This is a genomic window from Streptomyces sp. NPDC056734 (assembly GCF_042790455.1).
Classification (GTDB): Bacteria; Actinomycetota; Actinomycetes; order Streptomycetales; family Streptomycetaceae; genus Streptomyces.
In genome coordinates this window covers 8,105-65,775 of record NZ_JBHTZD010000029.1, presented here as the reverse complement: position 1 = coordinate 65,775, position 57,671 = coordinate 8,105, and the positions used below count along the sequence as shown (strand labels likewise).

At 72.6% G+C, this 57,671-nt stretch carries 41 protein-coding genes and 4 pseudogenes (1 of these 45 cut by a window edge); 30 read left to right on the top strand and 15 right to left on the bottom strand.

Translation table 11 applies throughout. The annotated features are described in order from the left end of the window. The 6 genes from ccrA to ACFRFC_RS33055 all read right to left on the bottom strand — a co-directional run. Positions 1-161, bottom strand: the 5' end (the start) of a protein-coding gene (gene ccrA / locus ACFRFC_RS33080; RefSeq protein WP_382692172.1) for a crotonyl-CoA carboxylase/reductase. It extends 1,183 nt beyond the left edge of the window; only the first 161 of its 1,344 coding nucleotides appear in the window; it begins with the start codon at positions 159-161; its stop codon lies beyond the left edge, outside the window. A 503-nt stretch (positions 162-664) separates the two neighbouring features. Continuing rightward, the gene (locus ACFRFC_RS33075; protein WP_382692171.1) at positions 665-1,474 is read right to left on the bottom strand and encodes a TetR family transcriptional regulator; all 810 of its coding nucleotides are present in this window, start codon (positions 1,472-1,474) and stop codon (positions 665-667) included. A 286-nt stretch (positions 1,475-1,760) separates the two neighbouring features. Next, on the bottom strand, positions 1,761-3,614 hold the full coding sequence (locus ACFRFC_RS33070) for a 3-hydroxyacyl-CoA dehydrogenase family protein (RefSeq protein WP_382692170.1): 1,854 nt from the start codon (positions 3,612-3,614) through the stop codon (positions 1,761-1,763). A gap of 376 nt (positions 3,615-3,990) precedes the next feature. Continuing rightward, on the bottom strand, positions 3,991-4,659 hold the full coding sequence (locus ACFRFC_RS33065) for a response regulator (protein ID WP_382692169.1): 669 nt from the start codon (positions 4,657-4,659) through the stop codon (positions 3,991-3,993). Then, on the bottom strand, positions 4,656-5,921 hold the full coding sequence (locus ACFRFC_RS33060) for a sensor histidine kinase (protein ID WP_382692168.1): 1,266 nt from the start codon (positions 5,919-5,921) through the stop codon (positions 4,656-4,658). Before ACFRFC_RS33060 ends, ACFRFC_RS33065 begins: the two co-directional genes overlap by 4 nt. Positions 5,922-6,017: 96 nt before the next feature. Then, on the bottom strand, positions 6,018-7,151 hold the full coding sequence (locus ACFRFC_RS33055; RefSeq protein ID WP_382692167.1) for an ABC transporter substrate-binding protein: 1,134 nt from the start codon (positions 7,149-7,151) through the stop codon (positions 6,018-6,020). Positions 7,152-7,612: 461 nt separating this feature from the next. Here ACFRFC_RS33055 and ACFRFC_RS33050 point away from each other — a divergent pair, with 461 nt between their 5' ends. Further along, a complete protein-coding gene (locus tag ACFRFC_RS33050; RefSeq protein WP_382692166.1) occupies positions 7,613-8,197 on the top strand; it encodes an adenylosuccinate lyase in 585 nt (194 codons plus the stop codon). Positions 8,198-8,222: 25 nt separating this feature from the next. On the opposite strand, the gene ACFRFC_RS33045 is transcribed toward ACFRFC_RS33050, so the two are convergent. The 4 genes and pseudogenes from ACFRFC_RS33045 to ACFRFC_RS33030 all read right to left on the bottom strand — a co-directional run. Next, positions 8,223-8,723 carry a GNAT family N-acetyltransferase gene (locus ACFRFC_RS33045; RefSeq protein WP_382692197.1) on the bottom strand — a complete coding sequence of 167 codons (501 nt, stop codon included), beginning with the start codon at positions 8,721-8,723 and terminating at the stop codon, positions 8,223-8,225. Between the two features lie 17 nt (positions 8,724-8,740). Further along, positions 8,741-9,142, bottom strand: coding sequence for a RidA family protein (locus ACFRFC_RS33040; protein WP_382692165.1), 402 nt, complete (start codon positions 9,140-9,142; stop codon positions 8,741-8,743). A gap of 761 nt (positions 9,143-9,903) precedes the next feature. Continuing rightward, positions 9,904-11,472, bottom strand: coding sequence for an alpha/beta hydrolase (locus ACFRFC_RS33035; protein WP_382692164.1), 1,569 nt, complete (start codon positions 11,470-11,472; stop codon positions 9,904-9,906). A 172-nt stretch (positions 11,473-11,644) separates the two neighbouring features. Further along, a pseudogene (locus tag ACFRFC_RS33030) lies at positions 11,645-12,469 on the bottom strand (radical SAM protein); the annotation flags it as partial. Positions 12,470-12,546: 77 nt separating this feature from the next. Here ACFRFC_RS33030 and ACFRFC_RS33025 point away from each other — a divergent pair. From ACFRFC_RS33025 to ACFRFC_RS33010, 4 genes are all read left to right on the top strand, one after another. Continuing rightward, on the top strand, positions 12,547-14,139 hold the full coding sequence (locus ACFRFC_RS33025) for a recombinase family protein (RefSeq protein WP_382692163.1): 1,593 nt from the start codon (positions 12,547-12,549) through the stop codon (positions 14,137-14,139). A 598-nt stretch (positions 14,140-14,737) separates the two neighbouring features. Continuing rightward, a complete protein-coding gene (locus ACFRFC_RS33020) occupies positions 14,738-15,322 on the top strand; it encodes a recombinase family protein (RefSeq protein WP_382692162.1) in 585 nt (194 codons plus the stop codon). Positions 15,323-15,419: 97 nt separating this feature from the next. After that, on the top strand, positions 15,420-16,646 hold the full coding sequence (locus ACFRFC_RS33015) for a helix-turn-helix domain-containing protein (RefSeq protein ID WP_382692161.1): 1,227 nt from the start codon (positions 15,420-15,422) through the stop codon (positions 16,644-16,646). A gap of 61 nt (positions 16,647-16,707) precedes the next feature. After that, positions 16,708-16,905 (top strand): hypothetical protein, encoded by a 198-nt coding sequence (locus ACFRFC_RS33010; protein WP_382692160.1) that lies wholly within the window; start codon positions 16,708-16,710, stop codon positions 16,903-16,905. Between the two features lie 415 nt (positions 16,906-17,320). On the opposite strand, the pseudogene ACFRFC_RS33005 reads toward ACFRFC_RS33010, so the two are convergent. Continuing rightward, positions 17,321-17,548: pseudogene (locus tag ACFRFC_RS33005) on the bottom strand (radical SAM protein); the annotation flags it as partial. A gap of 223 nt (positions 17,549-17,771) precedes the next feature. Here ACFRFC_RS33005 and ACFRFC_RS33000 point away from each other — a divergent pair. The 9 genes and pseudogenes from ACFRFC_RS33000 (at position 17,772) to ACFRFC_RS32960 (ending at position 30,459) form a co-directional block, all read left to right on the top strand. Beyond that, positions 17,772-18,215, top strand: coding sequence for an SRPBCC family protein (locus ACFRFC_RS33000; protein ID WP_382692159.1), 444 nt, complete (start codon positions 17,772-17,774; stop codon positions 18,213-18,215). A gap of 214 nt (positions 18,216-18,429) precedes the next feature. Continuing rightward, positions 18,430-20,919, top strand: coding sequence for an MFS transporter (locus ACFRFC_RS32995; protein WP_382692158.1), 2,490 nt, complete (start codon positions 18,430-18,432; stop codon positions 20,917-20,919). A gap of 207 nt (positions 20,920-21,126) precedes the next feature. Next, positions 21,127-23,586: pseudogene (locus tag ACFRFC_RS32990) on the top strand (SpoIIE family protein phosphatase). A gap of 140 nt (positions 23,587-23,726) precedes the next feature. Continuing rightward, positions 23,727-24,452, top strand: a complete 726-nt coding sequence (locus ACFRFC_RS32985) for a class I SAM-dependent methyltransferase (protein ID WP_382692157.1) — start codon at positions 23,727-23,729, stop codon at positions 24,450-24,452. A gap of 131 nt (positions 24,453-24,583) precedes the next feature. Continuing rightward, the gene (locus ACFRFC_RS32980; protein ID WP_382692156.1) at positions 24,584-25,351 is read left to right on the top strand and encodes a class E sortase; all 768 of its coding nucleotides are present in this window, start codon (positions 24,584-24,586) and stop codon (positions 25,349-25,351) included. A 63-nt stretch (positions 25,352-25,414) separates the two neighbouring features. Next, positions 25,415-26,248 carry a M55 family metallopeptidase gene (locus ACFRFC_RS32975; protein ID WP_382692155.1) on the top strand — a complete coding sequence of 278 codons (834 nt, stop codon included), beginning with the start codon at positions 25,415-25,417 and terminating at the stop codon, positions 26,246-26,248. Then, positions 26,241-27,545: a M20/M25/M40 family metallo-hydrolase gene (locus ACFRFC_RS32970; protein WP_382692154.1), complete on the top strand. Its 1,305-nt coding sequence runs from the start codon at positions 26,241-26,243 to the stop codon at positions 27,543-27,545. Before ACFRFC_RS32975 ends, ACFRFC_RS32970 begins: the two co-directional genes overlap by 8 nt. A gap of 20 nt (positions 27,546-27,565) precedes the next feature. Beyond that, entirely contained in the window at positions 27,566-29,521 is a 1,956-nt protein-coding gene (locus ACFRFC_RS32965; RefSeq protein WP_382692153.1) for a prolyl oligopeptidase family serine peptidase, read from the top strand. 14 nt (positions 29,522-29,535) lie between these two features. Beyond that, positions 29,536-30,459 (top strand): LD-carboxypeptidase, encoded by a 924-nt coding sequence (locus ACFRFC_RS32960; RefSeq protein ID WP_382692196.1) that lies wholly within the window; start codon positions 29,536-29,538, stop codon positions 30,457-30,459. 258 nt (positions 30,460-30,717) lie between these two features. On the opposite strand, the gene ACFRFC_RS32955 is transcribed toward ACFRFC_RS32960, so the two are convergent. After that, positions 30,718-30,948 (bottom strand): hypothetical protein, encoded by a 231-nt coding sequence (locus ACFRFC_RS32955; protein WP_382692152.1) that lies wholly within the window; start codon positions 30,946-30,948, stop codon positions 30,718-30,720. Between the two features lie 132 nt (positions 30,949-31,080). On the opposite strand from ACFRFC_RS32955, the gene ACFRFC_RS32950 reads away from it, so the two are divergent. Both ACFRFC_RS32950 and ACFRFC_RS32945 read left to right on the top strand, forming a co-directional pair. Next, complete coding sequence (locus ACFRFC_RS32950; RefSeq protein ID WP_382692151.1) at positions 31,081-34,740, top strand: NACHT domain-containing protein; 3,660 nt, start codon at positions 31,081-31,083, stop codon at positions 34,738-34,740. A 279-nt stretch (positions 34,741-35,019) separates the two neighbouring features. After that, positions 35,020-35,574, top strand: coding sequence for a GNAT family N-acetyltransferase (locus tag ACFRFC_RS32945; RefSeq protein WP_382692150.1), 555 nt, complete (start codon positions 35,020-35,022; stop codon positions 35,572-35,574). Here the strand turns inward: ACFRFC_RS32945 and ACFRFC_RS32940 are convergent. Then, positions 35,546-35,893, bottom strand: coding sequence for a DUF6204 family protein (locus ACFRFC_RS32940; protein ID WP_382692149.1), 348 nt, complete (start codon positions 35,891-35,893; stop codon positions 35,546-35,548). The two genes, ACFRFC_RS32945 and ACFRFC_RS32940, sit on opposite strands and share 29 nt — an antisense overlap. Positions 35,894-36,048: 155 nt before the next feature. Here ACFRFC_RS32940 and ACFRFC_RS32935 point away from each other — a divergent pair, with 155 nt between their 5' ends. The 10 genes from ACFRFC_RS32935 to ACFRFC_RS32890 all read left to right on the top strand — a co-directional run bounded on the left by ACFRFC_RS32935 (position 36,049) and on the right by ACFRFC_RS32890 (position 50,686). Continuing rightward, on the top strand, positions 36,049-37,053 hold the full coding sequence (locus ACFRFC_RS32935) for an arginase family protein (protein ID WP_382692148.1): 1,005 nt from the start codon (positions 36,049-36,051) through the stop codon (positions 37,051-37,053). A gap of 213 nt (positions 37,054-37,266) precedes the next feature. Next, a complete protein-coding gene (locus ACFRFC_RS32930) occupies positions 37,267-38,589 on the top strand; it encodes an ABC transporter substrate-binding protein (RefSeq protein ID WP_382692147.1) in 1,323 nt (440 codons plus the stop codon). Continuing rightward, complete coding sequence (locus ACFRFC_RS32925) at positions 38,586-39,575, top strand: carbohydrate ABC transporter permease (RefSeq protein WP_382692146.1); 990 nt, start codon at positions 38,586-38,588, stop codon at positions 39,573-39,575. The genes ACFRFC_RS32930 and ACFRFC_RS32925 overlap by 4 nt, the downstream gene beginning before the upstream one ends. A 29-nt stretch (positions 39,576-39,604) precedes the next feature. Further along, complete coding sequence (locus ACFRFC_RS32920) at positions 39,605-40,417, top strand: carbohydrate ABC transporter permease (RefSeq protein ID WP_382692145.1); 813 nt, start codon at positions 39,605-39,607, stop codon at positions 40,415-40,417. A 92-nt stretch (positions 40,418-40,509) separates the two neighbouring features. Further along, entirely contained in the window at positions 40,510-43,713 is a 3,204-nt protein-coding gene (locus ACFRFC_RS32915) for an alpha-mannosidase (protein ID WP_382692144.1), read from the top strand. Positions 43,714-43,733: 20 nt separating this feature from the next. Then, positions 43,734-45,428, top strand: a complete 1,695-nt coding sequence (locus tag ACFRFC_RS32910; RefSeq protein WP_382692143.1) for a hypothetical protein — start codon at positions 43,734-43,736, stop codon at positions 45,426-45,428. A 19-nt stretch (positions 45,429-45,447) separates the two neighbouring features. Beyond that, positions 45,448-46,356 carry an ROK family protein gene (locus tag ACFRFC_RS32905; RefSeq protein ID WP_382692142.1) on the top strand — a complete coding sequence of 303 codons (909 nt, stop codon included), beginning with the start codon at positions 45,448-45,450 and terminating at the stop codon, positions 46,354-46,356. Positions 46,357-46,471: 115 nt separating this feature from the next. After that, positions 46,472-47,497 (top strand): LacI family DNA-binding transcriptional regulator, encoded by a 1,026-nt coding sequence (locus ACFRFC_RS32900; RefSeq protein WP_382692141.1) that lies wholly within the window; start codon positions 46,472-46,474, stop codon positions 47,495-47,497. 493 nt (positions 47,498-47,990) lie between these two features. Beyond that, entirely contained in the window at positions 47,991-49,838 is a 1,848-nt protein-coding gene (locus ACFRFC_RS32895; protein ID WP_382692140.1) for a transketolase, read from the top strand. 152 nt (positions 49,839-49,990) lie between these two features. Further along, positions 49,991-50,686 carry a GvpL/GvpF family gas vesicle protein gene (locus ACFRFC_RS32890; protein ID WP_382692139.1) on the top strand — a complete coding sequence of 232 codons (696 nt, stop codon included), beginning with the start codon at positions 49,991-49,993 and terminating at the stop codon, positions 50,684-50,686. A 22-nt stretch (positions 50,687-50,708) separates the two neighbouring features. Here the strand turns inward: ACFRFC_RS32890 and ACFRFC_RS32885 are convergent, their stop codons facing one another. Both ACFRFC_RS32885 and ACFRFC_RS32880 read right to left on the bottom strand, forming a co-directional pair. Beyond that, positions 50,709-51,557 (bottom strand): class I SAM-dependent methyltransferase, encoded by an 849-nt coding sequence (locus ACFRFC_RS32885; RefSeq protein WP_382692138.1) that lies wholly within the window; start codon positions 51,555-51,557, stop codon positions 50,709-50,711. A gap of 119 nt (positions 51,558-51,676) precedes the next feature. Then, positions 51,677-53,182 (bottom strand): bifunctional phosphatase PAP2/diacylglycerol kinase family protein, encoded by a 1,506-nt coding sequence (locus tag ACFRFC_RS32880; RefSeq protein ID WP_382692137.1) that lies wholly within the window; start codon positions 53,180-53,182, stop codon positions 51,677-51,679. Between the two features lie 146 nt (positions 53,183-53,328). Between ACFRFC_RS32880 and ACFRFC_RS32875 the strand changes: the two genes are divergently transcribed. The 4 genes and pseudogenes from ACFRFC_RS32875 (at position 53,329) to ACFRFC_RS32860 (ending at position 57,290) form a co-directional block, all read left to right on the top strand. Next, on the top strand, positions 53,329-54,003 hold the full coding sequence (locus tag ACFRFC_RS32875) for a histidine phosphatase family protein (protein ID WP_382692136.1): 675 nt from the start codon (positions 53,329-53,331) through the stop codon (positions 54,001-54,003). Between the two features lie 107 nt (positions 54,004-54,110). Further along, positions 54,111-55,730, top strand: a complete 1,620-nt coding sequence (locus ACFRFC_RS32870; RefSeq protein WP_382692135.1) for an ABC-F family ATP-binding cassette domain-containing protein — start codon at positions 54,111-54,113, stop codon at positions 55,728-55,730. Between the two features lie 82 nt (positions 55,731-55,812). Continuing rightward, positions 55,813-56,057 (top strand): annotated as a pseudogene (locus ACFRFC_RS32865) (DUF6158 family protein); the annotation flags it as partial. A 189-nt stretch (positions 56,058-56,246) separates the two neighbouring features. Continuing rightward, positions 56,247-57,290: a hypothetical protein gene (locus ACFRFC_RS32860; protein WP_382692134.1), complete on the top strand. Its 1,044-nt coding sequence runs from the start codon at positions 56,247-56,249 to the stop codon at positions 57,288-57,290. The last annotated feature ends 381 nt before the right edge of the window (positions 57,291-57,671 follow it).

Here is a 57,671-nt window from a genome sequence, read left to right as displayed (position 1 = left end):
TTGCGGGGGTCCTTGTCGCGGGTCTCCATACCCGCGAACAGCTCCGTCTCGTCCTTGTGCACGGTGATCGCGCGGTACGACTCGGGGAGCGGCAGTGCGGCGAAGTCGGCCGGTGTGGCGTCGGCCGACTGGATCGCGTCCAGGATGTCCATCACGGTCACGGTGTGCCTCCGGCGAAGGGCGCCCTGAGGGAGGGGCGCTGAGGGTTACGTCGGTGTGCTGCTGAGGGGTGAGGGGTGCCGCCGGTGCGGCGGTGCTGCCAGGGGTGCGGCGGGTGGTGTGCCGCCGGTTCGGCGGACGGTCTGTTCGGCAGCGCTTGGTGGCGCGGAGGTTGCCTGTGACGCAGGCGTCCGGGCGAGCGGGCCGACTGGCCCGCTGGGACAGCCGCCGCACGAATGGTCGTTGTGCGCCGGCCGCCCGGACCTCTTCAACGTATGGCACCCTGTGACAGCTGGCAAGGCACTCGGTGCCAGAAATTGCGCTCGAATGAAATCTTTACGCTACAAATGAGCGATGATCGATCGAATCGGGGCGTAATGCGGGTGGAAAACAGGCCCTGACATGGCAAAACGGCCACCCGGTGGGGTGGCCGTCAGCACAGTGCCGGTCAGCACAGTGCCGGTCAGCACAGTGCCGGTCGGGACAGTGCCGGTCGGGAAACGGTTCAGCGCTCCTTCAGCGCCTCCTCGATGGTCCGCATCACCTCGTCCAGCGGGGCGTCCGTGCGCGCCACCGTCACCAGCACCTCGCCCTGGGTGGAGACGGTCGCGGCGGCCGGCCTCGCGGGGGCGGTGCGGCCCGCCATGATGCCCGAGCCGAACGTCTTGCGGACGATCGCGAAGGCGTGGTCGAGCTGGCTCTCCACATCGCCCTGTCCGCCGGCCCGCAGCCAGCGCCGCAGGACGTGGTTGTGCGCGGTGACCACGGCGGACGCGGCGACCTCCGCCAGCAGTGGGTCGTCGTTGGCGTCGTCGTCGTGCGCGTGCTCGTCGAAGTGGCCGAGCAGATAGCGGGTGAACAGGCGCTCGTAGCGGGCCACCGACGCGATCTCGGCCTCGCGCAGGGTGGGCACCTCGCGCGTCAGCTTGTAGCGGGCGACCGAGATCTCCGGGCGGGCCGCGTACATCTTCATGACTTCCTTGATGCCGCGGCACACCGTGTCGAGCGGATGCTCGTGCGCCGGGGCCGCGTTCAGCACGGCCTCCGCGCGGATCAGGGTGTCGTCGTGGTCGGGGAAGATCGCCTCTTCCTTGGAGCGGAAGTGCCGGAAGAAGGTGCGGCGGGCCACCCCGGCCTGGGCCGCGATCTCGTCGACGGTGGTCGCCTCGTACCCCTTGGTCGCGAACAGCTCCATCGCCGCCGCCGCCAGTTCCCGGCGCATTTTCAGCCGCTGGCTCGCGGCACGGCTGCCCGCCGCACTCTCCGGTGCGTCGGACGTGGCGGGGGTACGTGAGGACTTGGCGGGCTGGGACATGACCCGAACGTACTGCATGTGCGCAGCTTGATGCGCGTGCCGGGGGTTTCCCCCGCCTTCGGGGGGCGGGGGAGTGGTGGCCGGGTCGAGCAGTCCGCCCCACTCGGCGCCCGCCCCGAACCATTCCCCGAGCCGGTCGCTCAGCCGTCCGCCGCGGCGCTCGGCCTCGGGGCGGTCAGCGCCCGGCCGCTCGCCCGGCCTGTCAGCGCCCGGCCTGTCAGCGTCCGGCCTGTCGGCGCCCGGCCGCTCGCCGGGCCCGTCGCCGTCGGGGCGTTCGCCGGGCGTCTCAGCGCCGGGCATACTCGCGGAAGCCGCGCCCCGTCTTCCGGCCGAGGCAGCCCGCGGCCACCAGGTGCTCCAGCAGCGGCGCCGGGGCCAGCCCCGGCTCCCGGAACTCCCGGTGCAGCACCTTCTCGATGGCCAGCGACACATCCAGGCCGACCACGTCCAGCAGCTCGAACGGGCCCATCGGATAGCCGCCGCCCAGCTTCATCGCCGCGTCGATGTCGTCCAGCGTGGCGTAGTGGTCCTGGACCATCTTGATCGCGTTGTTGAGATACGGGAACAGCAGCGCGTTCACGATGAAACCGGCCCGGTCGCCGCAGTCCACCGGATGCTTGCGCAGCACCCCGCACACCTCGCGCACGGTCGCGTGCACGTCGTCCGCCGTCAGGACCGTACGGACCACCTCGACCAGCTTCATCGCCGGGGCCGGGTTGAAGAAGTGCATGCCGATGACGTCCTGCGGCCGGGAGGTGGCCCGCGCGCAGGCGACGACCGGCAGGGACGAGGTGGTGGTGGCCAGCACCGCGCCCGCCCTGCACACCTTGTCCAGCGTCGCGAACAACTGCCGCTTGACCTCCAGGTCCTCGGCGACCGCCTCCACCGCCAGGTCCACGTCCGCGAAGGCGTCGTAGGACCCGGCGGGCGTGATCCGGTCCAGAGTCCGCGCCGCCGCCTCGGCGGTCATCCGGCCCTTGCCGACCGAGCGGGCCAGCGACGCGCCGATCCGGCCCCGGGCGGCCTGCGCCTTCTCCTCGGTGCGGGCCGCGAGGATCACGTCGTAGCCCGCCTTCGCGAACACCTCCGCGATGCCGGACGCCATGGTCCCGGAGCCGGCCACACCGACCGAGCGGACCATACGGCCGGGGGTCCGGTCGGCGTCGGCGGCCGGGGTGAGCGCGTCCGGCACGACGACCGTGCCGCCCGGCGCCTCGTACGTATAGAAACCGCGCCCCGTCTTACGGCCGGTCAGGCCCGCCTCGCTGAGCTGCCCCAGGATCGGCGCGGGCGCGTGCAGCCGGTCGCGCGACTCGGCGTACATCGCCTCCAGCACGGTCCGCGCGGTGTCGACGCCGATCAGGTCCAGCAGCGCCAGCGGGCCCATGGGCAGCCCGCAGCCCAGCTTCATCGCCGCGTCGATGTCCTCGCGGGAGGCGTACCGGGCCTCGTACATCGCCGCGGCCTGATTGAGATAGCCGAACAGCAGCCCGTCCGCGACGAACCCGGGCCGGTCCCCGACCGCCACCGGCTCCTTGCCCAGATCGACGGCGAGCCGGGTGACCGCGCTGACGGCGGCCGGCGCGGTGAGCACCGACGACACCACCTCCACCAGCCGCATCGCCTGCGCCGGGTTGAAGAAGTGCACCCCGAGCACCCGCTCCGGCCGCGCGGAGTCGGCGGCCAGCCGGGTCACCGACAGCGCGTTGGTCCCGGTCGCCAGGACCGCGTCCGGCCGCACGATCCCGTCCAGCTCCCGGAAGATCCGCTGCTTGATCTCGTACGACTCCGGCGCCACCTCGATCACCAGATCGGCGTCGGCCGCCGCGCGCAGATCGGTGCCGGTGCGCAGCCGGGCGAGGGCCTCGGCGCGCTCCTGTCCGGTCAGCCGCCCGCGCGTCACGGCACGGGCGGTCGCCGACTCCAGCGCGGCGACACACCTCGCGGCCTGGGCCTCGCCGATGTCGATGCCGATCACGGTACGGCCGGCCCGGAGCAGGACTTCGGCGATACCGGTGCCCATCGTGCCGAGCCCGACCACGGCGACGGTCCGCAGTGGAGACAGCGGAGTCAGTGAAGACTGCGGAGACAGCGGGGAGTGCGGGGACTTGATGGACGTAGGGGACAGGGGAGTGGCCATCGCGGACTCTCCAGAGATGAGGGTGACGACTGGGAACGCGCCCGGGTGCGCCGAGGGCGCACGCACCGGGTGCGGAAGAGACACGGTGAAAGGGGGTGCACAGTGCTGCGGGTGAGACCGGGCTGCTGAGCGCATACGCCCGATGTCGTGGCGCCGGACGCGCACACGTCCGGGGAACGGCGAGTTCCGGCCGGCCCTGTCCCGTGGCCGGGTCGTACGGAGATCCTCGCGGCGGCTGCGTCACCAGGCCACCGCGAGCGGGGTACGAGTGGGTAACTCGCTCGTCTGAGCCTAACCGGTGGGTAACGAGCGCGCCAGCCCCTGAAATGTGGCCTGCGCCTCGCCCTCGTCGGGTCCGGGGCCGCCGCCTCGTGGCTCAGGTCAGTTCGAGGAACCCTCGGCGTACGGCCTCCGACACCGCCGCCGGGCGATTGTCGACGCCCAGCTTGCGGTAGATGCGCACGAGGTGGGTCTTGACCGTGGCCTCGCTCAGGAACAGCTCCCCGGCGATGCCCCGATTGCTGAGCCCGCGCGCCACGAGCCGGATCACCTCCGCCTCCCGGTCGGTCAACGCCCGCTCCGGGTCGACCACTTGGCCGACCAGTTCCCCCACGATCTCCGGCGCGAGCCCCACCGAGCCGCCGCCCGCCGCCCGCACCGCCCGGAACAGTTCCTGCGGCGCCCCCGCCTTCGGCACATAGCCCCGCGCCCCGGCCTCCAGCGCCCGCACCACATCGGCCCGTCCGGTGTAGCTGGTCAGCATGACCACGGCCACGCGGGGCGCCGCCACGGCCAGCCGCCGCACCGCCTCCGTACCGTCGATCCCGCCGCCCGGACCGCCGAACCGCAGATCCATCAGGACGACGTCCGGGTCCGTCCACGCCGCCAGTTCGACGGCCTCCTCCCCGCTCCCGGCCTCCCCGACCACTTCGAGGTCCGCCTCGCCTTCGAGGAGGGCGCGCAGCCCGGCACGCACCACGGTGTGGTCGTCGGCGACGAGGAGACGCAGGCGTGGGCCGGAGGGGCCGGGTGGGCGGGGTGTCATGCCGTCGCCTCGGCCACGGGTGGGCGGGTGCGGGGGCGTACCGAGACGGAGGCGTGGATCACCGTGCCCCGGCCCGGTGCGCTGGTGATGTCGAGGGCGCCGCCGCACTCGCGCAGCCGGGCGTGGGCGGTCGGCAGGCCGAGGCCGTGACCCGGGGCCGGGACGGTCCCGCGGACGTCGGCGGGGTCGAAACCGACGCCGTCGTCACGGACTTCGAGGGCGAGACGGTCGGGGCCGTGGCGCAGGGTGACCGTCGCGTGGAGGGCGCCGGCGTGCTCCCGGACGTTGGCGAGGGTGCTCTGGGCGACCCGGAACAGGGCGGTGGCGGCCCGCTCGTCCAGCACCGGCCGGGGTTCGCCGAGGGAGTGGAAGCGGACCTGGGCGGCGGTCCCGTCCTCGCCGGCGCGGGCGCACAGTTCACGCAGGGCGTCGTCCAGACCGGGGGCGTCGACGGCGGAGGCCGTCAGATCGCGCAGGATGCGGCGGGTCTCGGCGAGATTGGCGTCCAGGCCGTCGGCCACGGCCCGGACCCGGGTACGGGCCACGTCCGGGCGGGCGTCCCAGTCCCGTTCGGCGGCCTGGAGCAGCATCAGGCCGCCGGAGAGGTCCTGGGCCAGCGTGTCGTGCAGATCGCGGGCGATACGGGTGCGCTCCGCCTGGACGCCGGCCCGGCGCTGCTGCCGGGCGACGACGTCCCGCGTGGCGCGCAACTCGTCCACCAGCCGCTGGCGCAGCGCCGCGTCCCGCTGCTGGGCGCGGTAGAGGGCGACCGTGCCCCAGACCGCCGCGACCGGGATGGCCACCAGCTCCGAGCTGAACAGCGTGTCCGACCGCACCAGCGCCACCACGATCACGAGCGTGATCACGGCGACCGCCGCCGTCGCCGGGCGCGGGGCGAGCACCCGCAGCGCCGCACAGGCCAGCGGGACCCCGCACCACACGTACGCCGGGGTCAGCATCGACGGCGCGATGTACAGCAGCCCGCTCCACAGCAGCACCAGCAGCGGAACCCAGCCGTGCCGTCCGAACCGTCTCAGCAGGCCGGGCCCGCCCGCGTACACCAGCGCCAGCAGCGCGCTGAACGCCACGATGTACCAGCACAGCGGCAGGGCGAACCGCGCCGCCCGCACCAGACCGGCGCCGACCACCAGGAGGAACACCAGGTGCGACACATGGTCCAGGGAGAGCCGCGGGCCACGGTCGGAAACGGTGATGCGGTCGGAAACGGTGATGCGGTCGGACGCGGTGAGGCGGTCGGACACGGCACATCCCCTCGGCGTTCTCGGCCCGGCAATCAGGCGCCCGAGGGTAGCGGCCGGCTCATATGACCGACGTGAAGAGCGGGGCGGGGAGCGCGGTCAGGCGCCCGGGTGCAGGCCCAGCCAGCCCGGGGTGGGCTCGCCGACGACCTCGCCGAAGTACAGGGCGAAGGTCTGCTTCCACCGCTCCACCAGGTACCGGTCGGCCATGAACTCCGGGAAGCCGTTCACATCCGCGGCCGGGTACTCCCAGACATGCTTCAGCCCGGGCTGCGCCGGTACGTCCGTGCGTACCGTCCAGGGCATCACGCTCTGCCGTGCTGTCGACAGCTGCCAGTTCAGATACAGCTTCGCGGCGGCCGGGTTCTTCGCCTGCTTGAGGATCGCGGCGCGCTGGCCCCACGCCATGAACGGGTGGTTGCCGTCCGGGATCGTCAGCCGCAGCGGGGTCGCGGTGGCGACCGGCGAACTGCCCACACCGACCGCGATGTCCTTCTCACCCCTGGCGGCCACGTCCAGCGGCAGCGCGCCCCGCAGGAACTGCACGTCCTGCGCCGCGAAGCCCGCGGCCCAGTCCCAGCCGTAGCGCTCCACGTACCGCACGAACAGGTACAGCGCCGCGTCGTCGTCGTGCGGGTAGCGGGCGACGAGCCGGCCCTTCCACTTCGGGTCGAGCAGTTCGAGGGCGGTGCGGGGGGCGTCCGCGCCGACGGTCGTGACATTCGGTACGAAGCTGAACGCGTTCGCGATCACGGCCACCGACGAGCCGTTCGACGCCTTGAGGCTGCTGTGCACCTTGGAGAACCCGGCCGGCCTGTACCGCAGCAGGTGGCCCTCCTTGTCCCAGCGCGGGAAGTCGTGCAGCGTCTGGAACTGCACCAGGTCGGGGACTAGGGTGTCGGTCTCCAACTGGTTGTCGACCCGGACGTCGTGGTACTTGCTGTAGTCCACGACCACCGTGAAGTCGATCTCGGGGAAGCGAGCCAGGAAGGCGTTCTTGATGCCGTCGTGCATGGTCGCGTAGTCCCCGCCGAAGTACGCGACGAACTTGCCGCCCTCCGCCATGGCCGCCTCGTACAGCGCGTCGAGCGACCGGGTCTCCTCCGCGACGGCGCCGGAGGCACTCGCGGTGGCCGCCTGGGCACCCGAGGCACCGAGCCCCCCGAGTCCGAGCGCGGCGCCGACCCCGGCTCCCGCGCCGAGGATCTTCCGTCGGCTGAACTGGCTGGACATGCTGAACACCTCACTGCTGGCTGGGGGATATCGGGGACGGCGCCGTCCGTCAGCGGCGATTCTGCCGCGGCAGCCGCCCCCGCCGCGTCGGCCGTACGGTGAGCGGGGCGGGTGGGAGGTGGAAGCGGGATTCAACCGAACGATGGAGCGGGGAGGACTTGCGGACCGGGTGCCTCTCGTGCCTTCGGGTGTCCCTCGTGCCTCCGGGCGGCCCTCGTGCCTGCACACGGCCCCCGTTGCCTCTGTGTCGCCCCTGCCTCCACGCGGACCCCATGGAGGTGTGTGCCCCCTGACCCGGACCCCTCGACCCCGTGTCCCCGAGCCCCCGCGCCGAGTTGACCTCGGCACGGACCGGCGCGTGCGCCCCCTGCCGTGCCCGCCGGAGTCCCTTCCGCCGGGGTGGCCGGGGCCCGGCCGGGTATGTCAATGGTGTTCCCTAGCGACCGGAGTGATGCGGGGTCATGGAGGAAGCGGAACAGGCGCAGCGGTCGGTCCTGGAGCGGCTGCGCCAGGAATCGGCCCGCTCGGCGCTTTTCGAACGGCTGACGGCGAGCGCCGACCACGACGAACTGGCGGAGGTGCTCACCGCCCCCGGACAGCCCCTGTGGGCCAGGGAACTGGCCGCGTACCGGCTGGGGGTGGCCGGTGACCGGCGGGCCTTCGAGGCCCTTGTCCTGCTCCTCAACCACCGCGACCCACCCCGCTGCGCCTCCGCCGCGCACGCCCTCGTCCGGCTCGGCGACCCCCGTACGGCCCGTGCGGCGGCGACCCTCGCCACCAACGAACTGCGCGTCGCCTACGCCCTGCACCCGGTCCGGCTGCTCGCCGCGTTACGCGCCCCCGAGTCCGTCCCGGCCCTCGTCACCACCCTGGAGCGCCGGCTCCGCCCCCACGACCCCTACCACCGGGTGGCCCTGGCCTGTGTGGAGGGCCTGGGCGCGCTCGGTGACACCCGCGCCCGGCCCGTACTGCGCCGGGCCCTGACCCACCCGACCCTCGCGAAGGCGGCGGCGGGGGCGCTGGCCCGGATCCCGGAGCAGCGGTGAGGCGCGGTGGCGGGGCCCGGGGGATTCAGTCCGTCAGCTCTCTCACGTACCGCACCTCGGGGACCTCCGCCCCCGCCACCTCGTACGGCTCCTCGGTGCCGTCCGCCCGGAAGCCCGACCGTTCGTAGAAGCGCCGCGCGGGGGCGTTCCCCTTCACGACCCACAGCAGCATCCGGGGGTATCCGGCGGCCGTGCAGCCGCGCAGGGACTCCCGCAGCAGGGTGTGGCCGATGCCCTCGCCGGACCGCGCCGGGTCGACGTAGAGCGCGTACAGCTCGGCGTCCGGGGTGTGTGTATCGCCGTCCCGGTAGGGGCCGTGGCAGGCCCAGCCGAGCACCTCGCCGTCCCGCTCGGCCACCAGGTCGACCACCTCACCGCCGCGCCGGGCGAGCCGGGCACGGTGGCGCTCGGCGTCCTCGGCGGGGTCCAGGGCGTCGAGGTAGGGCTGGGGCATCAGGCCCCGGTAGGCGGACCGCCAGCCGGCGGCGCGGATCTCGGCGACCCTGCGGCAGTCGGCCGGGGTCATCTCCCGCACGGACCTGGTCACCGCTCGCCCACGACTGCGAACGCCTCGATCTCCATCAGGAACTCGGGCCGCACCAGCCCGGCGACCCGGACCGCCGAGGCCGCCGGGAGCCGGTCGTCGGGTATGTGCGCGGCGCGGGCCTCGCGGACGGCCGGCAGGTGGGCCATGTCCGTGAGGAAATAGGTGAGTTTGACGACGTCCTCGAAGCCGGCGCCCGCCGCGGCGAGGCAGCGGCGCAGATTCTCGAAGACCTGGCGGGCCTGGGCGGCCGGGTCGCCCGCACCCACCAGCTCACCGCGCTCATCCAGCGCCACCTGCCCGGCCACGGCCACGAACCGGCCGCTGCCCATCACCACATGCGCGTACTGGGCGGCGGGGGCCACCCCGTCCGGGGCCGGAATCCTCGTCAGCTCACTCATGCCCCCATGATGGATCACGGGTCTGACAATCCCTCCGCCGGACGCCGTCCCGCCGGCTGCCCCCGTCGGACGCCCTTCGCTGGACGCCCTGTGACGGACGCCCCGCGACGGAGGCCCCGCGACGGACGCCGTGTGCAGACGCCTTCCGGCGGGTGCCCCCGGCAGATGTCCCCTGGCGGGCGTCTTCCGGCGGCTCTTCTTCTGGCGGGGCCCTCGACGGACGCCCCTTGAAGGATGCCTTCCGGCGGGTCCCCTTCTGCCGAGTGCCCTGGCGAGTGCCCTGGCGAGCGCCTCTCGCGGGCGCCTTCTGGCAGACCTCTTCCGCCGGGCGCCCCCCGGCGGGCGCTTCCTGAGGTGCCTTTCGGCGGACCCCCTTCTGCCGGGGCCCGACGGGCGCTTTCCGGTAAACCCTTTCCGGAGGGCACTTCCTGACGGGTGCCCTCCGGCGGACGGACCCCTTTCTGCCGGGGCCCTGCCGGGTGCTCCCCGCCGGGCGCCGTCCGGCAGACCCCTCCCGCCGGGCGCCCGGCATATGTCCCCTACGGGCATCCCCTGACGGACGCCCCTCGACGGACGCCTTTGGCGGACGCGCTCCGACGGACGCCTCCGCCAGATGTCCCCTGGCGGGCACCCCACCGGCGGGCACCCCCGGCGGGTATCCGCCCGACCCGCCACCCCCGACCCGCCACCCCCGACCCGCCACCCCCGGCCCGCCACCCCGACGCGCCCCCAACGCCCGCCCCCAGGCTCACCCCGCCCCCTCAGCCCCGGAACCCCAGCAACCCATGCAGCGTCGCCCCGTCCGGGGACCCGCCGACCGCCTTGGTCGTCGTTGGCTTCGGCTCCGGGGACGCCTCGCACACCGCGTCGGCCGTGCCCCGTCCGCGCGGCACCGTGCCGTCGGTCAGATAGGCCGCCAGGTGGCGGTCCAGACAGGTGTTGCCGCTCAGCGAGATGCCGTGGTTCCCGCCGCCCTCCTCCACCACCAGGCTGGAGCCGCGCAGCAGCCGGTGGAGCGTGGCGCCGCCCTCGTAGGGGGTGGCCGCGTCGTCGGTGGCCTGGAAGAGCAGGACCGGCGGCAGCTTGCCGTTGGCCACGTCCACCGGCCGCAGCGACTCGGCCGGCCAGAACGCGCACGGCGCGTTGTACCAGGCGTTGTTCCAGGTCATGAAGGGTGCCTTCGAGTACGCCGCCCAGTTGTCCGCGCGCCACCGCCCCCACTCACGCGGCCAGCGCGCGTCCCGGCACTGCACGGCCGTGTAGACGCTGTAGCCGTTGTCGCCCGCAGCGTCCACGGCGCCGAAGTTCTCGTACGCCTCGACCAGCGGGCCGTCGTCCTTGTCGTTCACGTACGCGGCGAACGCCTCCGCGAGGTAGGGCCAGTAGCCGTCGAAGTAGCCGCCCGGCAGGAAGGTGTCCTCCAGTTCCGAGGCGCCGACCAGGTCCCGCGCGGGACGCTCGGCCAGCGCGGCGCGCATCTCGTACCAGGCGCCCTCCACGCGTGCGGGGTCGGTGCCGAGCCGGTAGGTGGCGTCGTGCCGGGCGACCCAGGCCAGGAAGGCGCGATGGCGGGCGCCGAAGGCATGGTCCTGGGCGAGATTGTCCTCGTACCAGACGCCCGTCGGGTCGACGATCGAGTCCAGGACGGCCCGCCGTACCCGCTCCGGGAAGAGCTTGGCGTAGACCGCGCCGAGATAGGTGCCGTACGAGTAGCCGAAGTAATTGATCCGCTCGGCGCCCAGGGCGGTGCGGATCAGGTCCATGTCCCGTGCGGCGCTGACCGTGTCGAGGTACGGCAGGACGGGCGCGTACTTCTTGCCGCAGGCGTCGGCGAAGGACCGCACGCGCGCGAGGTTGTCCCGTTCGATCGCGGGGGTGGTGGGCAGCGAGTCGGGGCGGACCGGGTCGAAGTGGCCCGGCGAGCAGGTGAGGGCCGGGCTGCTCCTGCCCACCCCGCGCGGGTCGAAGCCGATGACGTCGTACTGCGCGGCGACCTTCGCGGGCAGTGCCGACGCGACGAAACCGGCGAGGGTGAGACCGCTGCCGCCCGGCCCGCCGGGGTTGACCAGGAGGGGGCCCTGGGACTTCTTCGCGGTGTGCGGGACCCGGGACAGCGCCAGCGTGATCTGGCGGCCCTGCGGGGCGTCGTGGTCGAGCGGCACCTCCAGCGACGCGCACTGGAGCGTCGGATAGGCGGTGGTGCCGCACTTCTTCCACGCCGGCGGCGGGGGACCGGCGTCGGCCTCGGCGGGCAGCGCCGTCACCGTACCGGCCACGACGATCGCGGCGGCGGCAGTGGCGGCGCACAGCACGGCTGCGCGTCTTCTCATGGGGCCTCCCAGGGCGGAGGGGACGGACCGCGCGTGTCACGGTCCCGCCGCCGCATCGTCCCGAAATAGCCACCAGAAAGAACCTATTTATGCACTATTTGACCCAATTGCCGCGCGCGATGCGCTCGGATGATCCCCAGGGGCCGCCGGTGATCCCGGGCGTCGGGTGATCTCACATGAAGGAGAGCTGCGTCGGCTCGGACAGCTCCGCAGGAGAGGGTGCGGGCTCGGGCTCCCGGACGCGGCGCGGCATGCCCGCGCGCGTGGGGCCGATGCCGTACTCCCGTGCCAGGTCGTGCACCTGACGGGTGATCCGGCGCTGGTACCACTTCGGGGCGTAGGTGCCGTCCGCGTACAGCCGCTCGTAGCGGCGGACCAGCTGCGGGTGGTGGCGGGCCAGCCAGGCCATGTACCACTCGCGGGCCCCGGGCCGCAGATGCAGCACCAGTGGGGTCACGGAGGTGGCCCCGGAGGCGGCGATCGCCCGGACCGTCGCCCGCAGTTGCGCGGGCTCGTCGCCCAGGAACGGCAGGACGGGTGCCATCAGCACCCCGCAGCCGATGCCCCGCTCGGCGCAGGCCCGTACGACGTCCAGGCGCCGCTCGGGCGCGGGCGTGCCCGGCTCGACCGTGTGCCACAGCTCCGGGTCGGTGAAGCCGACCGAGACCGACACGCCGACATCCGTGACCTGGGCCGCCTGGGTCAGCAGGTCCAGATCGCGCAGGATCAGCGTGCCCTTCGTCAGGATCGAGAAGGGGTTGGCGTGGTCGCGCAGCGCGGACAGGATGCCCGGCATCAGCCGGTAACGGCCCTCCGCGCGCTGGTAGCAGTCGACATTCGTGCCCATCGCGATGTGATCGCCCTGCCAGCGGCGTGAACCGAGCTGGCGGCGCAGCAGTTCCGGCGCGTTCACCTTGACCACGATCTGTGAGTCGAAGTCCAGGCCCGTGTCAAGGTCCAGATAGCTGTGCGACTTGCGGGCGAAGCAGTACACGCACTCTTGCTGATCGGAGTCACAACGGGTGGCGCTGAGGGGTGCCCTTACCAAGAGTCGCAGGTAAGGGGCATGGTCCTATGGAGTCCATGAGGGTCTTCACATACCGCCGTATCTCCCGCGTGACGGAGCGCACCACCAGCATTGAGCGACAGGGCGAGCACTGCGCCGCTGAGTGCGACCGTCGCGGGTGGAAGATCGTTGACGATTTCTCGGATGAGGGTGTCAGCGGCGCGACGGACCCGGAAGACCGTCCCGCCATGGCGCGGATGCTCGCCCGGTTGGATGAAGTAGATGCGATCGTCTTCTACAAGCTGGACCGTCTGTCACGGTCGACGCTCGCGTTCGCCGAACTGATGGAGCGTTGCAAGGAAGCCGGGGTTGCCCTGGTGAGTTGCACCGAACCGCTGGACCTGTCGTCACCGATGGGTGTTGCCATGGCGGAGATCATCGCTGTGTTCGCCAAGCTTGAGCGCGCGATGATCCGTGAGCGTTCGATGGACGCGCGGCGCAAGGGGCTGGAGGACCATAAGTTCGTTGGTGGCCGCTTCCCCTACGGGCTCACTCCGGCGCCACATCCGTCTGGTAAGGGGCGTGTCCTGGTACGCGATTCCGAAGCGGTGAAGAACATTCGGCGCATGGCGTCGTTGGTCGTAGCCGGTCATTCCGCATCCGCCATCGCGCGGAAGCTGAATGAGGACAAGGTGCCGACGTCCCGGCAGCAAGGGGCGACAGCCAAGCGCGCGGGTGGGCATGAGGTGCGCGACACGTACTGGCGGGGCAACGCGGTGCGCGCCATCCTTCGAAATCAGGTGCAGTTGGGCTATCGGGTGGGGAGGAACGAACGTCCCGAGACCGGCCCGGATGGTCTGCCGTTGATCATCTGGGAACCGGTGCTCACCTGGGAGGAATGGGAAGCAGTCCAAACGGCCATTGACGCCGTGGAAGTCACCCGTACCCAGCGCCACGACGCGCACTGGTTGCAGGGGGTGAGTCGCTGCGGGGTGTGCGATGCGCGGCTGACTCAGACCGTGACGCACGGTCGTACCGGGCTCAAGTGCTCGCGGCCCAATGAGGAGCGCCACAAGCCCGCGCCGTTCATCCGGACCGAAGACCTTGACGAGTGGGTGAACGATCGGATGACGACCGTCTACGGCCTTATGCGGGTGATCGAGAACGTGTGGCACCCAGGAAGCAACAACCGGCGGGAACGGTCGGCTGTCGCGTCGGCGATCAAGGCCATGCGCGCCGACCGTAAGGCGGGGCTCTACCGGGGCACGGAAGATGAGGCGGAGTACACCGATCAGATCACGTCGCTGTTGGCCCGTCGTGACGTGCTGGACGCCACGCCAGAGACCGAACCGCACTGGGAGGCACGAGACACGGGGCGGACGTTCGGGGACCTGTGGGAGTCATCGACGCTGACCGCTCGCGCGGCCCTCATGGCGAACGCGGGACTTGTGGTGAGGGTGGAGCCTGCCGGGGGCAAGCGACGTCCCGTTGGCGAGCGCGCCCGTATCGAACAGGAAGACCCGGCAGCCGCTGAACTTGCGGGCAGCGTTGTGGACGACGATGACGAACCGGTGCGTAGGCCCGTCCCCCTGAGGCCGGAGCAGCATGAGGATACTCGGCAGGACCTCTTGGATGACATCGCTACACAGGAAGGCTTGTAGGCATATCTGAGCACCGTTCACGGCCCGTCGCTGGGGAATCCCCGGCGGCGGGCCGTTCGGCGTTCCTGATGGCATCCAGGGCCTCTGTGGTGATGCGATGGTGAAGTGGCGATGTTGCGCGCGCTTCCGATCTCCCATCGATCGGGCGTTTGTGCGGTGTATGGATGTAGACCTTCGCGCGCCGTGTACGTCGGGTGACGATCTCCATCCGCCTCTTCACCTTGAGTGACGAGAGGGGTCAAAATGCCAAATCAGCCCCTAATTTCTAGTCTCTTCAACACGCGTTAGAGAGAAAGTGAAACAGGGGGTTGATTTGGCGATTTGGCACGCGGTTTGGCGGATGGGGCGGACAGGGGGTGAACCCGTCGGCGTGCATCGAGTCACCGTCAGGTGGCTGCTCCGCTCCGTCCGTACAAGTCTGGGGATTGACGCCGTTGGGCTGTGGCGCAGCGTGACGACCAACCGGGCGTCCATCAAACGATGGTTTGTGAGACGGTCCGCCCAACATCCTCAGAGGGCCGGATCAGTGTTCAAAACCCGTCTCAAAACATGCCCACAGCCTCTAGAGTTCTGAGATGGGTTCTGAGACGATCGGGTCATGACGAAGAACGCGAACACCGGGACCCTGATCGGCTACAAGCGGGTCAGCACCAACGCGCAGGACGCGCGGCTTCAGACGGACGCGCTGAGCGAGGCGGGATGCGCGCGGGTCTTCGAGGACAAGGCGAGCGGGAAGAACGCCGACCGCGCGGGACTGATCGCCGCTCTCGACTACATGCGCGAGGGGGACACCCTGTGCGTGTGGAAACTGGACCGGTTGGGACGCTCCACGAAGGATGTGCTGACCATCGCTGAGGACTTGCACGCCCGAGGGATCAGCCTCCGCATCCTCACGGGCACGCTGGCCGGTAGCTACTCCCCGAAGGGTGAGGGCAAGTTCTTCTTCACGATGATGGTCGCCTTTGCTGAGCTGGAGCGAGACATGATCGTGGAGCGGACGCGGGCGGGTCTGGACGCTGCCAAGGCTCAGGGGCGTACCGGTGGCCGACCCGCTGTGATGGACGCTGACAAGCTCGCTGTGGCCAAGGCGCGCCGTGCCAAGGGGGAGAGCGTCACGGCCGTTGCCAAGGCTCTCGGGGTGTCCCGCGCGACGCTGTACCGGGCGCTTGCCGACACGGAGTGATCCGCACCGGGCCCGAGGGAGACCGTTCACCGATGGGGGTGGGCGGTCTCGCGCGCTTCTCTGGCCCGAACACTTGCGGTAGCCGTAGCCTGACGCTATGGGATCTGCGACTCCGCTCGACCCGTCGTTGCCGGTGGGCGAGCGCATCAAGTTCTATCGGAAGCGCGCTGGGAAGACTCGCGCTGTTCTCGCCGGTCATGTCGGCAAGTCCGAAGGTTGGGTCAAGGCCATTGAGACCGGTCGATTGCTCCCCCCACGGCTGCCCATGCTGGTCAAGCTCGCAGAGTTTCTTGACGTGCCGGACCTGTCCGCTCTGACAGGCTCTGTCTCACTGCCGACGTCTCTGTTCTCGGCATCTGAGCATCCGGCACTTTCTGTGGTACGTCGTGCGGTCGATACGGCACCGTTGGGTGATCCGGAGGGACGTGTCCCGTCCGTGGACCATGTGGCAGCCGCGTTGGCTGCTGGGTGGCGCACGAGAGATGCCCGGGGCGACCACCGAACGGCTCTCGGTGAACTACTCCCGTCGCTGATCTCTCACGCATCTCTCGCTGCCTCGCACCCCGATTGCCCGGACCAACGGCGCGCCCTTGTGCTCTACGCCTCAGCTCTGAACCTGGTGCAGATGTACGCCGCTTACCAGGGAGACGGAAACCTCGTCTGGCGTGTCTCGGAGCGCTCGCTAGCGGCGGCCCGTGCTTCCGGGGATGAGGCGGCCATAGGGCAGGCGGCATGGTTCCTGGTGCAGGCGTTCAGGGAATCGGGGCAATGGGAGTCGGCGCAAGTGATGACGGAGGAAGCTCTACGAGTGCTGTCTCCTGTCCGCAGCGACTCGCCGACAGTTGCGGCGGCATGGGCAGCCATGGCCTTCCACGCGGCCATCACGCACGCGCGCGCGGGGGAGGCGGGCGACGCCTGGCATTGGTTCGACCGCGCCGAAGCAGTGGCCGCCACGTTGCCCAGCGACCATTGGTCGTCACCAACTTCCGCTTCCGCGCAGGTAGTTCCCATCCATGCCGTGACCGTCGCTGTCGAGTTGCGGCAGGCAGGCACGGCCCTGAGATGGGCCGACCGGATCGCCCCCTCCGACATCCCCGCCCGCCCCCGGCGCGCCCGACACCTGATTGAGGTGGCCCGCGCGCACGCCATGCGCAATCAGTCTGGGCACGTGGTCGAACTACTCCGGGACGCCACAGAGGCGGCACCGGAAACGCCTCGATGGAACCGTGAGACTCACGATCTGGTGCGAGGATTGCAGAGCGGCCCGGAATCCTTGCGTCACGACGCCGCTCAACTCGCTGAGGCGGTCGGCCTGCCCGCTTGAGATGTTGATGGGGGTACAGACTGTGCCCCTCGATGTGCCCCGCCGTTCCTACGGTCGCGCAATGACCGAACCAACGCGCTACCAGACCATGCCGGTGGAACTGCCGTTACATGGGGAGCTGGAGCCGACCCCGGTAGAGGGGTGTCCGGGCTGCACCGAACTCGCGAACGTGCGGGACCGTGCTCGCATCGGTGGCGACATGACCACCGTGTCTGACTGCAACGTCTACATGCGGCGGCACCCGGAGGGGCACAGATGATCACGCGGGCGGACATCGGCCGCCGCGTGGAGGATGCGGCGGGACGTGTCGGCATCCTGCGGGACGTGATCAAGGACTATGAGGACCCCGCCGACCCGCCCGGAGAGCGCCGCAAGCGTCCTACAGCGTTCCTGTGGCCGGAGGGCGGCGGGGCTGAGTGGCTCGTGTCCCCGGAACACGTGAGGCGTGCGGAGTGAGCCGTACGGCCAGGCGGACGGTCGGCAGGGTCGCGTGGGGGATCGGCGTGGTGATCTGCTGGGGTCTCATCGCGCTTGGCATCGTTCTGGCGGTCCGCACCGAATGAGCCAGCAACCCCAGGACAACGGGCCGGAGCGCGCGATGGTCGCGCTGATGGTTACCGGGCTGACGATCAGCGCGTGTTCTGGTGCGGACGTTGTGAGACGATCCACTACGGGCAGGCGTGCGAGCAGCCCCGGTAGGGGTTGATCGTCCATTCGAACGGCATCCGGGAGGCGCCGGGCACCCGGTTGAGGATCGAGCGGGCCCGCACCTCGTGGAACGTGATGCCCTTGAACTCGGGCGTGTCGAAGGTTCTGCTGACCACCGCGTCCGCGCCGAACAGCGCGGCGTCGGCCGCCCGGCTGTGGCCGCCGGACTCCACTGTGAGGTTCTCCCAGCGCATGACGCCTCCTCGATAGCACTGACCCCAGAATAGAACACACGTTCCCATGATCGTGCGAACGTCAGTGCGAAGAAGCTGTGTACGTCAATTTCGGATACGGCGTGTCACTCCTTTGATCACTTCCGTAACGGCCGCCGGACCCCGATTTGGGTCATGGCGACGGGGGTGGTTGGGTGGGCCGCATCCGGAGCAGTCCCCGAGAACCATGTCCTGGAGGAAGCCGATGGCGCAGGTCGAGGCCACTACCGAGCGGGTCGTCGCAGCGGACCCGGAGACGGTGTTCGACACGCTCGCCGACTACGCCGGCGCGCGCGCGAACTTGCTGCCGGAGCAGTTCAGCGAGTACGAGGTGCGCGAGGGCGGCGACGGTGAGGGCACCCTCGTCCACTGGAAGCTCCAGGCCACCAGCAAGCGCGTCCGTGACTGTCTGCTGGAGGTCACCGAGCCCAGCGACGGCGAACTGGTCGAGAAGGACCGCAACTCCTCCATGGTCACCGTCTGGCGGGTCACCCCGGGCGGCGAGGGCAAGTCCCGGGTCGTGGTGACCAGCACCTGGACCGGCGCCGGCGGCATCGGCGGCTTCTTCGAGAAGACCTTCGCGCCCAAGGGCCTCGGCCGGATCTATGACGCCATCCTCGCCCGACTGGCCACCGAGGTGGAGAAGTAGAAGAAGCGGGAGCTTCCCGACTCCTCCTGGCTTCCCGACTCTTCTGGCTTCCTGGCTCCCCGGAGTCAAGGACCCTTCGCCGTAAGGGAGTTGAGTCTCACCGGTTCGAGTGGATCCGCCCAGAATGTGGCGTTACGTCGTAACTCGTGGCGCTTGTCGTTAGTTCTCGCTTTACGCGGGACATGTGCGGCAGGCGCGACGAGGGGAGCGTTACGTGGGCGGGGACACCCTGGTGAAGGACGAGCCGGAACGGTACGGGCCGGTACGGGACGAGCCGGTAGGGGACGAGCAGCCGGACGAGCGGGCGAGGGAACGACCGGCGAGGGAACGACCGGCGGGGGACGCACCACCCCCCGCCCCGGTACCCCCCGCCTCCCCCGGCGATCTCAGCCCGCGCCGGGTGCGGCTGGTGTTCTTCGGGCTGATGCTGGCGCTGCTGCTCGCCGCGCTGGAGCAGATGATCATCGCCACCGCGCTGCCGAAGATCGTCGGTGAACTGCACGGCCTGGACCGGATGTCCTGGGCGATCACCGCCTATCTGCTCACCTCCACCGTCGGACTCCCGGTCTACGGCAAGCTTGGCGACCTCCTCGGCCGCAAGGGCGTCTTCCAGTTCGCCATCGTCGTCTTCGTCATCGGCTCCGCGCTCGCGGGCCGCGCCCAGACCATGGACCAGCTGATCGCCTTCCGCGCGGTGCAGGGCATCGGCGCGGGCGGCCTGATGATCGGCGTCCAGGCGATCATCGCCGACATCGTGCCGCCCCGGGACCGCGGCCGGTTCATGGGCCTGATCGGCGCCGCCTTCGGTCTCGCGTCGGTGGCCGGGCCGCTGCTCGGCGGCTACTTCACCGACCATCTCTCCTGGCGCTGGTGCTTCTACATCAACGTCCCCTTCGGCCTGCTCACCATGGCCGTGGTCGCCGTCGTCCTCAAACTCCCCAAACCCACCGCGAAACCCCGCTTCGACGTGCTCGGCACATTGCTGCTCGCCGCCGCCTCCACCTGCCTGGTCCTGCTGACCAGCTGGGGCGGCACCGAGCACGCCTGGGGCTCGCGCCTCATCCTCGCCCTCGCGGCCGGGGCGGTGCTCTCCACGCTGCTCTTCCTGGTCGCCGAGCGCTTCGCCGCCGAACCCCTCATCCCGCTGCGCCTGTTCCGCGACTCCGTCTTCAACGTCACCGCCCTGGTGGGCCTGGTGATCGGCGTCGCCCTCTTCGGCGCGGCCAGCTATCTGCCGACCTATCTCCAGATGGTCGACGGCGCCTCCGCCACCGAATCCGGGCTGCTGATGCTGCCGATGATGGGCGGCATCGTCGGCGCGTCGATCATCTCCGGACAGCTCATCAGCACCTCCGGCCGCTACCGCATCCACCCGATCCTCGGCAGCGTCCTGTCCGTGGCGGGCATGTGGCTGCTGTCCCGGCTGGAGACCGACACGCCCCGCTGGCAGTACAGCGTCTGGATGTTCGTCCTCGGCGCCGGCATCGGCATGGTGATGCCGGTCCTGGTGCTCGCCGTCCAGAACTCCGTACGCCCCGCCGACCTCGGCACCGCCACCAGCGCCAACAACTACTTCCGGCAGATCGGCGGCAGCGTCGGCGCGGCCGTCTTCGGCACGCTCTTCGCGAACCGCCTCACCGACGCCCTCGCCGACCGGCTGCCCGCACAGTCCGGCGCGGGCCTGCCGGACGCCGAGTCGATCACCCCGCAGGCCGTGCACGCCCTGCCACCGGCCCTGCGCGACGCCTACATCCAGGCGTACGCCGACGCCATGCCGAGGATCTTCCTGTATCTCGTGCCGGTGCTCGTCCTCGGCCTGCTCATCGCCTTCTTCCTCAAGGAGAAACCCCTCGTGAACAGCACCGCGCCGCACAGCGCCCCGACCGCCGGGACGGACGCCGCCGCCGTGCACGCCCCCGTCCCCGGCGCCCGTACGCCCTACGCCGCCGGAATCCCCGTCTGCGGCACCGTGCAGCACCCCGACGGCACCGTCGTGCCCCGCGCGGCGCTCACCCTCATCGACGTGGCCGGACAGCAGATCGGCCGGGGCGCCAGCGGCGAGGACGGCCGCTACGCGCTCGCCACGCCCGGCACCGGCGCCTACGTCCTGATCGCCGCCGCCGGCGGCCACCAGCCGCAGGCCGTCTCCGTCACGGTCGGCGAACGCCCCGTCGAACTCGACGTCGTCCTCGGCGGCGCGGGCCGGCTCGCCGGTGCCGTCGTCACCGCCGACGGCACCCCCGTGCGGGACGCCACCGTCACCCTCACCAACGTCCACGGCGAGGTCGTCTCCAGCACCCGCAGCGGACGCGAGGGCGGGTACGTCATCACCGAACTCGTGGCGGGCGAGTACACCCTCGCCGCCAGCGCCCCCGCCTTCCGCCCGGCCGCCCTCCCCGTCACCGTCCAGGCATCCCGCGAGACCCGCCAGGACATCGAACTCGCGGGCGGCGCCGTGCTGCGCGGCACGGTCCGGGCCAGCGGCGGACGCCCCGTCGAGGACGCCCGCGTCACCCTCCTGGACGCCGCCGGAAATGTCGTCGACACCCTCACCACCGGCCCCGACGGCGCCTTCCGCTTCATCGACCTCTCCTCCGGCGAGTACACCGTCATCGCCGCCGGATACCCGCCCGTCGCGACCGTCCTCCAGGTCGCGGGCGGCGGCCGTACGGAACGGGACCTCCAGCTGGGACACGAGGACTGAGGGCCGCCCGGACACCCACGCCCTAGCGCGCGGGCCGCTCCGGCAGCCGCCCCCATGGCGCACGCACCCGCCCCCAGGGCGCGAGCGCGTGCGCCGGAGCGGTTGCGCTCGGGGAATTCGCCCATTGGCACACATCGTGAGCGGGCGCCCCCGTACCGTGGTGGCGGGGACAGATCTTGTTCAGGCACGGGGGAGAGAGGCGGGGCCATGAACCGTGGCACCGACCGGGAGGCACCCGGCCGAGCGGCCGAGGCGGCGACGGCGACCGGCCGTCCCGCTGCCGGACGCATCCCCCTGGCCGTGGTCGTGGTCGACCCGGACGGACTGGTCTCCCACTGGAGCAGCGGCGCCCGCCGGATCTTCGGGGTCGCCAAGGAAGGCGCTATCGGCCGCCCGGTCACCGATCTGCTGCCCGTCTCCGGCGCCCTGCCCGACGACGACGGGCGATCCACCGCCGGGGACGCGGTGTTCGACGCGGCCGGACCCGACGGCGCCGACCTGGAGTCCTCGCTCGACGGGCGGCTCTCCTACCCGGCCGCCGGACGCGCCCGGCTCACCGTGCCCGAGGGCGCCCGGATCGATGTGCTGTGGTGGGCCTATCCGCTGGTCGGGCCGGGGCCGCAGCGGCTGCTGGTGCTCGCCGCCGACGCCGGCCGGCTCGCCCGGGACCACAGCCACGTGGAGCGCGTCGCCCCCGGCTTCGCCCTGCACACCGACTTCCCCGGCGCCGAGCAGCTCGCCCGGCGGCTCCCCGAGATCCTGCCCAGCATGAGCGTCCGGGAGAGCGCCCGGATCGCCTCCCAGATCCTCGAACTGGGCTATCCGGTCCTGGAGTTCAGCCGGCATGAACGGGTGCCGGTCACCCCCGACTGGGGAGTGCCCCGGCGCGTCGAGCGCCGCGCCCGACGCGAGCGCGCCGAACGGGCCCGCGCGCACGGATTACCCGTGGCGCGGCAGGACGCCGACGACGGAGAGGATCTGGAGTACGCCGCCGTACGGGAGCGGCTGGAGTTCCTCAACGAGGTGAGCGGGAGGATCGGCACCTCCCTCGATCTGTCCCGCACGATCACCGAGGTCAGCCGGGCCGTCGTACCGCGCTTCACCGATGTCGCCGGAACCTGTCTGCGGGAACAGGTGGTGGCGGGGGAGGGGTTCCCCGACGGGGTGCCGGACACCACCACCCTGTGACACCGGGTCGCCGTCGAGCACACCGACGAGCCGGGCCGCTGGGACGACGTGATCTCCGTCGGCGAGGCCATGCCGTTCCCCGCGTACACCCCCTTCTTCCAGTGCATGACCACGGGTGAACCGGTCCTGGTGCCGAGGATCAGCGAGGAGCTGGGACACGCCATCGCCTCGCAGTTCGAGAAGCGGGACATCCGGCCGCTGATCAACCACCGCTCGATGCTGGTCGTCCCGCTCAAGGCCCGCAATGTCGTGCTGGGCTTCATGGTGCTGCTGCGCCACCCCGAGCGGGAGGTCTTCGACGACATGGACCGGGTGACCGGCGCCGAACTCGCCGCCCGCGCCGGCCTCGTACTCGACAACGCGCGCATGTACACGTACCAGGAGAGCGTCGCCGAGACCCTCCAGGACAGCATGCTGCCGCACATCCCGGCGCGCATGGCGGGCTGTGACATCGCCACCCGCTATCTGCCCGGCACCCTGCTGGGAGGGATCGGCGGCGACTGGTTCGACTCGGTGAAACTGCCCGGCGCCCGCACCGCGTTCGTGGTCGGCGAGGTGATGGGCCACGGCCTCAACTCGGCCGCCATGATGGGGCAGTTGCGCACCGCGGTGCAGACCATGGCCGCGCTCGACCTGCCGCCCGCCCGGCTGCTGCGCAACCTCGACGACCTCGCCCAGCGGCTCGGGGACACCTACCTCGCCACCTGTCTGTACGTGGTCCACGACCCGATCGCCGGCGAGCTGTCCCTCGCCAACGCCGGGCACATCCCGCCGGTCGTGGTGCGCGCCGAGGACGGGCGCAGCGAGCTGCCGGCGCTGCCGACCGGCGCCCCGATCGGCATCGGCGGGGTGCCCTTCGAGGCGGTACGGGTACGGGTGGCGCCCGGCGACCGGCTGGTGATGTGCACCGACGGGCTGGTGGAGATGCGCGGCGAGGACATCGGCGTCGGCCCGGCCACGCTGTGCGAGTCCGCCGCCCACCCGGCCGCGTCCATGGACGACGCCTGCGACACCATCATCCGCGCCCTGAACCCCCGTGGCGGGCGCAGGGACGACGTGGCCCTGCTGATGGCCCGTCTGGGCGGCATCGAACCGTGCGACGTGGCCGAGTGGCGGTTCACCGTGGACCCGTCCGAGGTGTGCCGCTCGCGGGCGGTGGTCCGCGAGCAGCTGCACGAGTGGGGGCTGGGGCAGAAGCTGACCGACACCGCCGAGCTGATGGTCAGCGAGCTGGTCACCAATGCCGTACGGCACTCCCACCGCGGGCCGGTCGAACTGCGGCTGGTGCGCGGCGAGAGCCTGCTGTGCGAGGTCGATGACGACGATCACGAGCTGCCGGCCCTGCTGAGCGCCCAGCCGCTGGACGACGCGGGGCGCGGTCTGCGGGTGGTGAGCACCCTGGCGCGCGAGTGGGGAGCGAGCCGGACCGGTGCCGGTAAGACGGTGTGGTTCGAACTGGCCCTGCCCAGGCGCCGGTAGGGCCCCTCCTGGGGAGCGTACGGACGCCGGAGGCGTCGTGAAGGAATCCCCGCGACGCTTGTAGCGCACTTCCGGGCACGATATGACCGTACTCGACCGTTACTTACGGTGATATGACTGCGCGTCCTCGGGAGTTGGGCATGAGTGTGACCTTGCGGTATCGGGAGTCCTGGGAAGGGTTCTGGCGGGAGGCGCCGGACGGACCCGGGGCGGTGTTCTGGGACGCCGAGCCCGTGCTGACCTCGGGGATGCATCTGGCGCTGTTCGAGCCGCGGATCGTGGACCCGGGGCTGCCGCTGGTCGACCTGGGCTGCGGCAACGGCACCCAGACCCGGTTCCTCGCCGAGCGGTTCCCCCGGGTGCTCGGCGTCGATCTGTCGGCGGCGGCGCTGGAGCACGCGCGAGCCGCCGACCCGGCCGGACAGGCGGGCTACCGGGTGCTGGACGCCGCCGAGCCCACCGAGGCGCGGGCGCTGCACGCGGAGCTGGGCGACGCCAATGTCTATATGCGCGGCGTGCTGCACCAGGCGGACCCCGGCGACCGGCAGACGCTGGTGGACTCCATAGCCACTCTGGTCGGCACGCGCGGGCGGGCCTTCGTGGTGGAGCTGGCGGAGGCCGCCGGGGGTGTCCTCAAGGGGCTGGCACAGAGTCCGTCCGGTCCGCCCGCCAAGCTCGCGCCGGTCTTCCGGCACGGCATAGCACCGGGGGAGGTGGCCGACTCGGCGGTGCCCGTGTATCTCGGTGCGGCCGGACTCACGGTCCTCGCGAGCGGTGAACTCCCCCTGACCACCACGGAGTACGGACCCGGCGGCGCCCGTCTCGAACTGCCCTCGAAGTGGCAGACAGTGGGCCGGACGCCCTGACCGCCCACGCCGGGCGGCTCGTCTCGGGGCGCCGCCCGGCCGGGACCGGGAACTGACAGTCGGCGAACAGGTGTTCCACAGGCATTCGGCCGACCACCCGAACGGCGCAATCCGCGCCTATGCTCGTTCGTATGACCGCCAGGCGCAGTGTCACCGCCGCACTCGCCGCGGGACTCACGCTCTTCCTCACAGGATGTGCCGACTCGGCCACGCCGAGTGCCTCCGCCTCCCTGTCCGAGCCCGCCGCGAGCCCCCCGCCCGCCACCGCCACGAGCAGTCCACCCGCCTCCACCACCGGTGCGACCCCGACGGACAGCACCGCACCTTCGTCCGCCGCGCCCACCCCGACCCCGGACGCCGACCCCCGCACCGACTCCGCCGCGCTGAGCATCCCCGGCATCGGCCTGACGGACCTGGAGATAGTCCCCTACGAGGGCACGACGGATGACATGCCCGGCACCGTCATCCAGAACGAGGGCGTCGGCGCCAGCCCCCACGGCGACGACGGCGGGGTCGGCCCCGGCGAGATCGGCAACTACCTCGTCACCGCCCACCGGCTCAGCGCGGGCGGCCCACTGCGCGACCTGCCCGACCTCGCCGAGGGCGACCCGGTCACCGTGGAGTTCGGCGGCGTGATCTACACCTACGAGATCACCGAGACCCGGGAGACGTCCTTCCGCACCCCCAGCTCCCTGGAGGAGCAGCGCGCACCCGTCCCCGGCGAGCCCGGCCGCACCCCGACCCAGGCCATGATCACCGTCTCCACCTGTGCCACGCCCGAGGACGACGCGGCCGGCAATTTCTGGCGGGACGAGATGGGCAACCCCGAGCACCGCATCGACAAAATTGGCGTCCTGGTGGAGACGGCCGCTGTTTCTGGCGCCGATCAGGCATCCTGACGGAAAATCTTCGGGAACCCCCCTCCTGGCCCGGGTCCGGGTCACCGCGTAACGTGACGCTCCATGAAGATCCTCATCAGCGCCGACATGGAAGGCGCCACCGGTGTCACCTGGCCGGCCGACGTGCTGCCGGGGACGCCGCAGTGGGAGCGGTGCCGGGCGATGTTCACCTCCGATGTCCATGCCGCCGTGCTCGGGTTCTTCGACGGCGGCGCGGATGAGGTGCTGATCAACGAGGCGCACTGGACCATGCGCAATCTGCTGCTGGAGCGGCTCGACGAGCGCGCCGAGATGCTCACCGGGCGGCACAAGTCGCTCTCCATGGTCGAGGGCGTCCAGCACGGTGACGTGGACGGCATCGCGTTCGTCGGGTACCACGCGGGTGCCGGGGACGAGGGCGTGCTCGCCCACACCTACCTCGCCAACTCCATCACCGGTGTCTGGCTGGACGGTGTGCGGGCGAGCGAGGGACTGCTCAACGCGCGGGTGGTCGCCGAGTACGGGGTGCCGGTGGTGCTGGTCACCGGCGACGACGTGGCCTGCGAGGACGCGCTCGGCTACGCGCCCGGCGCCCGCAAGGTCGCCGTCAAGGACCATGTCTCGCGGTACGCGGCCGTGTGCCGTACGCCCGCCAGGACCGCCGCCGACATCCGGGGTGCCGCCAAGGAGGCCGTCGCGCTGGCCGTGCGGCACGAGCCGGTGAGCGCCGGGCCGCACACCGTGGCCCTGGAGTTCGACGCCGAGCATCTGGCGATGGCCGCGACCGTCGTGCCCGGGGTCGCCCGGACCGGGGAGCGCAAGGTGGCGTACAGCAACCCGACCATGTACGACACCATCCGTACGTTCAAGGCCGTCACGACCGTCGTCTCGGCCGCCGTGGAGGAGCAGTATGGCTGACCGGCAGGCACGGGAAGAGGTGGTCACCTTCACCTCGGACCTCATCCGGATCGACACCACCAACCGGGGCGGCGGCGACTGCCGGGAGCGGCCCGCCGCCGAGTACGCGGCCGAGCGGCTCGCGGGGGCCGGGCTGGAACCGGTGCTGCTGGAGCGCGTTCCCGGGCGGACCAATGTCGTCGCCCGCGTCCGGGGCAGCGATCCGTCCGCCGACGCGCTGCTTGTTCATGGGCATCTGGATGTCGTGCCGGCCGAGGCCGCCGACTGGAGCGTGCATCCCTTCTCCGGGGAGATCCGGGACGGTGTGGTCTGGGGGCGGGGCGCGGTCGACATGAAGAACATGGACGCGATGATCCTCGCCGTCGTCCGCTCCTGGGCACGCGAGGGCGTCGGGCCCCGGCGGGACGTGGTGATCGCGTTCACCGCCGACGAGGAGGCCAGCGCCGAGGACGGCTCCGGCTTCCTCGCCGATCAGCACGCGGGGCTGTTCGAGGGATGCACGGAGGGGGTCAGTGAGTCGGGTGCTTTCACCTTTCACGATGGCTCCGGGCGCCAGATCTATCCGATCGCCGCAGGTGAGCGCGGTACCGGCTGGGTGAAGCTCACCGCGCGCGGACGCGCCGGGCACGGCTCCAAGGTCAACCGGGAGAACGCGGTGACCCGGCTGTCCGCCGCCATCGCCCGCATCGGCGCCCATGAGTGGCCGCTCAGGCTCACCCCGACCGTGCGCGCCGCCCTCACCGAACTCGCCGCGCTCTACGGCGTCGACCCCGACTTCGACGACATCGACGGGCTGCTCACCAAGCTGGGCCCGGCGGCCAAGCTGGTGGAGGCGACCGTACGCAACAGCGCCAACCCGACCATGCTCAGCGCCGGGTACAAGGTCAATGTCATTCCGGGCGAGGCCGTCGCGTATGTCGACGGGCGGTATCTGCCGGGCGGCGAGGACGAGTTCCGTACGACGCTGGACGCGCTGACCGGGCCCGACGTGGACTGGGAGTACAGCCACCATGAGACCGCTCTCCAGGCGCCCGTCGACTCGCCGATCTTCGCGCGGATGCGGGCGGCCGTCCAGGAGTTCGCGCCCGAGGGGCACGTGGTGCCGTACTGCATGTCCGGTGGCACCGACGCCAAGCAGTTCTCCCGGCTCGGCATCACCGGCTACGGCTTCGCCCCGCTGAAGCTGCCCGAGGGCTTCGACTACCAGGCCCTCTTCCACGGCGTCGACGAGCGGGTCCCCGTCGCGGCACTGCACTTCGGCGTCGATGTGCTCGACCGCTTCCTGCGCACGGCCTAGGCGAGGGGGAAGACCACCGCATGCGCACACTCCCGTACGGCTCCTGGCCCTCCCCGGTGGACGCGGCCCTCGCCGCCGCCCACGACGGGCACCCCGAGTACACCGGCTTCGTCGGCGACGAGGTCTGGTGGACCGAGCCCCGCCCCACCGAGGGCGGCCGGCGCACCCTGATCCGCCGCCGCCCCGACGGCACCGCGGAATCCGTCCTGCCCGCCCCCTGGAACGTCCGCAGCCGGGTCATCGAGTACGGCGGACAGCCCTGGGCGGGGACCATGACCGGTGACGGGCCACTGGTGGTGTTCACCCACTTCGCCGACCAGCGGCTCCACCGCTGCGAGCCCGGCGGCGAGCCCCGGCCGCTGACCCCGGTGTCGGCGGTCGGCGGCGGGCTGCGCTGGGCCGATCCGCAGATCCTGGCCGGCCGGGGTGAGGTGTGGTGCGTCCTGGAGGAGTTCACCGGTCCGGGGCCCACCGATGTACGCCGGGTCCTGGCCGCCGTACCGCTGGACGGGTCCGCCGCGAAGGACCGGTCGGCGGTGCGGGAACTCGTACCCGAGCGGCATCGGTTCGTCACCGGGGTCCGGCTGTCGCCCGACGGGCGGCGGGCGGTGTGGCTGGGCTGGGACCATCCCCGGATGCCCTGGGACGGGAGTGAGCTGGTCCTCGCCGACGTCTGCGGGGACGGGACGCTGACCGGGGCGCGGACCGTCGCGGGCGGGCCCGGGGAGTCGATCGCGCAGGCCGAGTTCGCCGCCGACGGATCGCTGCTGTACGCGAGCGACCGCAGCGGCTGGTGGAACCTGTACCGCGACGGACGGCCTCTGTGCCCGCGCGAGGAGGAGTTCGGCGGGCCGCTGTGGAAGATCGGGCAGCGCTGGTTCGCGCCGCTGGACAGCGGGTCGATCGCCGTCGTGCACGGCCGGGGCGGTGCCGCGCTCGGCCTGCTCGACCCCGGCACCGGCGAGATCGTGGACGCGGCCGGTCCCTGGACCGAGTTCGCGCCCACGCTGGCCGTGCACGGTGAGCGGGTGGTGGGCGTGGGAGCCGGGCCCCGCCGGGGGTACGAGGTGGTCGAGCTGGACGCCCGTACCGGCCACACCCGGGTCATCGGCGCCCCCCACCAGGACGCCGTCGACCCCGCCCACTACGCGGAACCCGAGGCCAGGGTCTTCACCGGCCCCGGCGGACGCGACATCCACGCCCACCTCCATCCCCCGCACCACCCCGGGTACACCGCGCCCGACGGGGAACGGCCGCCCTACGTGGTGTGGGCGCACGGCGGGCCCACCGGCCGCAGCCCGCTCGTCCTCGACCTGGAGATCACCTACTTCACCTCACGCGGCATCGGCGTCGCCGAGGTCAACTACAGCGGCTCCACCGGATACGGGCGCGCGTACCGCGACCGGCTGCGCGAACAGTGGGGCGTCGTCGACGTCGAGGACTGCGCGGCCGTCGCCCTCGCCCTCGCCCGGGAGGGCACCGCCGACCGGGCCCGGCTCGCCGTACGCGGCGGCAGCGCGGGCGGCTGGACCGCCGCCGCGTCCCTCGCCACCACCGACGTCTACGCCTGCGGCACCATCAGCTACCCCGTGCTCGACCTCACCGACTGGACCACGGACGGCACCCACGACTTCGAGTCCCAGTACCTGGAGAGCCTGGTCGGACCCTACGCCGAGGTGCCCGCGCGCTACGCCGAGCGCTCCCCGATCACCCACGCCGAGCGGATCACCGCGCCCTTCCTGCTGCTCCAGGGCCTGGACGACGTGATCTGCCCGCCCGCGCAGGCCGAACGGCTGCTTGCCCGGATGGCGGGCCGGGGCGTCCCGCACGCCTACCTCGCCTTCGCGGGCGAGGGCCATGGTTTCCGCCGCGCCGACACCATGATCCGGGCCCTGGAAGCCGAACTCGCCCTGTACGCCGAGGTGTTCGGGCTGAAGCCGCCCGGGCTGACGACGACCCTGGAGCTGACCACGTGACGGACCCGTCCCCGGTGCGGGACCTGCTCCGGCCCGCCCGGCTCGCGCCCGGGGCCAAGGTGGCCGTCGTCGCGCCCAGCGGTCCCGTACCGGAGGAGCGCCTCCAGGCGGGCCTGGACGTGCTGCGCGGCTGGGACCTCGACCCGTACGCCCTGCCCCATGTCCTGGACCGGCACGCCGACTTCGGCTACCTCGCGGGCACCGACGCCGACCGGGCCGCCGACCTCCAGCGCGCCTGGTGCGACCCGTCCGTGGACGCCGTGCTGTGCGCGCGGGGCGGCTACGGGGTCCAGCGCATGGCCGATCTGCTCGACTGGGACGCGATGCGGGCCGCCGGGCCGAAGGTGTTCGTCGGCTTCAGCGACATCACCGCGCTGCACGAGGCGTTCGCCACCCGCCTCGGCCTGGTCACCCTGCACGGGCCGATGGCGGCGGGCGTCGACTTCATCAAGAACGCGCGGGCCCAGGAACATCTGCGGGCGACGCTGTTCGCCCCCGAGACGGTCATGACGATCGCCTCCGGCGCGGGCGCGCTGGTGCCGGGCCGGGCCCGGGGCGTCCTGCTCGGCGGCTGTCTCTCCCTCCTCGCCGCCGAACTGGGCACCCCGGGCGCCCGCCCCTCCGCCGCCGGCGGGCTGCTCTGCCTGGAGGACGTGGGCGAGGAGACCTACCGGCTGGACCGCTACCTCACCCAGCTGCTGCGCGCCGGGTGGCTCGACGGGGTGCGCGGTGTCCTGCTCGGGTCCTGGCACGACTGCGATCCCTACGAACGGGTACGGGTCCTGCTCGCCGACCGGCTGGGCCCGCTGGGCGTCCCGGTCGCGGAGGAGTTCGGCTTCGGCCACGCCGCCGGGGCCCTGACGATCCCGTTCGGGGTGACGGCGGAGCTGGACGCGGGGGCGGGGGTGGTGGTGTTGGGGGAACCGGCGCTGGGGTGACGCGTTCGCGGTTGTGCGGGTGGGCTGGGGGGGGGGTTCGCCTTGGGGTGGGGGGCGGGTGCTGGGGGTGGAGGGCCTCGGTGGGGTGGGGTGGGTTCGGTGGGGTGGGGTGCTCGGGGTCGGCCCGGGGGCCGGTGGGCGGGGTCGTCTGTCGTCGGCCCGGGCGCAGTGGGCCGGGCCCACTGGACCGGGTGACGCGCCGTCGGCCGGGCCCACTGGACCCGGTGGCTCGCCGTCGGACAAGTCCACCGGGCCACGTCACTCACGCTCGGTCTCCGGCGACGGGCCCAGGCCACGGGCCGCTCGTACCACCGCCACGCGGTGTGGGCCACTGGTGTCGTCCAGGGCCAGTTCGACCCGGCGGGTGTGTTCCTCCTCGCGGCGTACGGCGGTGCGGTGGGCGATCCAGGCGCGGGTCACCCCGGCGACCGCGCCGGCCAGCAGCGTCGCGGCCCACAGGGCCGGATGGGCAGTCAGCAGGGTTTCCACGGCGTTCTCCTGACGGGGCGTCGATGTCGTAACCCGTTTCCCCGGGCTCCCCAACACCGTCGGCCCCGGCGGGAGTTTGCCGCTACCGTGGGGAAACTCGGAGAAAGTCGGCATGGGTTCGGGGGGATCGGCATGCGGACGGGACGACCGCCGTCGGGGGACCGCAAGCGGCTGGAGGAACTGGAGGCGATCTCCAGCTGGTTCGAGGACGCCATCGCGCAAGGCGTCGGGCAGGGCTCCGTACGGCGTACGGCCCAGCTGACCGGCCTCAATCTCAAGGACCTCTACGACGCGCTGAACGCGGCCAAGATGCTGCCCCTGCCCCGCATCCGGATGCTCGCCGAGGGCCTCGGCCGGGACCCGGAGGACATCACCCGGCTGTGGGCCGAGGCCAAACGGGAACGGGACCGGGCCGAGGAGGACGAGCGCAGAAGGGCCCGCCCGGCCGTGGAGACCTGGGCCGACATCACGGCTCCGTCCCCCGCCCTGCGTGACCTCCTGGAAGCCCAGTACGGCTATCTGGACTCCCTGCCGTACCCGCTGCTCGGGCTCGCCGAACCCGGTCTCGCGGCGGTCTACGTACGCCACAGCGTCCGGCGGGTCGCCGCGGGCCGCTCCACCGAGCCGGACGACCCGTCCGCGCCGCGCGGCCCCGGCGCCCCGGCGAAGGAGGACGGCGTCGAGCGGCTGTCCGGCGATGAGCCGCTGCCCGCCGAGCCACGGCCGTGGGCCGCCCGCGACACACCGGCCGCCCCCGCGGGCGGACAGGTGCTGTCCGTCGCCGACGCCCTCGCCCGCCACGACCATCTGCTCATCACCGGGGAGGCCGGGGCCGGGAAGTCCACGCTGGCCCACCATCTGGTGCGCTCCCTGTGCGGGGTGTGGCTGAGCCTGTCGACCATCCAGGACGCCCCCGTCGCCGAGCCGCTGGTGCCGCTGCATCTGCCCGCGTCCGTGCTGGCCACCGAGCACGGCTCCTGGAGCGAGTGCCTGCGCCGCGCCACCCTGCACACCCTCGGTCCCATGCTCGGCGCCGACCCGCCCGCCGCGCTGTTCGCGTCCCGGCCGCAGGGCGCACGCTGGCTGGTCTTCGTGGATGGCCTCGACGAGGTGACGGACCGCCGCCAGCGGGCCGAGATCATCCGCACCCTGGCCCGGCACGGCCAGCGCGAGTCCGCCTACCGGCTGGTGGTGACCACCCGGCCGCTCCCGGCCAGCGAACTGGCCCCGCTGCGCAACAGCCCGCTGAGCGTGGGGGAGTTCGAGATCCAGCCGTTCGGCACCGCCGAACTGCGCGACTACGCCGGCCGGTGGTTCGAGGCACAGCGCGACCGGGTGCCCTCGCCCGGCGCGGCGCTCGGCCGCTTCCTGACCGAGACCAGCGAGGACAACGGCCTCGGCGACCTGCTCCGCAACCCCCTCCTGGCCACCATCGCCCTGGTCCACGCCACCCTCGAACCGGCAGCACCCCTCCCCTCCAACCGCGTCGCCCTGTACGAGGGGTTCCTGGCGCGGCTGCGGCTGCGGGAACGCGGTGGGCGCGGGGGCGCGGGGCGGTTGCCGGAGTGGTTCTCCCACTCGCTCGGCTCGTCCCGCACGACCGAGCCACCCCACTCATCCCACTCGTCTCACTCGTCTCACTCACCCCACTCCTCCGGCTCGTCCGACGCGTTCGACGAGCTGATCGTGGAGCTGGCCCGGCTGCACACCGAGGGCGAGGAGGATCTCGTCGGTGCCGCGCGGGCCTGGATCCGGCGCCGGGCGGGCGCGCGGCTCCCGGCGGGCTGGGAGGAGGAGTTGCCGACGGTACTGACCAGCACCGGGCCGCTGGTGCTGGCGGGGGAGCAGTTCCGCTTCCTGCACCAGAGTTTCGCGGAGTTTCTCGCGGCCGTGAAATACGCCGGGGAGATCGGCGCGGACGGGGACACAGAGGGGGACGGGGACGGGCTGGAGGCGTGGATCCGGCGGGCGTACGGGGGGACGCGGGAGTCGCTGGCCTTCTTCGTGGTGTGCCGGTGCGCCACCCGCGACGAGCACGCCCCGGCCCTGGTCTTCGGCCAGTTGCTGGCCCATCCGGCGCCGGACCGGGTGCGGCTGGCCGCGCGGCTGGTGGCGGAGGGCGCCGACCCCGGCCCCGAGCTGATGGCGAGGATCGTCGGACGGCTGGTCGGGTTCGCCCGGTCCGAGGAGGACGAGGCGGCCGACGCGGCGCGCGCACTGGCGCTGCTCGGCGACCGCCACGGCGTGGTGCCGGCCCTGGAGAGCCTCGCGGCGGCGCCCGAACTCTCCCCCATCCAGCGCTTCCACGCCGTCACCGCGCTCGGCAAACTCGTGCCGCCGCAGATCACCGGACGACTGCTGCGCCCCCTGCTGGAACTCCTCTACGGCCCGCTGCCCCAGGCCGCGCGGCTCGCCCTGGAGCTGGACGAGGAGACGGAGCACGCCGTACGGGACCGGATCGCCACGCTCCTGGCGGAGGCCGACGCGGGACCGTGGGAGTACTCCCTGGCCGCCGAGACGTACTGGGTGCTCGACCTGCCCCAGGAGACCGAATCGGCGGCGCGCAAGGTGCTCGCCGATCCCCACGCGCGGGAGGGCACCCTGCTCCGCGCGGTCACGGCCTGGCTGGGCTCCGCCGTTTCGGACGACGTCATGGACGAGGTGGCCGCCCTCGGTCAGGAGCGGCCCGCGCACGACTACGCGGGGCGTACGGCGCTGGCCCAGGCGCTGGAGCAGGCGGGAGCGGCACCCCTCGCGGCGGAGCTGGCCCGGACCGTGATCGACGCGCCGCCGACCCGGGACCTCGTCCAGAAGCGGGCGGCCGAGCTGTGGCTGAGGGTGCGGGGCGCCGACGCCGCGGAGCCGGTCCGGGCGCTGCTGGCCCGCGGGCGGGAGAGCGGGGCCGGGCTGTGGGCCGAGACGCTGGTGATCCGGGCGCTGACGGAGGCCGGGGCCGGGTATCCGGTCGGCGAGTGGGCCGAGCCCCAGCTGAGGGGCGATCACGAACTGGTCGTCAACGCCGTGGAGGTCGTCGACCTGTGGGTCGGCTGCCATGAGACCGCCGAGCTGAAGGAACTGGACGCGCGGTCCGCCGTCGCGGCCCGCCTGCATCCCTTCGACCGTGCCGACTACGCGCAACTGCTCCTCGACCATCAGCTCGGTGAGCGGGCGTGGGGTGTCGCCCGCCGGCTGCTGGAGTCGGCGCTGGCACGGGAGGAGGACTACCGGCAGGCGTCCGCGGTACTGCTCAGGGCCGACCGCACGGCCGCCCTCGCCCTGCTCGCCGACCTGTGCGACGCGCCGGCCGGGGGCGCGGCCTGGGGCACGGGAGTGCTGAAGGCGCTCGGGGCGGACGACGAGCCGGACATCGACGAACTGTCCCTGCGGATCGCCGATCTGGTGCTGCGGTGTCCCGGCGGGACCGGCGCACAGGCGGAACACTCGCTCGGGGTCCGCGCCGCCCTCGATCTGCGGGGCCGGCTAGCGCAGGTGGTCCAGGACACCTGCCGGCATCCCTCGCTCGACTTCGACCAGCAGCGCATGATCGCCCGCGCCCTCGCCGCCTGCGGCGAAGCGGACGCCGCAGCCGAGATCTGGCGCCATCTGCTGCGGGTGCGCGGCTACCCCTCGATGAGCAACGCCCTGGTCCTGGTGGAGGACATCGCCCAGCTCCTCACCCCCGAGGGCGCGGCCCGGCTGCTCCGCGACCACCTGGCCACGGAGGAACCGACGGAGATCCACCACCGGCGCCGCCTGGAGACCCTGCTGACGTGGCTCGACACCATGTGCTGAACCGGCCGTCCGGGCCCGGCGGACCTAGGGCGCGCTGCGCCTGTCCTGCCTGCCCGGCGACGCCCGGCCGTCCCGGGCCCGGTGCCCGTCCAGGACTCCTCGTCCCGGTACTCGCCGCTGCCCGCGATGAACGCACGCGTGCCGCAGCCCGCACCCTCCCGTTCGGCGCCCGACGCGTCGACCAGCACGCGGAAGACCTGTCCGCCGCACCGAAAGGGGCGGTCCGCGACGGGCGGCCGTCGTCCGGCTCCCGGAGGATCGCCGACGTACGCTGGCCGGATGCCGAACGACGCCTCCCGCCGGTTCCTCGCCGAAGGCCCCCACGTGGGTATACGTCCCTTCACCTACGGCGACGGTGACGAGTTCACCGCGCGGGTGCGGGAGAGCAGGCGACTGCATCAGCCGTGGCTGTTCCCGCCCACGACGCCCGTCGGGTACGCCGCCTACGCGGGGCTGCTGATCGAGGACCCGGCGAAGGCGGGGTTCCTGGTGTGCGAGCGGGACGGCGGGGGCATCGCCGGATTCATCACCGTCAACAACATCGTCCGGGGCGCCTTCCAGAGCGGCGCGGTCGCCTACGGGGCGTTCGCGCACACGGCCGGGCGGGGGCTGATGCGCGAAGGGCTCCGGCTGGTCGTCGACCACGCCTTCGGGCCGATGCGGCTGCACCGGCTGGAGATCAACGTCCAGCCCGGCAACACCGCCTCCCTCGCACTGGCCCGTGGCGCGGGCTTCCGCCACGAGGGGTTCTCACCGAAGATGCTGTTCATCGACGGGGCCTGGCGTGATCACGAACGCTTCGCCCTCACCGTCGAGACGCGGCCTTCCGGTTGATCTTCATGGTGTCCAGATCCGTGACCGTCGACCTCAGCCGCGTGAACCCGTAGCCGAGCCCGCGCAGCACGGTCTCCGCCCGGTCCTCCGCGATCACGGCGGCCATCTCCTCACCTTCCTCCGCGTCCGACACCACCACGAACCGCATCGAGAAGTGCTTCAGCGGCACCGGCTCGTACGACAGCGAACCCTCCTCCGTGAACCGCATGCTGCTCATCCCGTGCTCGGCCGCCTCGGCGACCAGCCGGGCCCGCGCCTCCTCGCCCAGACCGTCCCAGATCCCCCGGACGATCACCCGGTAGGTGTGCCGTTCACTCATGCGCCGCAATCCTCCACCAGTCGCTGTCTGCTGAAGCCGCCGACTGTACGTCCCCGTGGGCCGACCGCACACGGAATATCGGGCCGCCGCCCGCCCGCCCATCGGCGCCCGCATCCCCGTTGATCCCCCGATCCCCGTCACCGAGGATGGCCCGCATGCGGAACATCGTGGTCATCGACGCCCCTTCCAACCTGGGCCTGCGCCCGCCGGAGCCGGGGACCGTGCCGGGCTGCCACAAGCTCGCCGGTGCCCTGCGCGAGCAGCGGATCGTGCGGCGGCTGCGGGCGCTGGAGGGCGGGGTGGTGGTGCCGCCCCGCTACGACCGGGGGGACTGGCGGGAGGGCGACGGGGTGTTCAACGCCGCCGCCCTCGCCGCCTACACCCGCAAGCTCGCCGACCGGATCGAGCATCACGTCCGGGCCGGGGATTTCCCCCTCGTGCTCGGCGGGGACTGCTCGATCCAGCTCGGCGCCTCGCTCGCGCTGCGCAGGCTGGGGCGGTACGGGCTGGCCGCGCTGGACGCCTCCGCGGACTTCCGGCACCCGGGCAACTCCGACCGGATCGGCGCGGCCGGGGGTGAGGAGGTCGCGCTCGCCACCGGGCGCGGCCAGGCCGACCTCACGGACCTGGAGGGGCTGCGGCCCTATCTGCGCGACGAGGACGTACGGTTCTTCGGCATCCGGGACGAGTTCGACGACGACCGGTCCGAACTCGCCGCCCTGAAGATCCCGGTCGTCACGGTGGGTGACGTACGGGAGTGGGGCGCCGACGCGCTCGCCCGTGCCACCGCGCAAGCCTTCGAGATCCCCGCGATCGAGGGGTTCTGGGTGCACCTGGACGCCGATGTGCTCGACCCGGACGTGATGCCGGCCGTCGACAGCCCCGACCCGAACGGACTGCTGCCCGATGAGGTCGTCGCCCTGCTGCGGCCCTTGCTCGCCTCCCCGCACTGCGCCGGCCTCAACGTGACGATCTACGACCCCGACCTGGACCCGGAGGGCACGGCGGGGGCGCTGCTGGCCGACATCGTGGTCGGCGGGTTCGGCGGGTTCGGCGGGTTCGGCGGGTTCGGCGGCTTCGGTGAGTTCGAGGGGTTCGGCGGGGCCGATGGGTCTGACGGATCCGGCGGATCCGGCGGGTTCGCGGGGGCGACCGGCTGACGCGCCTGCGCGCTTTTGTGCGGTCCGGTCTCTCGCCGGGTGCGGAGCCCGTCGACGTCCCCTGGGGGCGGCGGCGGGCTTCTGTGGGTTCTTCACCGGGATTCCGCGTTTTCCTCCGTCACCCCCATTGACACCTCCCGCCTCGGCCAGTCAGTCTCCCTACACGTCATGTTAACGATAACACGTCTGGGAACATCCCCCAGGGAGCCGCCCATGTCCGGTCGTCACCCGCCCCTCGAACCGTCCGTCCGCCCCAGTCGCCGTACCCTCCTGCGGGCCGCCGCCGGTGGTGCTCTCGCCGTTGCCGCAGGTGGGGCCGCCACCGGATGCGGGAGCGCCGCGGGGCAGCCCGCGGGGAAGGTCGCCCTGCACGGGGACAACCCGGCATGGGCCGAACCGCTGCACGCCGCGGGGCGGGCCATGCGCTCGGCCGGCGGGGTCGGGATCGTGCCCGAGGTCATCCCGTCGCTCGAATCGTTCGAGCAGGTCGTCAAGTCCTCGCTGCGGACCAGTAAGACCCCCGACATGCTCAAGTACTGGTCCGGCTACCGGCTCCAGGATCTGGCCCGTACCGGCGGCATCGAGGATCTGACCGGCCAGTGGGAGCGGGCCGAGGCGCGCGGGTGGGTGGATCCCTCGCTGCGGCCGGCCTTCACTTATCGCGGGCGGATCCAGGGTCTGCCGATGAATCTCGCCTACTGGGTCTTCTACTACAACCCCGAGGTCTTCCGCGCCAACGGTCTGCGCAAGCCCGAGACCTGGGACGACTTCCTGAACGCCGCCACCCGGCTCAAGGCCGCCGGGATCACCCCGCTGCACGGGACCACGGCCGGGCGCTGGCCGTCGTTCATCTGGTTCCAGGAGGTGCTGAGCCGCCAGGACCCGCGGTTCTACCAGGACCTGATGAACGGCCGCGAGCGCTACACCGACCCCCGAACCGAGCGGGCCATGCGGACCATCGCCTCGTTCTTCGACAACGACTGGTTCACCTCGCTGGACATGGACCACGCCACGGGCGCCGCCGCCATCGTGCACGGCACTCTCGGCATGATGCCGATCGGCACCTGGCTCGGCTCGACCTTCGCGGGCGCGGGCGGTGAGCCCGGCCGGACCGTGGACGCGTTCGTGCTGCCGATGCAGGATCCCGGCGTCCGGCCCGCCGCGATCTTCGAGTCCAGCGCCCTCGTCGCCACCGTGAAGGGACCCGACCGGGACGAGGCCCTGCGCGCCGCCGGCGCCTGGTCGCACCCCGATGTCATGCGGGCCTTCGCGCACTCCCTCCAGGACGGCTGCCCCAACCCCGCCGTGCCCGCCGCCAACTCCGTCATCGGGGGCATCGCCGGGGCCGTACGGGACCGGGACGCGCTGCTGCTCAATCGGTTCTGGGAGCAGGGGCCGCCCGAACTCGTCGAGGCGACCGTCGACGACCTCGCCGGGTTCCTGCTCGACCCGTCCTCGTACCGGAACGTGCTGCGCACCATGCAGGGCCGCGCCGACGAGGCGTGGAAGGTGTGGCGGGAGGCGGAGCGGTCATGACGGACGCCGTACGCACACCGGACGCCACCACCGCGCGTGTCACCGGGCCGGACCTGCCCGTCGTCAAACGGCGGCGGATCCCCACCCGTACGCCCCACCGGGCACCCGGCACAGGGCGGATGGGCGGGCCGCTCGCCGGGATCCCATGGGCGCTGCCCGCGGCGCTGTTCGTCGGCGTGCTGCTGGTCTATCCGTTCTTCCGCAGCGTCTACGGCAGCTTCTTCGAGGACAACGGGTTCAGCAGCCACTTCACCGGCCTGGACAACTACACCCGGCTCGCCGACGACCCCATTTTCGGCCGGTCCCTGCTGAACACCCTGATGTGGGTCGCGGGGACGCTGCTGCTGCCGGTCGCCGCCGGGCTCCTGATCGCCGTCGCCACGCACCGGATGCGGTTCGGGCGCATCGCGCAACTCGTCATCGTGCTGCCGTACGCCATCTCCGGCGCCGCCACCGCCGTGCTGTGGAAGTTCATCCTCACCACCGACGGGGCGCTCAACGAGGTGCTGCGGGCCGTGGGGCTGGACTCGCTGGCCCAAGGGTGGCTGCTGGAGTGGCCGCAGAACACCCTCTCCATGATCGTCGCCAGTACCTGGCAGGCCACCGGCATCAATGTGGTGCTGTTCGTGATCGGGCTGAACGCCATCCCGCGCGAGACCGTCGAGGCCGCCGAACTCGACGGCGCGAGCGGCTGGCGGATGTTCCGCCACATCACCCTGCCGCAGCTACGGGCCGTGAGCGTCGTCGTCATCGGCATGGCCATCGTCAACAGCCTCAAGGCGTTCGACATGATCTGGGTCCTCACCCAGGGCGGCCCGGCCCGCTCCTCCGAGACCCTCGCGCTGACCATGTACCGCGAGGCGTTCCGGCTCTTCCACGTCGGCTACGGCTCCGCCATCGCCCTCGTGCTCTCCGTCATCGTGGTCGCCTCCTCCTGGATGTATCTGCGCCGCCAGATGCCCGGGACGTCCGCCCCCAAGAGCTGACCCGCCGGCCGCAGAAAGGAGTTCCGCCCATGGGACGGACCGTGCGCAATCTCTTCGTCGCCGGCTGTGTGGTGCTGTGGCTCATCCCGCTGTACCTGCTGATCGTCAACGCCCTCACCCCCGCCACCGAGTACACCGGGAAACCCGACTGGACCCCGCAGGGCTTCGCCCTCGGGGAGAACCTGTCCACCGCCTGGAGCCAGGCGGGCATCGGCGACAGCTTCCTCAGCTCGATGCTCTACGCCGTGGTCTGCGGCGCGTTCGCGGTGATCGTCGCCGCCATGGCCGCCTTCGCCGTCGTCGTCCTGCCCATCCCCAGGCCCGCGTTCTGGTTCTGGCTGATCTACTCCGGCACCCTCTTCCCGCTCCAGATGTTCCTCGCCCCGCTGTTCGGCATGTACGCCGACGGCAATCTCTACGACACCCGGCTCGGCCTGATGCTGGTGTACGCGGCCTGGGCCATCCCGTTCGCCTTCTTCCTGATCCGCAATCAGATGACCACCATGCCGCCCGAGGTGACCGAGGCGGCCATGCTCGACGGGGCGTCCTTCCGCCGGATCTTCTGGCGCATCCACGTCCCGCTGATGGGCTCCAGCCTCGGCGCCGCGTTCATCTTCCAGTTCACCGCCGTCTGGAACGACCTGCTGTTCGGCATCACGCTCAGCCGCAGCCCCGACATCCAGCCCGTCATGGCGGCCCTGACCACCCTCAACAACGCCTACGCGTCCTCGGGCCCGCCCGTCATCCTGGCCGGCGCGCTCATCGTCTCCCTGCCCACCCTCGTCGTCTTCCTGATGTTCCGCGGGCTGTTCCTGCGGGGCGTCACCGCGACCACCCGATAGACCGCACCGCCGCGCCGACCCTGGACCGCACCGCGGCACGAAGGCACCCACGACCGGCAGCACCAGAACCCCAGCGATCTGGAGAGATCCACATGACCACCCGGGCACTCGTCCGCACCACCGACTGGGACAACAACCGCATCCGCGAGAGCCTGCGCGGCTCCGTCGTCAGCGCCGAGGGCAGTCTCGGCGGCGCCGCCCTGCGGCTGACCGTCGAGCCACTGCTGCGCCGGGCCGAGGGCGGCGGGCTGCTCCAGTCCCTGCGCGTCCAGGCGGTGAACGGCTCCCGTATGCCGGAGACGTTCGCCGTCCGTACCGCCTCCGGCACCGCCCTGTCCGCCGAGCGGATCGCCGGACCCGCCGGGTCCGTACGGCTGCTGCTGCCCGCCGTCGACACCGAGCAGCGGGTCACGCTGGAACTGCCCGGCGGCGGCGACGGCATCGATGTCGTCCTCACCCCCCAGCGCCGCTGGACCCTCCACCTCGTCCACCACTCCCACCTGGACATCGGCTACACCGACCCGCAGGGCAAGGTCCTCGCCGAGCACCTCTCCTTCCTCGACTCCTGTCTGGAGCTGACCCGGGCCACCGACGACTGGGAGCCCGAGTCCAGGTTCCGGTGGTGCGTGGAGTCGCTGTGGTCCTTCCGGCAGTGGGCCGACGCCCGCCCGGCCGAGCAGGTCGCGGAGTTCGTACGGCGCGTCCACGAGGGGCGGATCGAACTGACCGCGATGCCGTTCAACCTGCACACCGAGACCTGCTCCACCGATGAACTCCATGAACTGCTGCGCCTGGCCCACCAGGTACGAGACGAGCATGGCGTGGACTTCACCTCCGCCATGCAGACCGACGTACCCGGCTCCGTCGTCGGACTCGTGGACGCGCTCAGCGCGGCGGGCGTCAAGTACCTGTCCGTGGCGCACAACTGGGCCGGACGGTCCGTGCCCCACCTGGTCGGCGGCGAGAAGCTGCCCCGTCTCTTCCGCTGGCGGGCGCCCAGCGGCAACAGCCTGCTGGTGTGGGTCACCGACACCCCGCACGGCCTCGCCTACATGGAGGGCCCACTCCTCGGGTTCGACACCGACTACGGCAGCGTGGACGATCTGCTGCCCGCCTATCTGACCTCGCTCGCCAGCAACCCCTACCCCTACCGGGGCGGTGTCTTCGGCTGGTCCATGGACCAGGAGGAGATCAAGCGCGAGCCCTACCCCTGGGACATCCTGCACCTGCGCGTCCAGGGCAAGTTCGGCGACAACGCCCCGCCGCGCCGGATCATCGCCGACACCGTACGCCGCTGGAACGAGACCTGGGCCTACCCGCAACTCCGCCTCTCCCGCAACGAGGACTTCTTCACCGACGCCGAGGCCCGGCTCGGCGACGAGATCCGCACCTTCGAGGGCGACTGGACCGACTGGTGGGTCGACGGCGTCGGCTCCGGCGCCCACCCGCTCTCCATGGCCCGCACCGCCCAGTCCGTGGTCGCCGACGCCCAGACCCTCGGCACCTTCGCCGGGGTGCTCGGCGCGAGCGGCGCCGACGCCGACAGCCGGGACGCGGCCGGGGTGTACGAGGCGGTGTCGCTGTTCGACGAGCACACCTGGGGCGCCGGTGACCCCTGGACCCACGGCGACCACGGCGGGCACTCCGGTGAGCAGCAGTGGCACTGGAAGTACGGTCAGGCCCTGCGCGCCCACGACGACGGGCAGTCCCTGCTGAACCGGGCCGCCGCCCGGCTCGGCCAGCGGCTGTCCCGGCCCGCGGGGGTCCCGGCCGCGTTCCATGTCGTCAACACCTGCTCCTGGCCGCGCACCGACGTCGTGACGGTCTTCCTGCCGGAGTCGAGCGTGCCGCTGGAGCAGCCCATCGCCGTCCACGACGCCCGGACCGGCGCCCGGCTCGACCACGAGGAGCAGGCGCAGACCAACGACGCCCACCGGGACGCCGGGCGTTTCCTGCTGGTCAGGGTGGACGATGTGCCCGCCGCCGGGTCGGTGCGGCTCGACGTCCGGCACGCCTCGCCGGACGGCGGCGGCGACCAGGCCGAGGGCACCGTCCTCAAGGCCGCCACCGGCTGGAACCCGACCGGCGGCACCGAACGGCAGGACCCCGCCGAGACCGCCGCCGCGGCCCATGCCCTGTCCGACCCGCTGCTGCTGGAGAACGGGCACCTCGCCGTCCGCGTCGATCTGGCCCGCGCCTGTATCGCGTCCGTCGTCGACAGGGCGAGCGGCCGGGAACTCGTGCGCGCGGACGCCGTCGCCGGGTTCAACGCCTACCTCCACGACAGCTACACCACGGCGGGCGGCTTCAACCACAACTCCAGCCGGACCACCGCCTCGGACCGTCTGGAGCACCTGGGCAGCCGCGCGGTGGCCCCGCCCGCCGCGCTGATCGCCCGTACCTCCACCGCCACCGCCGAGACCCTCACCTACGAGACCCGCCCGGTGGGCGCCCACCGGGTGCGCACCACCCTCACCCTGCCGCACGGCGTGCCCCGCCTCGACATCGAGAACCGGGTCGACAAGGACCACACCATGGGCAAGGAGAGCGCCTACTTCGCGTTCCCGTTCGCCTTCGAGTCGCCGGACGTGCGCATGGAGGCGTCCGGCGGCGTCACCGGCACCGGTCTGCCCGTGGTGCCCGGTTCCGCCCTGCACATGCGGGCCGTACGCCGCTGGATCACCCTCACCGAGGACGATCTGTCCATCGCCTGGGCCACCCAGGACGCGCCGCTGGTGCAGTTCGGCAACATCGCGCTGCCGTACGCGCCCTTCCCGAAGACCCTGGGCCACGACGAGCCCGCCACCGTCTTCTCCTGGATCCATAACAACCTCTGGGACACCAACTTCCCCAGCAGCCAGGCGTTCGAGTTCACCTTCCGCTACAGCGTGTCCTGCGCCACGGGCGCCCTAGGTGCCGCAGACGCCCCGGCTGCCGCCGGTCTGGGCCCGCGCACCTCCGCCGGGACCTCCCGCCCGCTGCACGCGGTGCGCGCCCGAGGCGCCGAGAGCGCCGACGCCCCCGACACGCTCGCGTTCGCCGAGATCGGCGACCCGCGTGTCCGCCTGGTCGGCGCCACCACCCCCGACGCCGACGGCGCTGTCCTGCTGCGGCTCCAGTCCTTCGCCGAGGAACCGGTCGGCTGCCCCGTGCGCGCCCTGTTCCCGGTCACCGGCGCCCACCTGGCCGACTACCTCGGCCGGACCACCGGCGAACTCGCCGTACGGGACGGGGAGGTCACCGTCGACCTCCCCGCCCACGGCACCACCGCGGTGCGCTTCCAGCGCCGCCGCTGAACCCCCACCAAGGAGACCGTGTGTACCGGCACGACCCGCGCTACGCCCCCGCCCCGTACGCCGATCTGCGCACCGGCTGGCGGGCGGTGGCCGCCGCGCTCCCCGACGGCCCGGCGGTGGTCGCCGTCGAGGGCCCCCCGTCCGCCGCCTGGGACGAACTCGCCGGCGGCCTCGACCGCGAACTCACCGCCCGGGGCGTCCCCGTGACGTTCCTCGACATACGGGACCACTACGCGCCGCCCGCCGAGGTGAGGCGCCGCACCGAACGCGCGCAGGACACGGACGACCCCTACTACCGCAAGCTCGCCGAGAACCCGCTCACCGACCTCTTCGACCACTTCCCGCCCGTCACCGCGCCGACGGAGGGCCTGCTCGTCGTCCACGGTCCCGGCGCCGCCCTCCTCCCCCACGACACGCTCTGGTACGCCGACCTGCCCAAGCGGTACGCCGAAGCCGCCGTCGGCGCCCGCACCCGGGGCGTCCACCTCGGCCTGCCGGGGGACGTGCCCGACCTCAGGCGGCTGTTCTACATCGACTGGCCGATGCTCGACCGGCACCGCGACGCCCTCGCCGCCCGGCTCGACGGCTGGCTCGACCTCCAGGACCCCGACCGGCCCACCTGGCTGGACGGCGACGGGCTGCGCGCCACCTGCGCGGCCCTCGCCCGCCGGCCCGTACGCACCCGGCCCTACTTCAACTCCACGCCCTGGGGCGGCCAGTGGGCGCGGCGCGAACTCGGCTTCCACCCCGGAGGCCGCAACACCGCCCTCGGCTACGAGCTGATCGCCCCCGAGTCGGGCCTCCTGGTCGGCACCGGGCCCGACGCCCAGGCCGAGGTGCCGTTCCAGCTGATGTGCGTGCTGGAACCGGAGCGGGTGCTGGGCCCCGAGGTGCACGCCCGTTTCGGCACCTCGTTCCCGATCCGCTTCGACTATCTCGACACCGTCGACGGGGGCAGCCTCTCGGTGCACTGCCATCCGAAGGAGCCGTACATGCGGAAACGGTTCGGCTGGCCCTACACCCAGCACGAGACCTACTACGTCACCCGCTCCACCCCCGGCTCCAAGGTGTTCCTCGGCCTGCGCGAGGACGCCGACCTCGACACCCTGCGCAAGGAGGTCGTCCGCGCCGCCACCGACGGCATCCCCATGGACCCCGCCGACCATGTGCTGACCTTCCCGGCGGAAGAGGGGCAGCTCTACCTGATCCCCGCCGGCATCCCGCACGCCAGCGGCGCCGGGAACCTCGTCCTGGAGATCAGCGCCACCCCGTACCTGTACAGCCTGCGTTTCTACGACTGGCTGCGCCCCGGCACCGACGGTCTGCCGCGCCCGCTGCCCTACGAGCACGGATTCGCCAACCTGGAGACCGGCCGGCGCGGCACGGCCGTCGTCCGGGATCTGGTGCGGGCGCCGCGCGTCCTGCGCGAGGGCGACGGCTGGCGAGAGGAGGTCCTCGGCGCGCTGGAGGAGATGTTCTACGAGGTCAGGAGAGTGGTGCTGGACGCGCAAGCGGTGGCCGACGACGACACCCAGGGGCGTTTCCACATCCTGAACGTCGCCGAGGGCGACGGGGTGACCTTGGAGACGGCGGCCGGGGACCGGCACGAGCTGAGCTTCGCGGAGACCCTGACCGTCCCGGCGGCGGTGGGCCGCTACACCCTGCGGGCAAAGGGCACCGCTCCGGTGCGGGTCGTGAAGGCGCTCGTACGGTGATCCCGGGGAGGCAGGGGTGATGATCCCGGTTCTGGAGATCGGCGGCACGCATGTCACCGCCGCGCTGGTCGGTGCCGGGGACGGCCGGGTCGCCGTGCGGGCCGACCGGCCGCTCGACCCGTGCGGCAGCGCCGCCGATGTCCTCGGCGGTGTGCTGCGGTGCGCGGGTGAGCTGGCCGTGCCGCCCGGGGCCCGGTGGGGCGTGGCGATCCCGGGGCCGTTCGACTACGCCAAGGGCATCGCGCTGTTCGCGGACGTCGGCAAGTTCGACGCGCTGTACGGCGTCGATCTGCGGGCTGCCCTGCTCGACGGGCTGCCCGGCCGCCCCGCCGGCCTGGTGTTCCTCAACGACGCCCACGCCTTCCTGATCGGTGAGTGGTGCGCGGGTGCCGCCCGCGGCCACCGCCGGGCCGTCGGCATCACCCTCGGTACCGGCGTCGGCTCGGCCTTCCTCGACGGGGGCCAGGTCCGGCAGCACGGGCCGGGGGTGCCGCCCGAGGGCCGGATGGATCTCACCCGGCTCGCCGGCCGGCCCCTGGAGGAGAGCGTGTCCCGGCGCGCGATCCGGGCCCGCTACGGCGATCCGGGCGCCGATGTGCACGACATCGCGGCGCGGGCGCGAGCCGGGGAGGAACGGGCCCGGAGGGTGCTGGACGGGGCGTTCACCGCCCTCGGCGGCCTGCTGGGCCCGCGCCTGGCCGCCTTCGGCGCCACCGCCCTGGTGGTGGGCGGTTCCATGACCGGCTCCTGGGATCTGGTGGCGCCCGCCCTGCGCTCCGGTCTGACCGCCGGGGGCTGGCCGCCGGGTGTGGCCGGTTCGGGCCGCGACCCGGTCACCGCACGGCATACTCGTGCGGTGGAACGGGCCGTCCTGGACGGGCACGCCGCCCTGATCGGCGCGGCACGCGCGGCGGACACCCGACACTGACGACGACGGTCGGCGACCGGTCGGCGACTGCTCACCAGCGACCGGTCGGCGACCGGTCGACAACGACCGGTCGGCGACCGGTCCCGGCACGGAGGAAAGGGACCCGGGCACAGCAATGGCCGAGACGAGCGGGCCGCGGGACCCGCAGCCGACCGTGCGGGACGTCGCCGAGCGCGCGGAAGTCAGCGCCATGACCGTCTCGCGGGTACTGCGCGACGATCCCAGGGTGGCGCCCGCGACGGCAGAGCGGGTCCGGGCGGCCGTCGCCGCACTGGGCTACCGCCGTAACGAGATGGCCCGCAGTCTGCGCCTGGGCAGCGGCACCGGGCTGGTCGGGGTGGTCGTCACCAACCTGGCCAACCCCTTCTACTCCCGGCTGGCGCTCGGCGTGGACTCGGTGCTCGCCGCGCACGGCCTGAAGACCGTCATCGGCAACACCCTCCAGGACCCGGACGGCGAACGCAGCCTGGTCGAGGACCTGGTGGCACGCCGCGTGGACGGCATCATCGCCGTGCCCGCGGGCGCCGACCAGCGGCATCTGGCGGCCGTCGCCGCCCAGGGCGTGCCGGTCGTGGTGGCCTCCCGCCCCCCTGACGGTTTCGCCGCCGACTGTGTCCTGGTGGACGACTACGGCGGGGCCCGCGCCGCCACCGAGCGGCTGCTGGCCGCCGGGCACCGCAGGGTCGGATTTCTCGGTTCCCCGCGCGCCGTCTACACCGGCACCGAGCGCCTGCGCGGCTTCACCGACGCCCTCACCGCGGCCGGACTCCCGCTCGACGCGGCGTACGTACGGCAGGGCCAGCAGCAGACCGACGAGGCGGCGGTGGCCGCGGCCGGCCTGCTCGCCCTCGCCGAGCCGCCGACCGCGCTGTTCTGCTCCAACAACCGCAACACCATCGGCGCCTTCCGCGCGATCCGTGACGCGGGCACCCCCACCGCCCTCGCGGGCTTCGACGACTTCGAACTCGCCGACGCCCTCGGCCTGCCGCTGACCCTCGTCGCCTACGACACCGACGAACTCGGCCGCGAGGCGGGCCGCCTCCTCATGGCCCGCATCCACGCCCCCAAGGGCACCCCCCACCGCACGGTCATCCCCACCACGCTGGTGCACTACGGCCCACCGACCCCGGCGGCACCCTGACCGCACGCCCGGCCCTGCCCTGCCCGCGGGGCCTTCGCCCATCCTGCCCCGCCGCGCCCCTGGCCGAGCGGGCGGCCCTGCCGTTTCCGTACGCGCCTGGAGGGGTGGGCGCGGGCGGACACGAGGGTGTGCGGGACGGGCTGTGGGAGTGAGGCCGCGGCCGGTCCTCGGGGGCGCCGCGACGGGTGGGCGCGGGGCGGGGCCGCGACGGGTGGGCGCGGGGCGGGGCCGCGACGGAAGGGGAACGTGGGGGCCGGCCCTCGCCCTGCGGGCGATTCTGTACGGTCCCGGCCAGCGCCCTGGGGGGCGATTCTGTACGGTCCCGGCCACCGCCCCCGAGGGCGATCCCCTACCGTCCTGGCCATCGCCCCAGGGGCGATTCCGTGCCGTCCGGGGTGTTTGCTCCGGCTCGGGATGGGCACGCGGAGGGTTCCGTGGGCGGGTGCCTGCCCGAGGCCGGGGCCCGTTCGCCCACCGACCTGGAGGGAGCGCGATGAACATCCAGGAACTGGCCGAGCTGGGCCAGCAGCTGCGCGTCGACAGTGTGCGGGCCGGCGCCGCGGCCGGCTCCGGGCATCCGACCTCGTCGATGTCCGCCGCCGACCTGATGGCCGTACTGCTCGCCGAGCATCTGCGCTACGACTTCGATCACCCCGGCCATCCCGGCAACGACCGCTTCATCCTGTCCAAGGGGCACGCGTCGCCGCTGCTGTACGCCGCGTACAAGGCGGCCGGGGCGATCGACGACACCGAGCTGCTCACCTTCCGTGCCCTCGGCAGCCGGCTGGAGGGGCATCCGACGCCCCGGCGGCTGCCCTGGGTGGAGACGGCCACCGGCTCGCTCGGCCAGGGACTGCCGGTCGGCGTCGGGATCGCGCTCGCCGGGAAGCGGCTGGAGCGGACCGGCTACCGGGTGTGGGTGCTGTGCGGGGACAGCGAGCTGGCCGAGGGTTCGGTGTGGGAGGCCGCCGAGCAGGCCGCGTACGAGCATCTCGACAACCTCACCGCGATCGTGGACGTCAACCGGCTGGGCCAGCGCGGCCCCACCCGGCACGGCCACGACCTGGACGCCTACGCCCGCCGGTTCGCGGCCTTCGGCTGGCACCCCGTGGAGATCGACGGGCACGACGTGACCGCGATCGACCGGGCCTGTGCCGAGGCCGAAGCCGTCAAGGGACAGCCGGTCGTCATCCTGGCCCGCACCCTCAAGGGCAAGGGCGTCCAGAGCGTCCAGGACCGCGAGGGCCTGCACGGCAAGCCGCTGCCCGACCCCGAGCACGCGATCGCCGAACTGGGCGGCCCCCGCGCCCTGCGCGTCCAGGTCCACACACCCCCGCCCGCGCCCGTCCCGCACCCCGGCTTCCACGGCACCGGCGACGCGCCCCGCTGGGAGCGCGGCGAGGACGTGGCCACCCGCGACGCCTACGGCAGGGCGCTCGCCGCCCTCGGCGCGGCCCGCGGCGATGTCGTCGTCCTGGACGGCGAGGTCGGCGACTCCACCCGCTCCGAACTCTTCGCCAAGGAATTCCCCGACCGCTACTTCGAGTGCTACATCGCCGAACAGCAGATGGTCGCCGCCGCGGTCGGCATGGCCGCCCGGGGCTGGGTGCCCTACGCGGCCACCTTCGCCGCGTTCCTGACCCGCGCCCATGACTTCGTGCGGATGGCGTCCATCAGCGGCGCCGGGATCAATCTGATCGGCTCGCACGCCGGGGTGTCCATCGGGCAGGACGGGCCCTCCCAGATGGGCCTGGAGGACCTGGCGATGTTCCGGGCCGTGCACGGCTCGACCGTGCTCTACCCGTGCGACGCCAACCAGACCGCCCACCTGGTCGCCGCCATGGCCGACCTCGAAGGCGTGCGCTATCTGCGCACCACGCGCGGCGCCACCCCGGTGATCTACGGCCCCGGCGAGCGGTTCCCGATCGGCGGCAGCAAGGTCCTGCGCTCCTCCGACGCGGACCGGGTCACGGTCGTCGCCGCCGGGATCACCGTCCCGCAGGCCCTGGCCGCCGCCGACGCCCTCGACCGCGACGGCCTCCCCGTCCGGGTGATCGACCTGTACTCGGTCAAGCCCGTCGACCGGCCCACCCTCCAGCAGGCCGCCAACGACACCGGGTGCCTGCTGACCGTCGAGGACCACCACGAGGAGGGCGGCCTCGGCGACGCCGTCGTGGACGCCTTCCTCGACGGCGGCCCCGTGCCGCGCCTGGCCCGCCTTGCCGTCGACACCATGCCGGGCTCGGCGACGCCCGAGCAGCAGCTGAGCGCCGCCGGCATCGACGCCGACGCGATCACCGTCGCCGTACGCATGCTGGTGGAACAGGCGGTGCTGCCGTGAGTGCCGCAACAGGTGTGACTGCTGCGGCATGTGTGAGTGCTGCGGCACGTGTGAGTGGTGCGGCATGCGGGAGTGCTTCGACGCGTGTGACTGCTGCGGCACGTGTGTGCGTCGCGGGACCCTGAGCGGGTAGGTCCCCAGCGGGAGGTCCCATGACCACATCGCGGTACGTGTACGCCGTCTGCCGGCCGTTCGGCGCGGCGCTCCAGGCCCAGCTCACCGGGGTCGGGGGCGACCCGCCCCGGCTGCTGCGCCACCACGGGCTGGTGGCCGTCGTCAGCCATGTGCCGACGGCGGAGTTCGACGAGGAGCGGCTACGGGCCGGGGAGGCGGACGACGACTGGCTCGCCGGCGTCGCCCGCGTCCACCAGGGCGTGATCGACGCGCTCACCACCGTCACCACGCCCCTGCCGCTGCGGCCCGCCACCGTCTTCCGCGACGACAGCGCCGTACGCCTGATGATCGAGCTGCGCGAGGACGAGTTGCGCCGCACGCTCGACCGGCTGGAGGGGCATGTGGAGTGGGGCGTGCGGGTGTATTCGGCGGGCGGTGGCGACGGCGACACGGCCGACAGGTCTGCGGTTGCGGAGAAGGGTGAGGAATTCTGCGTACGGCTGCACGCGGCGCTCTCCGAGCGGGCCGATGATTCCCACGCCTATCCGCTGCGCAACCAGGCGCCCGGCGGCACCGGAGGCCGCAATTGGCTGAACGCGGCCTATCTGGTGCCCCGGGCGCATGCCGAGGAATTCGTGGAGACCGTCGACCGGGCGAGAGGCGCGGAGCCGGGAATCCTGGTGGAACTCACCGGTCCGTCGGCGGCCTATTCCTTCGCCGTCGAGGGCTCGTGAAGCGTGGGTGACAGCGGCCCGCTCAGCCTGTTCCGGTCGCCGTCGGTACCTGTCGGTTCTTTCGGCAGAGGATCTCGCCGTGCAGTACGCAGAACCAGCCGTCCTCCCGCTCGCCCCACGTGCGCCACGCCCCTGACACCGCCCTCAGCTCGTCCTCGGTGGCCTGGCCGCCCCCGATCGCCCGCCGCGCGTACGCGGAGGCGAGGGTGCGGTCGGCCCACAGGCCGCTCCACCAGGCGCGTTCCTCAGGAGTGGCGAAGGTCCAGGTGCCGGACGTGGCCGTGATGTCGGTGAGCCCGGCGGCGAGCGCCCAGGACTTCAGCCGCCGCCCGGCGTCCGGTTCCCCGCCGTTGGCGCGGGCCACCCGCCGGTACAGGTCCAGCCAGTCGGCGAGGCCCGGCGAGGCCGGGTACCAGGTCATCGCCCCGTAGTCCGCGTCCCGCGCGGCCACGATCCCGCCGGGCGCGGTGACCCGGGCCATCTCGCGCAGCGCCGCCACCGGGTCGCCGACGTGCTGGAGCACCTGGTGGGCGTGGACCACGTCGAAGCTGCCGTCGGGGAAGTCCAGGGCGTGTACGTCCCCGGTCGTGAAGTCGATGTTGGCCAGCCCGCGTCCGGCGGCCGTGGCACGGGCCTGGTCCAGGATGCCGGGCGCGTGGTCGAGCCCGGTGACCCGACCCTGGGGGACCAGCGCGGCGAGGTCGGCGGTGATGGTGCCGGGGCCGCAGCCGATGTCCAGGATCCGCAGGTCCGGCGTGAGCGAGCCGAGCAGATACGCGGCCGAGTTGGCGGCGGTCCGCCAGGTGTGCGACCGCAGCACCGACTCGTGGTGGCCGTGGGTGTAGACGGCGGTCTCGCGCGCCTTCGGCATGGCGTAGCACCTTCCGGTCGTGGGTCTTCGACTCCTTTCCCACGCTACGCCGCATGTCGCATGCTGAGACCATCTGTCTCTGTATATGGACTGCCTCTGTATGTGGACTGATTCCGTTCTCAGTCGTCGCCCTGGCCCGGGGCGTGCGGCCGGTACACCACCAGGGCGTCGCGCTGCTTGCTCAGGGTCAGCTCGCCCTCGACCTCGGTGACCTCGCCGTCGTACGCCAGCAGCGTGCCGGGCGGGACATCGGTCAGGCGGAGCGTGCCGACCTGGACGGCGGCATGGGCGGGGGAGCGGGTGAGCGGGCCCGCGACGGCGGTGGCCAGCAGCCGCAGCGCGGGATACCGGCCGCCGTGCACGACCCGTACGTCCAGCCGGCCGTCGGCCAGGTCCAGCCGGCGGCCCGGCACCAGGCCCATCCGGTGGTACGTGCCGTTGCCCGCGAACAACAGCCACATCGGGCGCACCCGGCCGCCGAACCCGGCCAGCAGCGGATGCCGGTCCGCGCGCAGCACCCGCGCCGCCGCCACCACCCCGGCCGGCCAGCCGCCGATCCGGCGCGACCAGCGGTCCCGCTCCCGCACCAGCTCCGGATAGACGCCCAGGCTGCATGTGTTGAGGAAGATGCCCTGCCCGCCGCCGCTCGTGAACCGCCCGATGTCCACGCGCACCGCCTCACCGCCCTCGACGGCCCGCCCCAGCGCGCGGGCGTCCTCCACGCCCAGGTCGAGCGCGAAGTGGTTGAGGGTGCCGCCGGGCAGCACGGCCAGCGGCAGTCCGTGCCGCAGGGCGATTCGCGCGGCGGTGTTCACCGTGCCGTCGCCGCCGCACACGCCGAGCACCCGGGAGGTGGCCGCCGCCCGCTCCAGCTCGGCGGCCACCTCGTCCGGCGCGCACTCCACGATCCGCGCCCGGGGCAGCACGTCCCCCAGCCAGCGCGCCCGGTCCGCGGTGCCCGACGCCCGGTTCACCACCAGGGTCAGCCCCTCGCCGTGCGGCAGCGCGGGCGCCGCGGCACGCGGATGGGCCGGGTGTACGGCATGCGCGTGCGGCGGCACCAGGGCCCGTACGACGAGGGCGGCGCCGACCCCCAGCGCCGCGCCCGTGAGGACGTCGCTCGGGAAGTGCACGCCGGTGTACACCCGCGACATCGCCACCGAGTACGCGACCGGCGCCACCACCGCGCCCCACGCCGGGGACTCCATCGCCACCCCGGCCCCGAAGGCCGCCGCCGAGGCCGCGTGGCCGGACGGGAAGGACGTGGTGATCGGCTGCCGCTTCAGCTGCCGTACGGCCGGTACCGGACCGAGCGGCGGACGCGGGCGGCGCACACTGCGCTTGCCGACCGTGTTGATCGCCGCAGACGCCAGGGCCAGCGAGACCAGGCCCCGCGCGGCGGCCCGGCGGCCCCGGGGGGTGCGGCTCGCCGCCATGGCCGCCGCCGTCGCCCCCCACAGCACCCCGTGGTTCGCGAACCGGCTCAGCCGGGGCAGCACCCGCTCGGCGTAGGGCCATTCCCGTTCGGCGGCGAACTCGAAGAGCCGGGAGTCGAGCGCGAGCAGCCGGTCGCGCAGGGTGTGGCGTCCAGGGTGCGGAACGGTGAGATCGACATCTGGGTTCATGGGTCACGGTTACCCTGAAGTGGCCTTCCGCGTCGCCCTTCGCGGCGCGGTTCGCGTCACAGTTCGTTTCGGGCGGGGAGCCACTTGGGTCCGTCTCGGGTCCCTTGAGGACCGTACGAAGCCGTCCGGGGAAGGGAATGCCCTCCATGCGTCTGATCCTGATCCGGCACGGCCAGACCGGCGCCAACGTGGACATGCTGCTCGACACGGCCTTCCCGGGTGCCGGTCTGACCGATCTGGGGCGGCGCCAGGCGGCGGCCCTGCCGGGGGCGCTGGCCGCCGAGGACATCGGGGCCGTGTACGCGTCCACGCTGACCCGCACCCAGGACACCGCGGCCCCGCTGGCCGCCGCCCGCGGCCTCGACGTACGCGTGCGCGACGGCATCCGGGAACTGGCGGCGGGCGATCTGGAACTGCTGCCGGGCTGGTCCCCGGACGGTGAGCGCTACATGCGCACGGTGGTCGCCTGGATGAACGGCGACACCGCACTGCGGATGCCCGGCGGGGAGAGCGGCGACGAGGCGTTGGCCCGCTACGACGCCGTGGTCGCCGAGGCCGCGGCGAGCGGCGCCGGGACGGTTGCCATGGTCAGCCACGGCGCCGCGATCAGGCTGTGGACCGTCGTCCGCTCGACCGGCGTCGACGCCGCCTTCGCCGCCGCCCACGGCCTCCAGAACACCGGGATCGTCCTCCTGGAGGGCACACCGCAGGACGGCTTCAAGGCGCTGAGCTGGGAGGGCGCCGCGCCGGGACTGCGCGGGGAGGGCGGGCCGACGGGACGGCCGGTGGATCCGGGCGGACCGGGCCTGCGGCCGGTGTAACAGCCGGTGCGGCGATCGGTAGGGCGACTGTGATCGGTTCGGTGGGCGGTACCGCGGCCGGATATCGGTTTGCCCAGACCGTCGTGGGCCTCACAGAATGCGTGACCATGGGACATCTGGAAGCCGCGCATCTTGAGTACTACCTCCCCGACGGGAGGGCGCTGCTGGGCGATGTGTCCTTCCGCGTCGGTGAAGGCGCCGTCGTCGCGCTCGTCGGGCCCAACGGGGCGGGCAAGACGACCCTGCTGCGACTGATCTCCGGCGAGCTGAAACCGCACGGCGGTGGTGTCACCGTCAGCGGCGGGCTCGGTGTGATGCGCCAGTTCGTGGGGTCCGTACGGGACGAGACGACCGTACGGGACCTGCTCGTGTCGGTCGCTCCGCCGCGGATCCGCGAGGCCGCCCGGGCCGTCGATGTCGCCGAGCACGCCATCATGACCGTCGACGACGAGGCCGCCCAGCTGAAGTACGCGCAGGCGCTCGCCGACTGGGCCGAGGCGCGCGGGTACGAGGCGGAGACGCTGTGGGACATCTGCACCACGGCCGCGCTCGGGGTGCCGTACGAGCGCGCTCAGTTCCGGCAGGTGAGCACCCTCTCCGGCGGTGAGCAGAAACGGCTGGTACTGGAGGCGCTGCTGCGCGGCACCGAGGAGGTGCTGCTCCTGGACGAGCCCGACAACTACCTCGACGTACCCGGCAAGCGCTGGCTGGAGGAGCGGCTCAAGGAGACCGCCAAGACGGTCCTGTTCGTCTCCCACGACCGGGAACTCCTCGCCCGCGCGGCCGACAAGATCGTCTCCGTGGAGCCCGGACCGGCCGGCGCCGACGCCTGGGTGCACGGCGGCGGCTTCGCCACCTTCCAGGAGGCCCGCCGCGAGCGCTTCGCCCGCTTCGAGGAACTGCGCCTGCGATGGGACGAGAAACACGCCCAGCTCAAGAAGCTCGTCCTGAACCTGCGTCAGGCGGCCGCCAACAGCGACGCCCTGACCTCCCGCTACCGCGCCGCCCAGACCCGGCTGCGCAAGTTCGAGGAGGCCGGGCCGCCGCCGGAGCCGCCGCGCGAGCAGGACATCCGGATGCGGCTGAAGGGCGGCCGGACCGGCGTCCGCGCGGTCACCTGCCAGTCCCTGGAGCTGACCGGCCTGATGCACCCCTTCGACCTGGAGGTCTTCTACGGTGAGCGGGTCGCCGTCCTCGGTTCCAACGGTTCCGGCAAGTCGCACTTCCTGCGGCTGCTGGCGGGCGGGGAGGTGACCCACACCGGGCTGTGGAAGCTCGGCGCGCGGGTCGTGCCGGGGCACTTCGCGCAGACCCACGCCCACCCGGAGCTGGCCGGGCGCACCCTGCTGGACATCCTGTGGAAGGAGTACGCCCAGGACCGGGGCGCGGCGATGTCCCGGCTGCGGCGCTACGAGCTGACCGGCCAGGCCGAACAGACCTTCGACCGGCTCTCCGGTGGCCAGCAGGCCCGTTTCCAGATCCTGCTCCTGGAACTCCAGGGCGTCACCGCGCTGCTGCTGGACGAGCCGACCGACAACCTGGACCTGGAGTCGGCCGAAGCGCTCCAGGAGGGCCTGGAGGCGTTCGACGGGACGGTTCTCGCGGTCACCCACGACCGGTGGTTCGCGCGCTCCTTCGACCGGTTCCTGGTGTTCGGCAGCGACGGGCGGGTGCGGGAGTCCTCGGGGCCGGTGTGGGACGAGCGGCGGGTCGAACGGGCCCGGTAGCCGCCGGGCCCCTGGCCGGGGCGGCGGGCGTGGCAGGGCGGCGTGAAGTGAATGTTCGTACAGTGGAGGCAGCACGCACGGACACGACGATCGGGGCACCACATGACCGGAGTCGACCCGGGTCGCCTGGACGACCAGCAGCTCATGAGAGAGCTGGAGACCATCCACCGCACGCGCCACGACACCCTGCTGTACGGGTCCAATGACGCGCTGCGGACGCACAACGAGCGGATGGCTCAGCTGGAAGGGGAGTATCTGCGGCGCAACCCGGCACGGTTCGTCGCGGCGGGACGGACGCGGGGCGGGGCTCGGGAGCGGGGCTGCTGATTCGGCTGTGGGTGCGGGTGGGTGGGGGGTGCTCGCGCAGTTCCCCGCGCCCCTTGAGGGGCGTTGTCGTCCCCTTGCGGGATTCACTCGGTTGGGCCGTGGCCGCGCGCGGGGGGAGTGCGGGCGGGCTGTGATGGGGGCGGGAGGTCGGTTCTCTCCCGCTTGCCGTCGGTTCGAGGAGTTCGCCCCATGCGCCGCAGCCCCCGTCTTGTGTCCGTGGCCGTCATGTCCGTGACCGCGTCCGTGACCGCGTCCGTGGCCGTCGTGGCTGGTGCCGCGCTGGTCGGTGCTGCTCCGGCTGGTGCTGCTCCGGCTGGTGCCGTTCCGGTTGGTGCCGTTCCGGTTGGTGCTGCTCCGGCCGGTTTCGCGGCGGCCGCCGCCGGGCCGGCCGCCGAGGTGAGTCCGGCGAGCGCGCGGCCGGGCGGGAGCGTCACCATCTCCGTCACCTGCGATCACGTCGGCGGAACCGCGCCCGGGACCATGAACGCCACCTCGCGGGCCTTCACCGAGGGCAAGGTCGCCCTCCGGCTGGCCTCCGGCGGCGAGGACGGACGCTCCGGGCCGGTGTACCGGGGCACCGGCAGGATCTCGGCCACGGGGAACGCCGGGGGCGGCGAGAAGCCCGAGGGCGGCGAGGGGGGAGGTGCGGGCGGTAAGGCGGGGGGTCCTGCGGTGGGTGCGGGTGGTGGTCCTGCGGACGGTGTCGGCGCCGGGAGGGACTCGGTGTGGACGGTGGGCGGCACCTGTCCGGCGGCACGCGGCGGCAAGGGCAAACAGTGGACGGCGACCTTCACCTTGACGCGGGGCGAGGCCGAGGGCGGGAGCGGGAGTGGGAGTGGCGACGGGAGCGGGGTCGGGCGTCAGGACGGGCAGGGGAGTGGGGACGGGAGCGGGGTCGGGCGTCAGGACGGGCAGGGGAGCGGAGACGGGAGCGGGGTCGGGCGTGAGGAGGGGCTGGGACGTGGGGAGGGGGACGGGAATGTCCATCGGCCCTGCCCCACCGGTCGTGAGGGACACGAGTCCACCGGCCGGGAACACGAATCCACGGGACGGGGGACGTACGAGTCCGGCTCGTGCGCCCCGGCGACCATCGATCACGGAGTGCGCGCGGGGTCGGGAGGCGCCTTCACGGACTCCGCTCCCGCGCTGGTGGCCGGCGGCTTGCTGATCGCGGGCGCGTTCGGCGGGGCCGCGTACCGGCTGCGCCGCAGGACGCTCCGCGCGGAGGGCTGACGGGCCGGCGGGGCGGGTACGCGGGGCGCGGGGCAGCCAGGTGCCGGCCGTGTCGGTCGTGTCCGTCGTGGCCGTTGTGCCCGGTCGGGGCACCGGACGCTCGGGATCTCGGGGTCTCGGGGTCTCGGGGCCCTTGGGACTACGGGTTCTCCGGGGCCACGGGTTCTCGGCGTTTCTGGGAAGGGCGGGTCCTGGGGGACGTCGACCCTCGGGACCTTGGGATCCAGGAGCCGGGATCTCGGGACCCCCGGACTCCGGACTCGGCACCCCGGGGGCTCGGCACCCCGGGCGCCGGGACCTCGGGTTCTCGGACCCCGGACCCGGTCTCCCGGCTCTCGGGACCTTGGGACCTCGGGTTCCAGGATCCTGGACTTCGGGTTT

Excerpts from the sequence above, each read along its gene's own strand:
- ACFRFC_RS33075 (WP_382692171.1), bottom strand. The coding sequence starts at position 1,474 with ATGTCCCAGCCCGCCAAGTCCTCACGTACCCCCGCCACGTCCGACGCA.
- ACFRFC_RS33070 (WP_382692170.1), bottom strand. The coding sequence starts at position 3,614 with ATGGCCACTCCCCTGTCCCCTACGTCCATCAAGTCCCCGCACTCCCCG.
- ACFRFC_RS33065 (WP_382692169.1), bottom strand. The coding sequence starts at position 4,659 with ATGACACCCCGCCCACCCGGCCCCTCCGGCCCACGCCTGCGTCTCCTC.
- ACFRFC_RS33055 (WP_382692167.1), bottom strand. The coding sequence starts at position 7,151 with ATGTCCAGCCAGTTCAGCCGACGGAAGATCCTCGGCGCGGGAGCCGGG.
- ACFRFC_RS33050 (WP_382692166.1), top strand. The coding sequence starts at position 7,613 with ATGGAGGAAGCGGAACAGGCGCAGCGGTCGGTCCTGGAGCGGCTGCGC.
- ACFRFC_RS33045 (WP_382692197.1), bottom strand. The coding sequence starts at position 8,723 with ATGACCCCGGCCGACTGCCGCAGGGTCGCCGAGATCCGCGCCGCCGGC.
- ACFRFC_RS33040 (WP_382692165.1), bottom strand. The coding sequence starts at position 9,142 with ATGAGTGAGCTGACGAGGATTCCGGCCCCGGACGGGGTGGCCCCCGCC.
- ACFRFC_RS33035 (WP_382692164.1), bottom strand. The coding sequence starts at position 11,472 with ATGAGAAGACGCGCAGCCGTGCTGTGCGCCGCCACTGCCGCCGCCGCG.
- ACFRFC_RS33025 (WP_382692163.1), top strand. The coding sequence starts at position 12,547 with ATGGAGTCCATGAGGGTCTTCACATACCGCCGTATCTCCCGCGTGACG.
- ACFRFC_RS33020 (WP_382692162.1), top strand. The coding sequence starts at position 14,738 with ATGACGAAGAACGCGAACACCGGGACCCTGATCGGCTACAAGCGGGTC.
- ACFRFC_RS33015 (WP_382692161.1), top strand. The coding sequence starts at position 15,420 with ATGGGATCTGCGACTCCGCTCGACCCGTCGTTGCCGGTGGGCGAGCGC.
- ACFRFC_RS33010 (WP_382692160.1), top strand. The coding sequence starts at position 16,708 with ATGACCGAACCAACGCGCTACCAGACCATGCCGGTGGAACTGCCGTTA.
- ACFRFC_RS33000 (WP_382692159.1), top strand. The coding sequence starts at position 17,772 with ATGGCGCAGGTCGAGGCCACTACCGAGCGGGTCGTCGCAGCGGACCCG.
- ACFRFC_RS32985 (WP_382692157.1), top strand. The coding sequence starts at position 23,727 with ATGAGTGTGACCTTGCGGTATCGGGAGTCCTGGGAAGGGTTCTGGCGG.
- ACFRFC_RS32980 (WP_382692156.1), top strand. The coding sequence starts at position 24,584 with ATGACCGCCAGGCGCAGTGTCACCGCCGCACTCGCCGCGGGACTCACG.
- ACFRFC_RS32975 (WP_382692155.1), top strand. The coding sequence starts at position 25,415 with ATGAAGATCCTCATCAGCGCCGACATGGAAGGCGCCACCGGTGTCACC.
- ACFRFC_RS32970 (WP_382692154.1), top strand. The coding sequence starts at position 26,241 with ATGGCTGACCGGCAGGCACGGGAAGAGGTGGTCACCTTCACCTCGGAC.
- ACFRFC_RS32965 (WP_382692153.1), top strand. The coding sequence starts at position 27,566 with ATGCGCACACTCCCGTACGGCTCCTGGCCCTCCCCGGTGGACGCGGCC.
- ACFRFC_RS32950 (WP_382692151.1), top strand. The coding sequence starts at position 31,081 with ATGCGGACGGGACGACCGCCGTCGGGGGACCGCAAGCGGCTGGAGGAA.
- ACFRFC_RS32945 (WP_382692150.1), top strand. The coding sequence starts at position 35,020 with ATGCCGAACGACGCCTCCCGCCGGTTCCTCGCCGAAGGCCCCCACGTG.
- ACFRFC_RS32940 (WP_382692149.1), bottom strand. The coding sequence starts at position 35,893 with ATGAGTGAACGGCACACCTACCGGGTGATCGTCCGGGGGATCTGGGAC.
- ACFRFC_RS32935 (WP_382692148.1), top strand. The coding sequence starts at position 36,049 with ATGCGGAACATCGTGGTCATCGACGCCCCTTCCAACCTGGGCCTGCGC.
- ACFRFC_RS32930 (WP_382692147.1), top strand. The coding sequence starts at position 37,267 with ATGTCCGGTCGTCACCCGCCCCTCGAACCGTCCGTCCGCCCCAGTCGC.
- ACFRFC_RS32925 (WP_382692146.1), top strand. The coding sequence starts at position 38,586 with ATGACGGACGCCGTACGCACACCGGACGCCACCACCGCGCGTGTCACC.
- ACFRFC_RS32920 (WP_382692145.1), top strand. The coding sequence starts at position 39,605 with ATGGGACGGACCGTGCGCAATCTCTTCGTCGCCGGCTGTGTGGTGCTG.
- ACFRFC_RS32915 (WP_382692144.1), top strand. The coding sequence starts at position 40,510 with ATGACCACCCGGGCACTCGTCCGCACCACCGACTGGGACAACAACCGC.
- ACFRFC_RS32905 (WP_382692142.1), top strand. The coding sequence starts at position 45,448 with ATGATCCCGGTTCTGGAGATCGGCGGCACGCATGTCACCGCCGCGCTG.
- ACFRFC_RS32900 (WP_382692141.1), top strand. The coding sequence starts at position 46,472 with ATGGCCGAGACGAGCGGGCCGCGGGACCCGCAGCCGACCGTGCGGGAC.
- ACFRFC_RS32895 (WP_382692140.1), top strand. The coding sequence starts at position 47,991 with ATGAACATCCAGGAACTGGCCGAGCTGGGCCAGCAGCTGCGCGTCGAC.
- ACFRFC_RS32890 (WP_382692139.1), top strand. The coding sequence starts at position 49,991 with ATGACCACATCGCGGTACGTGTACGCCGTCTGCCGGCCGTTCGGCGCG.
- ACFRFC_RS32885 (WP_382692138.1), bottom strand. The coding sequence starts at position 51,557 with ATGCCGAAGGCGCGCGAGACCGCCGTCTACACCCACGGCCACCACGAG.
- ACFRFC_RS32880 (WP_382692137.1), bottom strand. The coding sequence starts at position 53,182 with ATGAACCCAGATGTCGATCTCACCGTTCCGCACCCTGGACGCCACACC.
- ACFRFC_RS32875 (WP_382692136.1), top strand. The coding sequence starts at position 53,329 with ATGCGTCTGATCCTGATCCGGCACGGCCAGACCGGCGCCAACGTGGAC.
- ACFRFC_RS32870 (WP_382692135.1), top strand. The coding sequence starts at position 54,111 with ATGGGACATCTGGAAGCCGCGCATCTTGAGTACTACCTCCCCGACGGG.
- ACFRFC_RS32860 (WP_382692134.1), top strand. The coding sequence starts at position 56,247 with ATGCGCCGCAGCCCCCGTCTTGTGTCCGTGGCCGTCATGTCCGTGACC.